Source organism: Bradyrhizobium sp. SZCCHNR3119 (genome assembly GCF_032487775.1).
GTDB lineage: Bacteria > Pseudomonadota > Alphaproteobacteria > Rhizobiales > Xanthobacteraceae > Bradyrhizobium.
Genome location: NZ_JAUEUV010000001.1, coordinates 3631211 through 3688881 on the forward strand (window position 1 = coordinate 3631211; position 57671 = coordinate 3688881).

A 57671-nucleotide genomic window follows, 5' to 3' on the forward strand; every position below is an offset into this window, starting at 1 on the left:
GGAGCCATTCTCCACTGCGGACTGCCTCCTTGCTTTGTCCAACGCGGGTCATAGGCCGGTCCGGCGCCGGTGTACCTCGATGTCCAAATCGCATTTGCTTTTGCAAGCCCATCCCCCACGCTGCCCATCACTGGGTTCCACCAAGCCGTTGGGTTTGTATAAATAACTACCGAGCGACCGGTTGCCGCCGACACCAGGCTAATCCATTCCTTGGCGAGTTGAACGATCTCGCCAGGTGACTTTGTGTACCACATGTCGCAGTAATAGTTTCCGCGGTCGTTGCGCGTCCGGCGGTTTGCGGGACAATTCTCGTAAGCTGGCGTACCAGGAGAGATTCTCTTGTTTGACCATTCGATGTCCAGAGCCGGAGGCAATTGGTCCGGCCGCTGACCGTTCGTCGCTCCGATAGCTGTCAAGAAGGCCTTTGCTTGGGTCTTGGCGTCGATGCTTGGACGAAGAAAGTGATAGGCGCCTCGAAACATGCTCTTTGCGGCGTGTCTCGGAGCCATTTCGGACCAAAATCGTGGAAAGGAGAGGTCGGTATCGTCTCCATCGCTCGCCTTGCTGTAAACGTAAACGATGCCGTTACTGGCGAGTTTGTCCCAATTTGCGCGACAAGAACATTCCGGATCCAAATATCCGGAGGGCGTGCCACAGCTGTCGGACGTCGAAATGTCGAAACTGTAATGGGACAAGTCCACCCCGAACACGCCTGCATATTTATCTCGCTCCTTCTGAGTGAGCGTATAAGGAGCTACTAGGAGGGCCTTCGTGTTGGTCAGCGTGCTAATCCAAAATCTGCGCAACTCACGGGGGTCCACCTCATCCTGCGAGACTTCTTGCGCTGAGGCGGATAAACAGGAAAGAATGAGGAGCATGAGGACGTGTAATCGAGTGGCCGGCATATAGGTCGCTCTTGCTGAAATTGATTTCTACCTTATTGGAACGATCGTCACGCCTACCGAGGGTTGGGCGGGTACAACCGTTCTGCTAATGGTCCTGGTCATCGCTCTGTTAGCCGAATCTCTTGCTGTCGTAACAGTCTGCTGCACAGTCGTCGAGGTCGATGGTCCTGACGGGATGCTCATTTGCTGGGTTTCAACATCCTTCAATGCGGCGAGGGTGCATTTCAATGCGAGCTCCTGCACCAAACTGTAGGCTCGACAAGCATTTGAGGGCGGATTGCTTCTATATGTCTGAGTGAAATAATCCATATCGGCGGTTACGAGTTGACGGATCTTTTGCAGGTGTGTGCCGAAAGAATAGATGGTTGTCATCTGATTTACGACGGCCTTGCCGAGGGTCACGCCGGCTGTTGTTATTGCCAGAATCTTGACCGCCGACGCAGCTGATGCTGTCACAGGTACAACCGATGTCGCTGCCGCTAAGAGAAGATCGGTGGTGTTATTAGTCATGAGGGCGTTCTGCTGAAACCGTGTTGCGTCGACGAAAAAGGCCTCGCACGCCGCGCGCACTTTAGCGAAGCCGACCTCCATAACGTCGGCCGCGGGCTGCGGATTCGCCGAGCATTCCGCGACGACGGGAACGATCACCTCCGTGTAATTGATGTCAGCAGATTCACCCAATAGGCTGGCGCAACCGCCCAATAGAGTTGCGCCGCAAACAACCAAAAAAATGCGCATTTCCCCGCGAGCCCCCCACTTGCGAATTCTCCTGTTTTGCGCAATCGTAGGTCGTATAAAGATCCTTTGTCAATAAGATGAGCTCCGCGAAGCCTCCCCGCCAGCGGTAGGCAATTGAGCAGCCACTTCTTTTAGACGCTAATAAAGTAATTTGGGAGATTTCAGTGATTACTCGTCGAGCAGCTCTGGCCGCACTTGGTGCTTCCCTTCTTCCGACGAGCGCAGCCTTCCCTGACGATAGGCTCGAGTACAGGGACTACAGCTTTAGTGACTATTATGCCGTAAAGGGCGCGTTTCCAAGCCTGCAGAAGGACATCGATGCAGCTGACCAGATTGTCCGTAGACTGCCTACGGACAATTACTTCTCAATAATGCAATCTCTCTCGGAAATTACCGAGGTCGGCTCCACAGGTGAGCTGTTCAATATGCGTTGGAAACAGGTTGCGAACCCACTGATCGTTCGTTTTTTCCACGATATCGGATACGCCAAAACGCCGTATCCAGGAGATTGTACGTCGTGGTGCGCGGCCACGCTCTCTTGGTGCTTGAAGCATGCTGGCCTAAAGATACCGAAAGACCCGGCGTCATCGCAAAGCTATCTCTCATATGGGAGGCGCATCACTGATCCGGCTCCAGGTGACATTTGCGTTTTCACAGACGTGGGCGATAAAGCGCACGGGCACGTAGGGCTGCTGGTTTCACGCTCGGGCGCTGTACTCAGAATATTGGGAGGCAATCAGACCGGAGATTCTGCGACTAACTGCGGGCCGGGATATCTGAAAAGCAAGATCGACGTGACCGAAATACCCATTAATCCGCAGAAAAAGCGCTCGGTAGGTATTCACTATCTCTCGGCTTATGTTCGTCCCGCCTGATCCTGCCAGCGTGAGTCTGCCCTAAGTCTCTGTCTATAACCATCTGAAAGAACTAGTATGCTGCCCCTCCAAGCATTGCTGTCCTCAGCGCCGGTGCGTTGCATTGCGACCGTGGCGGTGCTGATCGCCGTTGCTCTTTGGCCGTGTTCTTCTCCAGCCCAATCGGCGGATTGGACAGTAATGGTCTACATGAATGCAAAGAACAACCTGGAGGTCGATGCACTCGATAACTTTTACAGCATGGCTCAAGTTGGCGGGAATGATCGCGTTAATCTTGTCGTACAAATGGGGCGCCCGGCAAAGCACTATACTGATTCCGACGACGCATGGTCGGGAGTCATGCGGTTCCTTGTGAAACGCGATACTAAACCTCGACCGGGCGACGCCGTCGAGGATCTCCGCCAGGGCGGTGAGGTAGACATGGGGGCGCCAGATACGCTTGCAAAGTTTGTAGATTGGTCCATGGAGAAGTATCCCGCCACCCGCTATATGCTGATCATCTGGAACCACGGCCAGGGCTGGAGATTTCAACTCGCTCGAGAATTCAATGTGAGGGCAATGGCATCATCGCGGAGCCTGACGGCGAATGCCTCGTCGCAGCTGAAGTCTAGCCTCAGCTCCGTGCCACCGCTCAACGGCTACCGTTCAGTTTCACTGGATGAAGATACCGGAAATATCCTGTTCAACAGGGACATCCAGGGGGTGCTCGATAAGAGGTTTACCAACAAGAAGCTCGACGTGCTTGGATTTGACGCGTGCCTCATGTCCATGGTGGAGACGGCCTACGCATTTCGAAACTCGGTGGGTACCATGGTTGGAAGCGAAGAGCTTGAACCAGGAGAAGGATGGCAATACGCAGCCTGGTTGTTGCCGCTGCTGAAAAACCCAAGGTTGGATGGTGCCGGATTGGCGAAAGCAGTCGTTGCGAGCTACCAGAAGAGATATGGGGACGTCAATCTAACGACCCTAAGCGCGCTGGATCTCTCCAGGGCCGAGGAAGTCGCGGGCGCGACCTCGGCGCTGGGAGGCGAACTGCAGCGGCGCCTCTCGTCAGAGCGAGGCGCCATCGATAAAGCGCGGTCGGGCATTACACCATATGGTCAAGCGGCCCGACTCGCTACGTCAGTGGATCTCGACTTCTTCTTGGAACGCTACGGAGCACGAACGAGCAATGGTACGATAAAATCTCTCGTCGACAAGCTTCGCGCTAGCTTGAAGAAAATGACGATCGTAAACTATGCCTCCAAGCGCGACTTGCCGATGTATGGTTCTCGCGGCCTCGCCATCTATTTCCCGGCGACGCAGGCCGACTACGATCAGGATCCAGATCACAGCGGCTATCGAAAGAGCAATACCGACCATCCCGTCGAGTTTGTTCAAAAGCAACAATGGGCTGATTTTCTGTCCGCCTATCTGCAGTAAGCTTATGACAAATTGCCATTCTAACCGACGGACTGGCGATTGGCGACTATGGCCGGCCTGATTGACGAACGTCGAGTGTGAAGACGTGAGTAAAGCTTGCATCTCGTTCGGTGGCCGGCGGCGGTACGGCAGCTCGCGTGTTCGCATCTGCTACCGAAATGGCCTCGAGTAATCTGCGTAGACTTGTTTGTGAACCGCGGCCTGCCGCCTGCCCAACCTTTGTGCGAGCGGCCGTGAGTGTCGGCTGCGTTAGTGCTGCGTAGCACATAGGTACAGTGCCCGTCGGGCGCTCGATAGCCACGACGACGATATGCTCGATCCCGACCGTGACGGGGTGTCCACCGTTCCAGACCACGATTCGGGTGGCGGCGACCGTCGGATCGGACGACCCGGGCGGCAGCGCGATGCCACAGTCAGAAGCGTCGCCAGTTGGATTTATCATAAGGATTCCGCCGCGCGCATCGACATAGAGGACCGCAGCGTCGACGAACTTGGCGCTCGTTGAGCGCAGTTTGATGGCGACTAAGTCACAGTGGCTGACTGAGACGACCTCATCCCCAACGGGCTTTAAGCGACCAGCCGGTTTATCTAACAGGCTCTGATAGAAGGCGGTGTCAGGGCAATCCTGACCGTTCGCCGGACCTTGTTCGGCCATCCTGAAGCGCTCCAGCGATGCAACGACGAGTCCGCTATTGGTTGTCGTGTTCCGTGCGACACGAACGAGATCCTGCGCTCGGGCGAGCTGCCAGATCTGCCCGAGCAGTTGTTTCGCGGCGTCCTTCGTATCAAAAAGTGCGATGCTTGGGGAGGCGTTTGGTTGCGAATTATCGGTATGGAGCTCGCCGGTTGTTCCGGTGATCCACATGCGCTGCTCGGTAACCCATAGCCTGAAGTCGGCTTCCGATGCTCCCGCCGGTAGCCATTCGATCGCAATTCGCTGGTCTTCCAAACGCTGTTGCTTGAGTGCTTGGACGGCGGCCATTGCGGTATCCCCGCCAGGCTTGCGAACGTCGTCGGCCGGCGGCTCCGAGATGCGGTAACTCAGTGACACCGCACGTTCCACGAGCCGGGCCCAAAAAGCCGGTCCATCCGGAGGTTTTTGGCCCGACCGAAGAGAAGCCCTGCTTTCAGCCGCATTGGCAGCAATGATTGTTGCTTCCGCGACGACAGATTCGTCGTCTCTTGAGTTTTTCACTAGCGCGACCGTGCTTCCCTCGACAAGACCATGCAGCCGACCTGCACTAACCCAAATAGAATTGCCGTCGTATCGGGCAGGCCATCCCTCCCTTGCGGCCGCGTTGCCTCCAGCGAACAGGACGTCATCGATATTGCCCTCGAATACGGGAAGCGGCAATCCATGTCCTGCAACGCCTGAATCAAGCTCCCGGATGATGTCATTTGCCAAATCGCGATATGTGTAGCCGTGGAACTGGCTGAGTGCGCGATGCAGTAGGAAAGTGAAAACTCCGAGGGTTTGCTCCGGGCCCACAAGTGGGGGTGCATAGCCAAGAAAGCTCTTCTCATACGACAATTGCGTGGAGTTGACTGCAAAGAAGGCAGTCAGACTGCCGCCGTTCATCGCGTGTAAGATGTCCGATCGAGCTTGATTCAATCGAGCCGGCCCATCGCGAGGCCCGGCAGGAAACCGAATACCGAGATCCGCGGGGGCAACATACCGTGCAACGAGGTTACCACGTGCGGCTGTGCCGGCATGGCACATGTCTATGGCAACAAAGACATTTGCCCCCTTGGCTCGCAGCATATCAAGCAATCGACCGAGATCTTCGTCAAGCAAGCCGTTCGAGATTGTCATGGCGTCCGTCGTGCTAGGACGTACGTCAAACGGTAACATGACCTGATTGCGATCGAACGGCTGTGGGGTGGGATCATTCGCACTCTTCGGCTGTTCGCTACCATGTGACGAGATATGAACATATACGAAGTCCTTTGCCCGGACGCGTTTGGTCAGGTCTGTTACGGCGTCCACGATTGCCGCACGCGTAGGACGCGCTGTCACTTCGGGAAATGCGTCTGAATGCGGAAGCCCATCAGCCAGGACGACAATGTCGTTCGGCTGAAAGCCTTTGGTCTTAAGCAATCGCCACATGATCGTGACATCGTTGCGTGGACCCTGAAGCTGCGAAATATAGGGGTATCCAGAGACGCCGATCAGCAGGGCCCAATTGCGAGCTGAACTTTCGGTGGTAAGCAGCAAAAGAAGACCAAATGCGATTGAGAAGAAGCGCATGCGATTTTCCAAGCAGAACGAGCTCAACAAAATCGTTACGGTAATCGATAGCCAACCTATCATAAACCAGCTTGACGGGCTACTAGCTGAATTTTAGGATATGATCTTGGTGCAGCCAGGGGAAAACTGATGCTGCCTCCATTTTTAGAACCATACATTTCGGCCGACCGTTATAGACGTTATCGGAACACATCAAATATCGCGCGAATTATTCTAGCGATCTCTTGTCTGTGGTTTGCTCAGGCTGCGCGTGCCGCCGGCGCGGAGCGGGATTGGCGAGCGGCGGTCCAGAAATCTCGCTGCCTGTCAGCGCCGCTCGACCGCGAGGGTCTGCTGCTTGTCGCGTCCGGCTGGCAAGGTCGAGGACTCGCGGACCTGTTTGAAGCGGTCGGCGTGGATCGGAGAGAGGCCAATAATCCCGGTGGCTGGTTCTTCGAGAGGTTGGATCCGGGCGACCAGGCTCGAATTGCAAGTAAGATATTTGCGTTGACGCAACCGGCGCTGAGGCAATTCCTACAGGACGTTGCGAGAGACCGTAGAAGTACGTGCGCAGTAGTCGTCTCTCAGGTCAGGGATGATACCGGACAGGCGTTGAACGTCGACACAGTGCTTGGGAAGGCAAAGGTCGGACCGCGCTACCAGCCGTATTTGGAGCTAGCGCAGTATATCCTCAAAGTTCAAGGCTGCTATTCGGGGGAAGCTGACGGACTTTTCGGCTCCAAATTCGCCGAAGCTTGGACCAAGGCGGCGGCAGTTTTGCAGTACCGTACTGTGGCAACGGAAGCTCCCAGCGCTTCCGACATCGTCAAGTTGATCTCACAGCCTTATCGCGCCAAGCTCTGTTCGACGGGAAGCATTGAGGCAAAGTCGTCATTAGGTGTGCTGAACAGTTTCGGGCGCCTATTCCGCGTCGATCATGAGAAGGTGTGCGAAGCCGAATCGTTTGCCAACGATCAGGCCGCGATATACGGCGAGCTGATCTCGAACCCTCGTCTGGGACGGATGCTTGATGAACTTCAATGCGAAGTTTCACAGCCCATCCTCTATCGCGTCTATGTCGATGGCTCGTCCGGCAAGATCGATACTGGCGTGGCCGCGCGCATACTTTGGATAAGCCTCGGATTTGCAGATCCGACCTCTAATGAAACCATCGCGACCAGTCCTGAATGGATTGCGAACAGCCTCGTGCGGACCCACTATGTGGTCGGAGCGCCGCAAATAGTTGACCTTGCGCGGCTGGCGGATCTGACCATCTCCTCCGACGCCGCGTTCGAAGCGGCCAGGACGGAAGTCAATCGAGACGGAAAGTCCGCTCTAGGTGTAGCCTTGATCGAAGGGCTTGGTGAGGCCGGCCCGGCTATTGACAAAGGTGTGAAGCTCCTGAGCGACGCCGCCGACGCGGGAGACGAATTCGCAGTTCTTCGCATGGCGCAACTCCATGAGAGCGGTCTCGGCGTGCCGCGGGACCGCGACAAGGCGAGGGCCTATTACGCTGAGCTCGCCAAGCGTGGAGCGCCCGCGGGTCTTACAGCAATGGCCCGACTAAATGAAGACTCAGAACGGCGCGACTTATCGAGCGCGGCTCAGTTCTATTCGTCTCTGCTCACAAATTTACCACGGGAGCGAAATCAGCCCGGCGCCACAGACGCGCCTTCGTCCAGTTCCAATGGGGCCGCCGAGAGTTTCATTGCGGGGATTTCAACGTTCATTCAAAGCCGTATCATGGGGGGATCTCCGTTTCTCGCAACGGATGATGGCCAGATTCTGCTTGTTAATGCCGCGAAGGCACACCCTGACCTGGCCTGGGCGGTTGGCCAGGCCTTCGCGTGCATAGACTGCGGCAGCGCGATTGATTTAAATGGCGCCGTTCGATGGTATCGGATGGCGGCCAATGTGCTCGATCAAGGGGATGTCGGGAAAGATGACATTTCGAACAGTGCACTTGAAGCGAGCTATCAGCTGGCGCGTATTCTCATGCAGCAGCCGCGGCTTGCGCAAGACGGCGATGAGGCTCGAAAGCTCATGGAGCGGGTTGCGACTCTGAGTACCGATTCGACAGTCCCAACCTGGACCGCCGCGAGTTATTTGGTTCTGCTCAATGCATCGGCTCGCTCGCGTGACGCGAGCGACGTTGCTGCCGACTTAAGGAAACGACTTGACAAATCGCTTTGCGCGCAAGATGCCGGCGCGGACAATAACCAAGCCTACAGGCTGGATTGTGTCAGTTTTGCTCACCTCCTGGCTGTAGGTGCACTCGATACGCGCTTCGTCGCCGTTGGTTACGACTACCTCAAATCTGCAGTAGACGGTGCATTTGCATCAGGAAAAATTCGCGACGAAGGCGGCAGTATTCTTCCTGCGATTCTCGCCTATGTCGATGTGCTTGCATTCTACGGCGACTTCGAGACGGCGCGAGCGCTGATTAGGCGTTCGGGGCGTAACGGCTGGTTCGAGCCGGATACATTCAGATCCTACGAAGCCGTTGTCCGCCGCCTGATATCGGTTGGCGGCGACCGCAATACCTCTCGCATGATTAGCCTTTTGGGGCTGTTGGAGGAGCTGGCGCTGCGGGGCAGTGCGTCTGCCGGTCAATTCAAAGCTTTGCTGACGGCCGCGCCACAGCAGCCGCTGCCGCAAGCTGCCCCCGATACATACCCGCGGGACCGAGCGATTTACGAGCTGCAACTTGCGCGCGGTGGTCCAAGCAAGGGCCTCGCCACCTCGGCGCATCGGTTAGCCGACGCCGAACGACTTCGCGGCCATAGAAATGCCGCGCTCGGCATGGAACGGCAAGCCCTCTATTGGGAGACGGAGATCGACAAAGTATCCGCGATCTTCGAAGGCCTGCTGCCAGCAGCACTGGCGAGGACGTGTCATCTTTCCAGATCAAGCCGACGGATTTTTGATCTCGGCTTCGATGATGTTGCGCTTTACCTGGCGAAGGCTGCCGTAAACGAACTGCAAGTGGTCCGGCGGCAGGTACGGGCGCTTCCCGAACGATTGCAGCTATGCTTCAGCGATATCGTTTCGGATCAATATCGCTGGCTTATTGATCTGCTCATTCGACAGAATAGTCCCGCAGAAGCGGAATACGTGATCGGGATGCTTAAGGATTTCGAGAAGTTCGAGTTCTTAGGACGTGAGGCCACGTTCGAAAAACGATCGTTCGATGGCTTTTCCATATCAGAGCCCCTGCAGGAGACGCAGCGTCAGTTCGGCGAGGCAACCGGCTCGCTCACGTCATTGGCGCGCCGCCAGCGCGAACTTCAGATTGCACAGAACAGCCGGTCTCTGACGGAGCAGGAGACGACACAATTTAATCAAATCAGAGTCCAGTTGGCGCGATATGAGGAGCAGTCCGGCAAACTGATTTCCGATTTGATCCAGAGGGCGAGTGCCCTGCGCAACGAAGATGCGCAGAAACGGCTTCAAATACTCGGTTCCATCCAGGGACGACTCCGCAACGAATTAAATGGTTCGGCCGCGGCGATCCACTACGTGGTCTTGCCGGACCGGATGGACGCCATATTGACGCTGCCGTACGGTCCCCAACTCACTCATGTTTGGGACAAGCTTGACGGGAAGAAGTTTTCCGAGGCAGAGCTTGATAAGAAGGTCGAACAATTCCGTACGCTCTTGCAAAATCCGACCAGCGATCCAAGACCAATTGCGCAGCAGTTTTTCGAATTATTGTTTGCGCCATTCGCGAAAGAAGTTGCCGAAAGTGGCGTAAAGACGCTCCTCGTCTCACTGGATCGCAAACTGCGCTACATCCCGTTTGCGGCCTTGTTTGACAGTAAGTCATATCTGGCCGAGCGCCTTGAGATCGTCTCAATGACCGTCGGACAGGCTCCAGCCGGACGCGCGATTTCCTCCGCATCGCTGGATATGTCGGCATTCGGCATGACGTCTGCGTCTCACGGGTTGCCTGCCCTTCAGGCAGTCGAATTCGAATTGGATGGCTTGACCAAAAACGCGGCGGGCAAAGGACTTTTCACCGGACATACCTGGGTGGACAGGAGCTTCACGCGGAAATCGCTCAGCAACGGCCTTGTATTCGGATTGCCTGGTAAGCCAGGCACCGGGATTGTTCATGTGGCATCGCACTTCAATTTTGGGCCGACGGAGAACGAGTCGTTTCTCCTACTGGGTAGCGGCGATCGCCTGAGTATTCGAGACATCAAAGACCACATCGGTCCCAATCGAGAGTTCGATTTCGGGGATATCGAACTCTTGACGCTCTCCGCATGCAATACAGCCTACGGTGATGTTGCGGAAGACGGACGGCAGCTTGAAAGCTTCGCGGCGCTCGCGGAAGACAACGGTGTCCGCTCGGCTCTGGGAACACTTTGGCCGGTGAACGACCGAGGCTCGGCGGCGTTCATCCATGACTTCTATAAGAATGTCATCAACACGTCGTATTCCCGCGAGACGGCCCTCAATGCTACACAGGTTGCGTTCATCCAAAACAAGGTAGCTGCTCCTGATGCCGGCCAGCGAGGAGCTGCGCCGTTGGTTGAGACCAAGGGACGTGAGAGCGCAGCGCCGCTTTTGCCGGGGTACAGTCATCCCTACTATTGGGCCCCGTTTGTGCTCCTGGAAGGCGTGAGAGGGCGCTGAGATGCAGCTTGGAATTCGGCTGGCGATTGCGATGGCGATAGTGTCAGGAGTGACGGGCGTAGCTGCAGCCGAGAATGACGCGCAAAAGGACGCGACGGCAGTTGACGAGGCTTGCTTCGCTGCCAGCTATGAGAAGAGCCATGGGCCAGTGAAGAAGATCTTTCTCAGGGGGCGCGATCGTGCGCTTGCGATAGAGCTATGGGGCGTCCCTCACATGTGGCTCTTCACAGCCCCGATGCTTCCTTGTGGAAAAGCCGGCGCCAACCTGGATTGCACGATCGAGTGTGATGGTGGTCATTTCTTTATAGCGTTCGACAAGGCCGGCCATGCACGCGTGAGCACCAAACGATTATCCATGATTCCGTTTCTTGACACCGCTGTTCCCGGTTCGGTAGACGCTGATGAGATCAGGAACACTGGCGTGTATGACCTGGCGACTGCTCCCCCGGAAATCTGCACGACTGCATTCGATATCGCCGGCCGGGCCGGGGCAGTTCTTCGTGCGGGAGACTTTACGCCACGTGTTCTGAGCCTGGAACGCATGTTGTCCGAATTGGGGTACTTTGCTGAGGTTCCTGACTGGTATTTCACGGCGAAAACGGAGGCTTCATTGCGGCTATTTCAAAAGGCTATGGGGCTGAACGAAACGGGCGTGGCGGACGATTCGACGATGCGGCTACTTCGCTCGGAAGCGAAGCGAGGCGAAGGTTGTTGAGCGCGTCGCAACTGACACTCACGACAAAATCCACCACTATATGCGAATGTCGTGAGTAGAACGTCTTTTGGGAAACATTGGGACGGACATAAACGCTCCACGTCGAGCGGAATCAGCGCTTGAGAGCGCAATGATATAGTTAGCAAAGAAGGTCGGTGCGCTGACAAGGTGGAGGCCGGTCCACAGCTCACAGAAAGGGAGCGAGATATCGAAGGGATCATCGAGCTCTGATGCGGCTAGTCACAGGGAAGGCCGCCGCATCGAGAAGTCAGCGGGTTGTCGGTAGAGCGTTGCGAGGTGCGATATCTAGTCCTCGACAAGGCGGGCGTTCCCAGACATGTCGGCATTACTTCGCGGATACATCGCGGGAGATCTGCTCGACTAAGGAAAAGTCCTCGCCCTCCGACCCGAGGCGAGCCGATTGGCGGTAGCCAGAGCGAAGCTCGATGCGCGTCTGCATCATCGCCAGGGCGCCGCGAGCCTCTTCCAGGGATGGGAGCTGCTGCCTGTCTACAGTTTCGCTCAAGTCAGGCGTCAACGACTGGACATAAGCTGCCAGTTCGCTAACCTCGATCAGGCCATTGCCGTTGCGATCACCGTGCTTAAGCGCGTCAAGTATGGCCCAGGTGAACAATCCATGCTTCTGGTAGCCTTCTAGCGCCGCCTGCCCTGACGCCGCCGCGGTCAGGACCGGGCGTCCAATGGCCTCGTGAAGACGTCCGACGGCCGCTTCGGAGGCCGGGGCTCGCGTACGCGATAATGCATAACTGCTCACGAGCGCTCCCGATGCGCAGGTGTCAAGCAGGAGCAGTGCTCTCCGCGCTTTGATGCGGTTGCCGATCCAGTCTTGTAACCTGTCCTGCCCGATCGCCTTCTCGCTCAACGGAGTGGCGTCAGTCCTGAACCCGTAGGGTATCAGGTAGAAGCGTCCATTCTCAGATGTGCCGTGAGCGGCTGCGAAGAACACGAACGTATCTCTTGGACCAATGCGCGCGGCCATGCGATCGATCAGCTTGTCGAGCTTAGTAGGAGTCGCCTCTTCATCTAGCGCGTATTCGACGTCGACCGCATCGTACATGCCGCCGGCGGCGGCCTCGAAAGCCTTTCCGAGCGCCTGGGCATCGTTCACGGCATTGTTTAGCCTTTTAAATAGGGTGTCATCGTAGGCGTTGACACCAATAGCCAGGACATGCAGGCGGCCTTTGGTGGACGCGCCGCCTTGCCAGTTTAGGGTGGTGCGTGCAGGGAGTGAGGCGAGGACGTTGGAACCATTGTATGCGACGAGTTCGACGACGTTGTCGCCGGGATCCAGCGCTAGCAGTTGCTTGATCCTGTATCGCGGACCATTTCCCTCTGGCCCAGCGCGCACCGCGGTCGTAATGCCGTTGACTCGCCACTCGATCCTTCCGACGCCTCTTCCCCGATCAATGATCGTCGCTTCAGCGGTGATCACGCCCGGGGCGCTGTTGTCGTCCGACTCCGGGACTTGGATCGAGACCTCCGGCGCCGGTCCGCTGGCGAGCACATCGTCGATATTGGCCGAAGTCGCGGCTCGCGTGATCTCGCCGTCCGGATCCCCGTCGAGGGCCTCGCGAACAAGGTCAGGGTTGAAGAGAGATTGCCGGACCTGCTCGATAGTGGTTACATCGAAGCCGTGCACAATGTGGATAGGTGCTACACTCCGCCGGTTGGGCTCGCGGAAGAATCCCGCAGGTGTAATTGCGATCCAGTCCTCCGCCGAGCCAGACACGAATGCCGCGATCTCCTTGCCGGTACGGGGATCCCAAATCCGGATCGCTCCGTCCAGTCCAGCCGAGGCTGCAAAATGTTCGTCCGCGACGAAGGCGACCGACAGGACGTTGCTCGTGTGACCCGTAAATTCCGACAGACGTTGTCCGTGGAGTACATCCCATGTCTTTACAGTCCCGTCTCGGCTAGCTGAGAGCGCGAGCTTGCCATCTTTCGAGGCAGCAACGGCGGTCACAGGCTGCGCGTGCTCCGTAACCATTCCGAGTGGTTGCAAGGGATCAAGCGTCCAGAACTCGACTCGGTTATCGTAGCCCCCGACAATGAGAGTTCGCCCATCGCCTGAGACAGCGAGCGCCGCGACTGCGTTCGTTCTAGCGCGGAGCTCGCGCTGGACCGCTCCTGTCGCTGCGCTGATAAATTTGATACGGTTGTCAGTGCCTGCAGTCGCAATTGAAGCCCCATCGGGTAAAAAGGTGGCGACATGGACTTCACCGATGCCGGGCGCTTCTCGCAGGCGCTTGTGCGTGTCGACATCCCAGAAGATGATCATTTTGCCAAAGGTCGCCAGCACTGAACCAGCCGGGTTCATGGCACCGATGCTTGTCCATTCTCTCGCGCCGGCTGCTGTGGCGTCTCCCCGTAGGGACCACACTGAAGTGGTCACGTCATCCCCTGTTCCTCGCGCGGATGTCGATGCGAGCGCACCGTCCTGCGAGATGCCGACGGTAAGTTCCGTGACCGAGTTCTGGGCAATGCGAAGCGACCTGAGTTTCTCACCTCCTCGTAAGTCCCAGACCGCAAGCATGCCCTGAAAGTCACCCGAAACGAGGAGGTGATTTCTCTGGTTCGTGGCTAAGGCTTCTACGGGCTGCGGCCTAACAGACGCCTCGGCCAATTTCTTTAGGGCATCGGTGCTCCATATTCGCATGGCGTCGTCGTTTCCGGTTGTAACAATCCGCGATCCACCAGCATCGAATGCAAGAGCGCTGACGAAGTCCAAATGTGCATGCTGTTCAGTTCTCGTCAGATCGGTCAGATTCACGATGATGAGTTTACCGTCATTGTCGCCCACGATCGCGTAGTGCCCGTCGGAGGAAAAGAGAGGAGCAGCGCCAATGCCGACCGGCAAGGCTGATGTGCGCCAGGACAACCGACGACCTGTGAGTGCATTCCACCCAAGGAGCTCGCCTGTCCACGTTGCCACTAGTAAGGTCCCCTGCTGGGACCAGCCGATCGAGCGAACGCCGGTCAGAGCTCTCACGATGCGGGCGTTGCCTCGTCCGAGATGCCCGATCGCGACCGTGCCATTATCCGCTACGACGGCATAGGATCGGCGGTCGGGTGCGACCGCCAGCTGAGAGTAGTGGACGTTCGCACGGTGATTGACCGTCGCGATGGCACCGTCGGACAAATCCCAGATGTTCACAGATCCGTCTTGGGTTGCCGATAGCACGCGGTCTTTCGAAAGGACCGCAAGTGCCTTCACCGATCCGGAATGCTTAAGTTCGCGGAGCTTACGCCCGGTGGCTGTGTCCCATGCGATGAGTTTACCATTTCGGTAACCAGCGACGACCCGGTCGTCCCCAGTGAACGCGATGGCTCCGACAGCGCCCGATCCGTCGCGCAGCGTCCGCAACAAGAATAGCCGCTCGGCGGTCCATAGCTTGACCGTGCCGTCGCTGCTTCCCGAAGCAATGATCGTTCCATTAGGGGAGAACGACAGCACATCCGTTCCTTCAGAGTGCCCGCTTTGGACAACGATCTCCGTCGGCACGGTTGCATCAAACCCCATTGCCGCGCCGCACAGATTGACGAGCAGTACGATGACGCTCGCAACGCAAAAAGAGCCGGCACCTGGCCGTAACGAAACGCCCAAACAAAGCCGGGCTAGCCGCGTGGCACTCAAAATAATCTCCCTGCCGGTTCGTGGAAAATGATTCTCGGGCCTCGATTTCCGACGATGATGAGCCGCCATTCCTTATTGAATCGCATGACGCCGTATCGCAGCATTGTCCTCTGGCAGAGTGACCCTCTTCAGCCCAGAGATGACCCGAAAAGGGGGCGATCTGAGGCCATGCGCTGGTTCGGACAAATCGGAAAAGCTATCATGGTCCAATGGCGCCTTAAGCGGCCTCTTGTCCGAACGCCCCTTGAATGTATTTAGCTGCCGACACCCTTCCAAGCTCAAGTAAGCCTCGGAAGAATACACCGCACGTTAGTCCTCTGCGATGACGAGAGCAAACCTTTACCGCCGTTTTTCGAACGCTCCGCGTCAGGTCGCCCCAGTCGGATAGGCACGTCTATCCACCCGATCGCAAATCCCGCTCACGATTGCTCCGGCGGCGTTTCCGAGAAGCTCAAGCTGATCAGATCACCACCCCCACGACGAGTCTTGATGAAGGTTGCCTTGATGAACTTCGATCGCCCGCTCTTCAAGTCGACCTGCAACGCCCAGTACGCGGCCTCGCGCAAGTAAGCGGAGAACAATCCGCCTTCCTTGCTAAGTCGCATGTCGAGCAAGAAAGGCATTTCGGAAACGGTCTGACCCTTGCCAATTCGCGGCCAAGGCACTTCGTCTGGATCATCAACAAGGTCGTATTTCCGCGAACACATGAGCGAACAGGTCACTTCTTTGCCTAGGTGCTTGGGGATCTCAGGATGCATTGCGACGATGTCGCAGCGCACCTCGGTTATGGCTTCGTCCGAGACGCCGTCGCCGTTTTTTTGTACATAGTAACTCGCCGTGACGGATTTAACGGACGCAAGAAGCGCCTGTTTGTACGTCGGCGTCTGCTTGCGCTTGCGTCTTTGTTCCTTCTGCATTAGTCCCGCGCTCTCCCAACTCGTCGATGTTGCGGACTGTGAATACCGTATAGAAGCGGATGAGTCGCACAGGCGATAGAAGGACGAATCGAACGCGACCATGCGGTCCGAAAATGTTGGCTCAGGCTTTATAGGCTGATCCCTCCGCAGTCTTCTGATGTACGCCAGGACACTCTGCTCTTTCGGTCCTGTTGACGTCGGGTGCAGGCGGCCTCGCGGTGCATTCCTTCGGCCACGGAGGAAGTACATCCTTGACGCGGCGTGGCCGAGACATCGAATGCACTACCCAAACCGCGCCTATTGTGACTCCAGAGGAGTCGAAGCGTCACCCGCCGGATTGCATCCCGTTTGCGCAGCGGCTGACCTGTACCGTGGTGGAAGCGTGTGAAGCGACCGGTCTTGGGCGAACAAAAATCTATGAGCTCATCGGAAACGGCCGAGTTACGGCTACGACGATCGTCGTCGCAGGCTCGTCGTTGTGCAATCTCTGCTGTCTCTGGTTGGCATCATGCGGTACACGCGAACAGCAGAGAGATTTTTCCTCAAAAGTAGACAATAAAGTAAATAACTGACCGCCTGCAGCGTTACGACGCAGGCCCAGCAGGGCCGTTCCATCCAAGGCATCATGGATCGGCAACAAGAGCCTCTGGTTGGACCCCGCCATCGGCGAAATGCTTGCCGGGCCTCTCCGGGAGAATAAGCGGTATGACAGCCGCTCTGGCAAGATCTTCGAGGGCAGTTGCGATGTATTTCGCATAATGGCGTTCAATCATCTGCACCGATGTGTTGTGCAGTTTAGCAACGTGCTGGATAGGCAGTAAATTGCGTAGGCCGCGTACGATGCTGGAATGCCGGAATGCATAAGGGATGACCTTCGGGAGCCCGGCGCGCTTGCGGATGTCTTGCCACGGGCGAGTGAGTTCGGCTGTCCTCCACGGACCGCGCTCTGACTTTTTCCACCCGAAGCTACCAGCCTGCTCGTACCTCCAGCGCTCGAACAATGGCGCTTCTTTCGGGCGGCCTAAAATCGCCGGCAACAGAACGTCAATGACATCTTCGCCCACGGGTACCGGCACATAGCCGCCGTTGCCGCCGCGCCCCTTGTAGGACCCTGGCACCATCAGGCGTCGCTCTATCTGCTGCGCATCACTCACGCGCATACGCCTTAGTTGCGCAAATCGCGCACCCGTTGCCGCAAGGCACACGACAATGCGATACAGGTCGCCTTCAAACCCTTGCTCCTCGTCGATCTTGCGCGCGGCTCGGAGGAGGGTGCTGACCTGTGCATCCGTGAGAATTTGGTTGTCTCGAGCTACAGATGTCTCGTCGTCATCGTCGATTCGCTCAGCCTTGAGCCCGTCTTTCACGATCGAAGGGAATGTCGGGTTCAACTTCTTTTGTTCCGAGGGCAGGCGGAGCCATGCTGCATTTAGGGCAGCTTTCAGGTCAGCTGCGAGCCGGCGCCGGGTTGTGGCCTTCAATTGTGCCGGCAGGCTCTCGCGCCAAGTCAAGAGGTGGTTTTCTGTCAACTCGTACAGGCGGACAGCGACAAGCGGGGCAGCCTTAATGGCTTCCTGGCGGCCACGCCGCTCTTGGCCAAGAAGGTAGCGCCGCAGTCGGTGGCCAGCATCGGATCGAATGTCGCGACCGGCCCTACGGCTGTCACGGGCATTGCGCTCTCGAACGTATATCTCAATTGCCGATTGCACTGTGGGCGGAGGTCCGGCAGCTAGCGCTGTCGCTTCTGCCCTTGACCTGGTGACGTGTTCTCGCGCTTGTGTCACGGCTTGTTCAAAGGTCAGCGTGCCTTCGGCTGGTTTGTCGTTGACGTCGTTGGCAACGCCGATCGGCGCCTGCTTGTAATTGGCCCCATCATGGTGATTGCGCCAGCGTGCCAGCCATTTCCCACTTCGCTTGCCCTTGCGGTAGCCAAGATGTGCCTCGGCATCGAGGCGTCGCCAATGAACGCCTAGATCCAATTTGGAGCGCGCCCTGGCCGTCGTGATCTGTTCCTCGACGAGTGTTTTCGCCATGACAACCTTCTCGAAACCGTCGAATATTCGTCGAATAAGCGAGGGCGTATGGAGGCGGTCAACCGCGAACCTCCATCATCTAAGTATATGATAATATTGGATTGTGGCGAATGGATGCGAACTGGCCAAGCAGAAAAAACTCCAACTCTCAAGGCTGAAACAGGCGTTCGATTCCCCTAGGGAGCGCCAGTTCTGCTTTACCCCCGCTGATTTTCTTGGGCTTTTGGTCGGTTTTCCCAAACCAGCAGATTGCGTTTGGGGAAAGTCGTTCGCCTTGTGTCCCTCCAGGCGTGCCAGAGCATCGACCGCAAGGCTCGCCTGATCAGCCTCCTCAGTGTATCGCTCAGCCTCTGCAAGAGTGGTGTGGCCAAGGACGGACATGATCATCTTCGCCGTTGCGCCAGCCTCAGCCAGGCGGCGGCCGGTCGCCTTCCGCAAACCGTGCGGCTGACAACCGAGCGGCAGGCCCGCGTCAGTAATGGCATCGCGCATCCATTGGCTGAATCCGTCAACGCTGAAGGACTGGCCGTAGGCGGTCGTGATGATGGACACGTGGTCACGCTTGGCGACGGCCAAGGCTGAAAGCAGGTCACGGTGGAGCGGAATTAATAGCCGTCGTCCTGTCTTCTGCTGCGCGACGGCGATTCTGTTTTCGGGCGCGATGTGGGACCATGCCATGCGGACCACGTCCGAACGTCGTTGGCCCGTGTTCAAGAACAGTTCGAAGGCCAGCCGTTGTGTGGTTTCCAGCGGCCACTTCTTGCGGAAAAGCTCGATCTCATCCTCGGTCCAAGATCTGATGCGCTGAAGCTTGGGTCGTTTTATTCCAAGCGACGGATCGTGCTTGATCCATCCGATGTTGATGGCGTGACGGATCAGAATGCGAAGTTTCTTGAGTGTATCGAGAGCTGCACCGGGCCGATCGGCGAAGGGCTGAAGAATGCCCGTGATGATGCGCTCACGAGAAAGTCCAGCGACGCTCCGATGACCATGCTCAATTCTGAGTGCTTCGAGGCGTCTGCCGTAACCCTCCTTGCTCGTCTTACGGAGGCCGATGTATTCGGAGCTTCGCATGTAAGAGGCGATCAGCGCGGAAATTGTGCCTGGAGCTGGAGATCGGAGTTCGGGCCTCGATGATGTCGCTTGACCGAGGAGGGCGTCTCGGTAGGCCGACATGAACTCAGGACTGGTCGGGTCATCTGGTAGGCGAATGCGCCCACCTTTGCCGCGCCGAAATGACAGATACGTATGCCCCTTGACGTGATTGCGCTCAACGTATGGCGGCAACCTTCGAGGCATCGACATCACTCCACGTCTCGTCAAGGCCAAGATCATTGCCATCCGAAGGCAGCAGATCAATGGCGGTATCCAGTTCTCGGACGTCCCATGCTTTCCGGCGCCCGCCGAGAAGTTTGGGCCTCGGCATAGTACCTGTTCGCACCATCTGATCAAAGACGTTGGCGGAAACGCAGATGTAGGCGGCTGCCGCCTCGCGAGTAATGAGGCGCGGCTTCAGTGATGAAGGGAGAGCCGTCTGCCTTGGCATCGATCGGATACCCTTTCCGAAGCCCTGTGCACCTGCCAGAAAAAACGCCGGCGGATGTGTCTAGGCTCCGGATCAGGTAAGAGTGAAGGCCTTTGCGTCTTTCGGAAGTGTCGTCGCGCTATCGGAAGCAAAAGGGTGGGGTTCAAGGGCTCTATCGCGGGTGCTCATCGTCTGCCTGCGAGGCGTTATCGTGCTCAGCCACGAGGAGCTCGGAGACGCGAGATACAGCGTCTGAGTGACTTCGAATCATGTTGCTCCACGTTCTGCTCTGCCACGTCTCGCCGCGAAGCGGACCACCCATAATCGTGGTTATGAAGCTGCAGACGGGGGCGGCGGACACGACGCGCTCGCAGGCTAGGCTCGCAACTGTAATGACCACGTTGCCATGTTCAATCGCGCTCACTGCTACGGCACGACCTTGCGGATTCGGTTCGCCGAAACGACTTCGCGACACGGAACGTCCTCATAATCCGATCAAGCGCTACACACTTTAGTGGATACATACTATAGTTGATAAAAAGCGCGCGCGCAATGGGCTGACTTCAGCTCATGGACATGCGTCGGTTGGTTGGCCGCAACGTTCTGCGGATCCGAAAAAGCAAAGATATGACTCAGGAGAGGCTGGCGGAGATTTCTGGCTTCAGCCAGCAGTACATTAGCGGCCTGGAAAAGGGGCAGCGCAACCCGACGGTCGTGACGATTTACGAGCTATCGGTCGCACTCGATGTGGACTATCTCGACCTACTAAAGCCCGACGCTCAGTCGAAGAGAGAAAAGGAGTAGCGTCCTCTGCAACAGCTCGGGGACACCGATACTGCGAAAGCCCATGCAGTGAGACCGAACTTTAGACCACCCAGAACTAGAGTTTTGCGCCTCTTATCACGGTGGCGGGCTGGTTGCGCCAGCGTGGTTTTGCAGCAAAATCGGCGGTCTGTTGCCGATCGCGCCATGGGGACGTTCTTCGTTATAGTACCTACGCCAAGTCTCTACCTTTTCCTGGGCGTCGGCAAGGCTCAGGAACCAGTGGGCGTTGAGGCATTCCTCCCGGAAGCGTCCGGTCGTCGAGAAGGGCGAATATCCCCGAGCCGCCCTGATCTTCCGCCAGGCGTTGATCACGAAAGCAAACCGACGACGAGCCGGTCGAGTGCCTCGCCGCGACTGCCAGCACGCTCTCCGAGGGGGCTAACGGAGAAGGAACAGGCAGCCGTGCGTGACGACGAGAACGTTTGGGGCTCCACGCCTTCACGCCGGGAGCGTCGCGCGGCGCCGGCTCATTATGATGGCCAAACGCAAGCGACGACCTTCCCGCCGGAACCAGTTCTCAAGATACTCATTCCATCAGAGCGTAGACCTCGATTTCAACGAGCTGCCACGAACGCAGCATCGAGGTGACCTGCACCAGGGTCGATGCGGGGCGAATGGAGGCGAATATCTCCAGGTGCGCCTGCGCGACTTGGTCGGCATCGGCAATGTTCCGAACGTACACGACGGTCCGGACAACGTCGCCGAGGGCGGCGCCCGCGGCCGCCAGGGCCGACGCAATCGTCTCCAGGGCGGCCTTCGCCTGCTCGTAGGCGTTGCGTCCTTCGAAGCTGGCGGGCGCACATGTGCCGGATACGTGAACCTGGCCGTTTTTTGCGACGGCGCGGGAATAGCCAAAGACGTTCTCGTATGCTCCGCCCGATGAGATGTTCTGGCGCTTCGCTTTGCTTTCGGGAATAGTGATCATTTTGACTCCTTTATAGTCCTGTTGCATCGCGCAGACGATACCAGCCTTCGACGAAGGGAACGGCAGGCTTGGCGAATGCGTGGAAGGTGTGGCTCGGAAACGAGAGCTCGTCGAAGGCGGACCGGCCCTCCGGCTTTCCGAGCATCTGCAAGGCGATCTTCCGGCCAAAATGCGTCGAGCGCGACACGCCCGTCCCGCAGTAGCCCATTGCGTAATAGAGTCCGTCTGGAGAACGGCCGAGGTGGGGAAATTCATCATACGTGTAGCCGATGAGGCCGCTCCACGCGTATGACACCTTCACTTCTCCCAGTATGGGGAAGGTGCGCAGCAAGTCGTGGGCGAGATGCGTATAGGCGGCCAGCACCGAGTCTCTTGCGAAATGATTTGATCGGCCGCCCCAGATCAGCCGGTTCTCGTCGGGGGCGGGGCGAAAATAGAAAAACACGCGGTTCGTATTTCCATAGGCGCGCCTTGTCGGCATCAGCCGCGTGAAGATATCGGGTGCGATTTCCTCGGTCGTGATTTGCGCGGAGCGGATCGGGACGATTCGCTTCCGGAAAAAGGCGCCGACATTCTTCGTGTATCCGTTGGTAGCCACGAGAACGTCGCGCGCCTGGATGCTGAACCGCTCGAAGTGGATCGTGTGCCCGTTCCTCTCTGATGAGATTGCTCGGACCGGCAGATGGCCATGCACCGTGCCGCCGGCATCAATAACGCGAGCGAGGAGGCCGCTGTGGTACTTGCCGGGATGCAGGCTCGCGTCCATTGGCAACACGGATCCGCCGTGAAACAGCTCCGTGCCGATCTCCTTGTGCTGCTCGGCTCGATTGACCATATAGGAATCGACGTTGGCGTAGCGTTTCAGATCCTGCATGTCGCGCGCCATGGTGTCGTAGTGTTCTACGCGCATAGCGCCGCGAAAGCGCCCGCATCGGACGAAAGAGCAGTCGATCTTCTCTTCCTTGATCAGAGCTTCGATGCCGTCGAGCATCTCGACGCCTTCGTGCAGCAGTTCAACTGCTTTCCGCTCGCCCTTCATTTCGACGAGGGTTTTTACCCGAAATTTCTGATTTCCGCTGCCGATCTGACCGCCGTTGCGTGTACTTGCGCCATAACCGGGAACGAAGGCGTCGACGACGACCACTTGTCTTCCGGCACGAGCAAGTACGAGGGCAGCGGAAAGGCCTGAGAAGCCTGCCCCGATAACGACGACGTCAGCCTTCTTTGGTGGGGCGGGCCAAGGGCCGGTGCGCGGCACAGCGGCGCGCCACCAATATGGAATTGCCTGCGTCGTCCAATATTTGGTGCGACCTTCGGAGAGATCCGAGAGCCGAATTCCTATCGGCTCGTGCCGCGAATTCGGATCGACGAAATGCGTCATCGCAGTTGTTTCCAGGTTTCCCATCATCATCGCTTGCAGATAATAAAAATTACTTGCATTATATGCAAGTCGCATTTATAGGGAAGTTGCCGGTGCAAAAAATCTTGCCGAGATCGCAACGTGGGATCGGTGAGGAAGCGTCTTCCAAGGAGAGTTCAGATGCACATTCCCAATGCGTGGTCCGGCACGCTGGCTCCAGGCAGTCTCGCGACTCCCGCCGGGCTGGATCTTACCGGCGCTCAAGCCTTCCTCAAGCAGACGGGCGTCCGCTACGTTCTCGCCCAATTCGTCGACCTGCACGGCGTGGCCAAGAGCAAGTCCGTCCCCGTGCAACACCTCGAAGATATTTTGACCGACGGCGCCGGCTTTGCCGGTGGCGGCGCATGGGGGCTCGGGTTGTTGCCCCACGAACCCGAATACATGGTCGTCTGTGAGCTCGATACGCTGACCGTGACGCCGTGGGCGCCGGGTTACGCGCGAATGATGGGCGTGGGAACGGTAAAGGGCGTTCCCCATCCCGTCGACACGCGTAACGTTCTGAAGAAGCAGGTCGCGCGTCTTGCCGAGCGCGGCTGGACTCTGAACACGGGGTTGGAGCCTGAGTTCATCCTATTGCGTCGGGATGGCGATGGAAAATTGCAGCCCTTCGACGGGACCGACACACTCGCCAAGCCAGCCTACGACTATCGAGGTCTGATGCGCGGGCGAAGCTTCCTGGAGCGGGTCACGGAATCGCTGCAGGCCATAGGGATCGACGTCTATCAGATCGATCATGAGGATGCGAACGGGCAATACGAGATCAACTTCAAATATGCCGATGCACTGAAGACGGCCGATCAGATTACGCTGTTCAAGATGGCGGCCTCGGAAATCGCCAACGATCTCGGCGGGATCTGTTCGTTCATGCCCAAGCCCCGGAGCAATTCGACGGGCAGCGGCATGCATATCCACTGCTCGATCGCCGACGGCAATGGCCGTAATCTCTTCCACGACGATGCAGATCCAAACGGCCTTGGGCTGACCAAGCTCGCCTATCATTTCCTCGGTGGCGTTATGGCGCATGCCAAGGGGCTGACCGCGCTCCTGGCGCCCACGGTCAACTCCTACAAGCGCCTTGTGGTCGGGCGCACGGTCTCCGGCACAACTTGGGCGCCTGCGTTCATCGCGTATGGCGACAATAACCGCACGGCCATGGCGCGCATACCCTACGGGCGGATCGAAATCCGCACCGGCGACAGCAGCATGAATCCATATCTCGCGACAGCAGCGCTGATTGCCGCCGGCCTGGACGGCATCGACCGCGAGCTTCATCCGGGTGAGCCGAAGAATGTGAATTTCTACGGCCTTTCGCTCGACGCCATTCGTGGCATGGGCGTGGAGCTGTTGCCGCAAACCCTTTCCGAGGCTTTGAGGGAGCTCGAGGCGGATCCGTTGTTCGCAGCCGCGCTCGGGTCTCCGGTCGTTGATGAGTTCGTGTCGCTGAAGAGCTCCGAATGGCTAGAATATCATCGGCACGTGTCAGACTGGGAAGTCGAGCGATATCTCAGCTTTTTCTAGCCTTCGCTTGCACTGGAGATCGCGATGTGTGGAATTGCAGGACTGTTCATCAAGGCCCCTCGGCTGCAACCCGTGCTTGGGGCTTTGCTCGCCGAGATGACTTCGACCCTGTGTAGCCGGGGTCCGGACTCCGCCGGCTTCGCTTTATACACGGCGGAAAGTCCCGGCAGGACGAAGCTCACGTTGACGTCCGTCGCCGAACGGTCCGATTTTGGGGCGCTTGGCGCGCTTCTCGCCCATTCTCTGGGGGTCGCTATCCTTGTGACCAATCGCTACACGCATGGCGTGCTCAGCGTGCCGGTGGATTCGGCGGATCAGTGTCGCGCCTGGCTCGCCGAAAACGCGCAGGACGTTCGCGTCTTGAGCGAAGGGGTCAACCTCGAAATCTACAAGGAGGTTGGTTATCCAGATGACGTTGCCCGGCGGTTCGATATTCAATCCTTTGCGGGAACGCACGGCATAGCCCATACGCGGATGGCAACCGAGTCGGCGGTGACCACCACCGGCGCTCATCCGTTTTCGACCGGACCTGACCAGTGTCTGGTTCACAATGGTTCGCTTTCGAACCACGCTTCGCTTCGTCGCGAGCTTCGGCAGAACGGCATCGTTCCGGAAACGGAGAACGATACCGAGGTCGCCGCAGGCTATATCACGCGAGAGCTGCGACGCGGACGTACGCTGGGAGATGCGCTGAAGTCGAGCGTCGATGATCTCGATGGCTTCTTCACCTTCGTGGTCGGAACAAAGAATGGTTTCGGGGTGCTGCGTGATCCGATCGCATGCAAACCGGCCGTCATGGCGGAGACGGACGATTACGTGGCGTTCGCCTCCGAGTATCGCAGCCTCGCTGGGCTCCCGGGCATTGCGAATGCGCGGGTCTTCGAGCCGAAACCGGCAACGCCTTACTTCTGGGAACACTGAGATGAATCGAATTGAAGCTGGCTCGTGGTCGGGCCACGACATCAAGGCAGGGCGGGGGCCGTCAGACCCGGCCACGGAGCTGGACCTTTCCGCTCTGTCACTGCGTGAGCTCAACGCTCGGCTTCAGGCGCTGAAGCTCCCGACCAATGAGACGTTTTGGCGTGTACTCAATCCCAACGGCGCTCACGCGATCGCGGTCGGCGTGGATGCGCCCATTGATGTCGAAGTGGCAGGGCACGTCGGCTATTTCTGCGGCGGTATGAACAAGAGTGCTCGCATCGTGATCGATGGAAACGCCGGCCAGGGCGTTGGCGAGAACATGATGTCCGGGCTTATTCACGTCAAGGGCGACGCGAGCCAATCCGCCGGGGCCACCGGACATGGTGGCCTGTTGTTGATCGATGGCAATGCGGGAGCTCGGTGCGGCATTTCGATGAAGGGGATCGACATTGTCGTCAAGGGCGACATCGGGCATCTCTCCGGTTTCATGGGCCAAACCGGGCGCCTGGTCGCCTTCGGTGATGCGGGCGATGCTCTGGGGGATTCGATTTACGAAGCGCACATCTACGTCCGCGGCAAGGTCGAAGGCGTCGGCGCCGACTGCATCGAAAAGGAATTGCGGGATACGCATCGGGCGGAGCTGTTTGCGCTGCTCGAGCGCGCCGGCGAGGCGCACAAGGTCGATGTATCGGAATTCCGCCGATATGGATCGGCGCGCAAGCTTTACAACTTTAATATCGACCATGCCGGGGCCTATTGATGACTACTCATGAGAAGACGTGGGGGTATATCCCGCCGCGCCAGTCCGCCACGTTTGATGCACACTCCATTGCGGAGATAAGGCGGGCCGCTGCGACCGGCATTTACGATATCCGCGGCGGTGGCACCAAGCGGAAGGTGCCGCACTTCGACGACCTCTTGTTTCTCGGCGCGTCGATGTCGCGTTATCCCCTGGAAGGATATCGCGAGCGTTGCGACACCAGCGTCGTTCTCGGAACGCGTTACGCGAAGAAGCCGCTTCATTTGGATATTCCTGTCACCATCGCAGGCATGAGCTTCGGGGCTCTCTCGGCTCAGGCGAAGGAGGCCCTTGGTCGCGGCGCAAGTCTGGCCGGCACCTCGACCACCACTGGTGACGGTGGCATGACTCCGGAGGAGCGCGGGCAGTCCAAGACGCTCGTCTATCAATATCTGCCATCCCGATACGGCATGAACCCGGACGACCTGCGCAAGGCCGACGCGATTGAGATCGTGGTGGGCCAAGGCGCCAAGCCCGGTGGCGGAGGAATGCTGCTGGGCCAGAAGATATCGGATCGGGTCGCAAAGATGCGCTCGCTTCCGATGGGAATAGACCAGCGTTCAGCCTGCCGTCACCCGGACTGGACGGGGGCGGACGATCTGGAGATCAAGATCCTGGAGCTGCGCGAGCTCACCGGCTGGGAGAAGCCGATCTATCTGAAGATCGGTGCAAGCCGTCCCTACTATGATGTTGCGCTCGCCGTAAAGGCGGGGGCTGACGTGGTGGTGCTGGACGGCATGCAAGGCGGCACCGCAGCCACCCAGGACGTCTTCATCGAGCACGTCGGAATTCCAATTCTTTCGGCGATCCGCGCCGCCGTTCAGTCGTTGCAGGATCTCGGGATGCACCGCAAGGTACAGCTCGTCGTTTCCGGCGGCATTCGCAGCGGCGCCGATGTGGCCAAGGCGCTTGCGCTCGGCGCGGATGCTGTCGGCATCGGGACCGCGGCGCTGATCGCGCTGGGCGACAACGATCCTCGGTATGAAGACGAATATCGTGCTTTGGGGACGACTGCCGGTTGCTATGACGACTGGCACGAGGGCAAGGATCCGGCGGGCATCACCACTCAGGATCCCGCGCTGTCGAGCCGGCTCGACCCGATCCTGGCCGGCCGACGGCTCGCAAATTACCTCAAGGTGATCACGTTGGAGGCGCAGACCATCGCGCGCGCATGCGGCAAGAGCCGCCTGCACAATCTGGAGCCGGAAGATCTCGTTGCGCTTACCATCGAGGCAGCTGCGATGACGCGTCTTCCTCTGGCGGGAACGAGCTGGATTCCTGGTCAATAGTTGCTGGGCTGGTGCGGCGGTGGTCGCCGCGCAACGCTTCGTTGAGGAGGGGGAGTAATGACCAAATTGGAGTTGACGAGACGCAGTGTCGTTACGGGCATCGGTGCCGCCGTCGCGATGCCCTGGATATCCAGGGCGGGTGCAGCGCCAAAAGGAGAGCCCATTCTGCTGGGTGTACCAACGTCGCAGACGGCGGCGGCCGGCGTTGCCGACGATCTTGATCACCTCAACGGCACGACGCTAGCGATGGAGGAGATCAACGCCGCCGGCGGCATTTTGGGACGTCCTCTGAAGCTGTTTGTCACTGACGTCGATAAGCTGTCGCCCGAGAGCTGCCAGCAGGCGATCGCAGCATGTGCTGATGCGAAAGTCCATGCGATCTCGAACGCGTTCGTGTTTGCTCCGATCCCGGCAATGGATGAGTCCGCCAAGTATGGATGCCCGTATCTGCAAGGCAATACGCAGCGAGCGGCAACCGAAGCGTTCAAGTCCAACTCGAAGAAATACAGCCACGTTTTCCAAACCGACCCGTCCGAGGTCCACTACGGCCACACCTATCCTCTTTGGCTCGAGCACGAGGAAAAACGTGGCGTCTGGAAGCCGAAGAATCGCAAGGTTCACATCGTCCAGGAGCAGGTAGCGTATTGCCAGACCATCTCCAAGGCGGCGCAAGAGGCGATCAAGAAGCGCGGCAAATTCGAAGTGGCGGCCGTGACCGACATCCAGTTTCCCGTGCAGGACTGGTCGCCGGTCATTCAGAAGCTGAAGGAGGTCGACGCCGGGGCCATCATGATCGACCATTGGGTGGCTGCGGAGTATGCAGCTTTCTGTAAGCAGTTCGCGGCAGATCCGGTGAAAAACTCACTCGTCTATCTCCAGTATGGACCGTCTCAGCCGGAATTTCTCGAACTCGCCGGGGCCTCGGCAAACGGATTCTGCTGGTCGACCGTGTTGGGCGTGTACGCAGACGAACGAGGAAAGGGATTCCGCAAGAAGTACCAAGCGAGATTTCCGGGAACGATGGGGCTCGTCTACACCGGTAACGGCTATGATATCGCGCATTGGCTGAAGCTAGCCTGGGAAGCCGTCGGCAAACCCGAGGATTTCAAGGCGGTCTGCGACTGGATCCGGCAGCATCCGTATCGCGGCGTTTGCGGCTATATGAATCTGAACAACGACTATCAGGAAGCCGCCCATTTCCCAGACGACGGCAATCCGATCTCGGCGCTGGAGCTGGAGAAAGGCATGAGCCAGCTGTACGTCCAGGTCCAGAGTGGGCAGCACAAAATCGTGTTTCCGAACGAGATCTCGGAATCTCAACTGCAGCCCGCGCCATGGTGGACGTAGTGAACATACCAAAGCTCGACGTCGAGATGCGTCGAGCGCCCGCCCTTTTTGCGGGAGAGAACATCTCTCTCGATCTGGGCGGACGGGAGATCCTCAAGAGGATCAGCCTGAGCGTCCGTCCTGGTGAAGTGCTGGGAATCATCGGGCCCAATGGCGCCGGCAAGACAAGCCTGTTCGAGGTTCTGTCTGGCCGATTGAAGCCGAAGTCCGGATCGGTACGCTTCCGCGGTTCGGATGTGACTGCCCTGCCGCTTCATGCAAGGGCCCGCCTTGGGATTGGGCGGACTTACCAGACGCCGGTGGTTCCGGACGAATTGACGGTCGGACAGACATTCAAGGCCGCGCGACAGGCCTACAAGCCCTATCTGACCCGTTTCGACGCCGAATACGGCGCCGAGCTGGTTGGCCTCGACGTCGATGCGGAAGAGCCGACGAGTTCGCTGGAAACGCTCAACAGACGCAAGCTTCTGCTTGCGTGCCTCTTGATGCGTCGTCCTGCCTTGCTGCTCATGGACGAGCCTGCCGCAGGTCTGATCAATTCGGAGGTCGACGAGATCGATCATCTGATCAGGATGCTGTCGAAGGAGATGAATGTCGCGATCATCATCGTCGAGCACCGCATCGAATTGCTCGAGACGATCGCCGACCGGGTCATGGTGATGGACGCGGGTGAGGTCATCTCTGAGGGATCGCTTGCCGATATTCTGGCCGATCCGAGAGTACACGCGGCATATTTCGAGAAGGTCGAAGAAGGGGCGCTCGATGGCTGAAGCGCGCGAAATTCTCTCCGTACAGGGGCTGTCAGCGGGGTGGGGGCCGCTGCGGGTGATCCATGACCTGGATTTCATCGTAAGGGCCGGCGAGCGGATCGGACTGGTTGGGCTGAACGGCCATGGCAAGACCACGCTGTTCTATGCGATCGCAGGTTTGACAGGCTGGCAGCGTGGTTCGATCTTCCTGAACGGAAAGCAGATCGGGCGCACCCGCAGCCAAGGGCCGGGCCGTTATACGCACCAGATCGTGAGGCAAGGGTTGGCCCTGATTCCTCAGGGCGATGAAATCTTCCATGGCCTTACGGTCGAGGAGCACCTCGATTCGGGGGCATTCACGCCACGCTCCTGGAAGGAGCGGGCCACGCGCAAGCAGCGAATCTACGATGTCTTTCCGCCACTGCGGAAATTGAGTCATGTGCCGGTCGGCCGTCTTTCAGGCGGTGAGCGGCGGATGGTCTCGATCGGTCGGGGCTTGATGGCCGAAGCGTCGCTGTTCCTGGTCGACGAGCCCTCCCTTGGACTTGCCCCGAAGATCGGCAAGGGCGTTCTCGATGCATTGATGAGCATTGAGCTCCGCGATTCAGCGATGGTCATCGCGGAGCAGAACATAGCCTTGTTGGAAGGACGCGTGGATCGCGTGATCGGAATGCACGTCGGCAAGCTCAAGGGTGGCGCCTCAGCCGCGCTGACCCTGAACAGCAATCGGGATCTCTAGGATGAACTGGCCGTATGTCATATCTAATGCGATTGTGCTGGCCTGCATCTACGGCACTCTCGCCATCGGGCTGTCGATCACTTGGTCGAGCCTGGGCCTGTTGAATCTCGCCTACGGGTTCATCTTTGCCTTGTCCGGCTATGGCGCCTGGCTGACCCATCAATATGTGGCGGCCCTGATGCCGGACGCGCTGCATGGCCTAATCATCATGCTTGCCGGAATTGCGACGGGCGCGCTGGGCGGAGTTCTGGTGTGTGCCCTGGCGTTTATTCCAGTTCACGACAAGCCGAACTTCACGATTCGCGGCATGATCGCGACCTTGGCGATCAGCTTGATGGGAACTCAGCTGCTGCTCTGGTGGTTCGGCCCGCGGTCGAAGAGTCTTCCGGAGATTTTCGGCACGAGCAAGCTGTCTCTGTTCGGGCTGGTTCTGACGGCCGACAAGATCGGTAACGTCGTCGTCTCGATCGCGATGTTGCTGATCGTCCTGACATGGATGCGTTCGAGTAGGCGAGGTCTTGAAATCCGTGCAATGATGATGAATCCCCACGCCGCGGCGATCGTCGGCATCGGCGTGCGGCGCACCAGCTTCTACGTGATGGCGATCACCGGCGGTTTGGCGGGCCTCTCGGCAGTTCTTCTGTCTCAGACCTATTACATTCAGCCGTTCAATGGCCTCACCCCGATGGTCAAGGGCGTCAGTATCGCCCTGTGCGGTGGGCTCGGAAGCGTGCCGGGCGCGGTGATCGCTGCCCTACTCCTGGGGCTCAACGAGGCCATGACGTCCGTGGCGCTCGGTGGCCAATACGTGCTGATGACCCAATTCCTTCTCATCATCCTGATCATTCTGGTTCGTCCACGCGGAATCGCTGGGCTCCTCGATAAGGCGCGGGAGGCCTAACGATGCTCAATCCCGTTCCGAACACGGCGACCATGACTGAAGCATCCGAAGACGGCGCGCGAGTCTGGCGCAATCCTTTGACGGCTTGGGGTGGCGCGGGTGCCGAGCCCGAGGTGCCGACGATCCCTTACAAGGATCCGACGGAGATTTGGACGCAGACCCGCGAATCGGGTGTGCGGTTGCTGCCGGTCGGCCGACTTCGGTACTATTACAAATGGCCCGGTCACGGCGAAAAACTTTGGACCAAGCTCCGCTACTGGCCCACGCGCCGCCGCGTTCTTCACGTGCGTGGAGAATATAACCCGAAGACGCTCCGCCGCGAAAAGACGATCGTCGACAAGCGTCCAATCTGGTGGGTTCTTGGCCTGCTGGCGCTAGCGCTCGCCCCGTTTGTGTTTCCGGCGTCCCAGCTCAATACGCTTCTTGCGGCCGGCGCGTTCTTCGGAATTTATGCGGCAATCAACCTGTGCTGGATGCTCGTGCTCGGCACGGCCAGCATCTTTTCGCTTGCGACTTATGCGGTTGTAGGGGTCGCGGCATTCATCACGACGTGGCTGTCGATCTCCATCGGGCTCCCCTGGTGGGTTCTGCCGATAATCGGCAGCGTAATCGGACTCGCGTTTGGAATCGTGATTGCCATACCAGCCACCCGCCTGGACGGCTTCTACTACGCACTCTTGACCCTCGGACTGAATGAGTTGTGCCGAGTGTATTTCGTGCAGTCGAAGATATTCGGCTCGGCGACAGGTGGCCTCTATGGCGCGGACGCCTACGCTCCGAAATCTTGGTCTCCGCTCGACCAATCGATGCTGGGGTACTACGCGGCGCTGGCGCTGATGTGCGGCGCGTTGCTGCTCTATCGCATGGTCGACGGGCGGCGGCTGGGCCGAATTCTGCGCATGGCTCCTGAAAAGCGGGAAGCTTTTGCGGAGGCCACCGGAGTTGATTTTCGTCGCGCCCGCATTCAGGTGTTCGTTATCTCCTCGATTGCCCTCGGGTTCATCGGCGGATTCTATGCCGCCCACTATCGAGGCGTGGGATTCTCGATCTTCAGCTTCGACACGGTTTTGTTGGGCTTGGCGATGCTGGTCATTGGCGGCATCGGAAGAGCTGAGGGCGCGGTTGTCGGCACCGCGATCGTGGTCTTTCTCGACAAGGTGTTGATCAGCTGGGGACCTCTCAGGCTTTTCGCCATCGGCATCATCATGTTGCTCGTCGTCTTGTACCTCCGGAACGGGTTGTTCGGCATCAAGCAGCAGTTCCGGGCCTGGAGAGACAAGAAGAAGAGCGAGCGTCGCTCTGCGCGAGCAGAGAAAGGAGGAGAAATGTTACCGGAAGAAGCGACCGAAACGAGCAACAAGGACCTGGTCTATTGGCGCCGCTACGACAAGATGCAGCGAGACTATCTGAAGTCCCTGGTTTCTCCCGAGCTGATCGAGGAGCACAAGCGCAATCCTCTCGGGCAGCACAGCGAAGCGCTCGAGCGTCTCCTGCTTTACTTCCGACGCCAGCCGCTTCCGGACAAGTACGCCATTCAGGTCGTGCAGCCGTTCAAAGCCTACCGGATCGTCGCGCTTTCAGGTCATCGGGGCGTTCCACCCCGGGTGGTCGAGGACAAGCTCTATCCCTCGCAAGACGACGCTTATCACGGCGTATTCATGCGACGCGTCCAGGATCTCTTGGAATCCTGATCAATCAACTCGCAAGGCGGCAGACAGGCGCATGGCTCAGATCAAGCTGTTTGGTTACACGGACCGGATTTCAGTCAAACCGGGAGAAGCTATTACATTCCATGTGAGTGCGGATGGTGCTGCCGCCGCCGACGCTCAGCTTGTCAGGCTCGTGCACGGCGATGAAAACCCCTTGGGGCCCGGCTTCATTGAGCAGGAAGTGGCTTGCGAGGGAAATGGCCGCTGGCGCGTCGAGAAGCAGTTTACCCAGCTCGGCTCCTTCCTTGCGGTCGAGGATCCCCAGCGGAAGCTCGTGCTTGAAGGAAGCATGACCCTTTTCGGCTTCATCTTCCCGGGGCTTCCTGGAGACGGACGCCGCCAGTGCCTCATCGGCCGATGGAGCAACGACAAAAGCGCCGGATTTTGTCTCGGCATCAATCACGAGGGCCATCTTGAATTTTGGGTCGGGCGCGGCGACGAGGTTGACTACGTCAAGACAGAAATCCCCTTGATGAAGAAGACTTGGTACTTTGTTGCGGCCACCTTCGATGCAAAGACGGGCAAGGCTACCATTCACCAGGAGTCCGTGACCAACCGGTACAACGGCCTGCTCGGGGGCGTGGTGCCGATCGATTATCGTTCGCACGTGACCGAGACGTTTCGATTCAAGCAGAAGAATCTCGAGGAAACCCCTTTCTTGATAGGCGGATCTCGTGACTTCCATGAGTTGCGCGGACCATTCGTATCTCAGAATTTTTCCGGCAAGATCGACAGGCCCGGCATTTATGATCGCGCTCTCGGTCGCGCCGAGCTCGAGCGGCTTTCGAAAGGAGAACTCCCGACGAGCGATGGACTGGTCGCTTATTGGGATACGACGGAAGGATACACGGACGCCGGCATCGGCGATGCGGTAATCGACATCGGGCCCAACAAGCTGCACGCCGAGGGCTACAATCGCCCCGTGCGTGCTCAGACAGGCTGGAACTGGAAGGGCCGAAACGACTGCTTCCGATTGGCTCCCCGTGAATATGGCGGCATCGAGCTTCATCACGATGCGATGATTGACTGCAAATGGAAGCCGACCAGGACGGTCAGGCTGCCAGAAAGCTTGCGCTCGGGCATCTATGCGATGCGCCTGCGTGCAGGGGATGGCGCGGGATTAGGTGAGGAATATATTGTCTTCTACGTTCGGCCGAAGCAGCCTAAGGCGAAGATTGCATTTCTGGTGCCGACCGCGACCTATCTCGCCTATGCGAACGAGCACCTCAGCTTTGATGCCGAAATCATTCAACCGATGACGGGGCAGCCGCCCATCATTTCGGAAGTCGATGTCGAGATGTACAAGAATCCTGATTTCGGTCTCTCGACTTACGACTGTTGGGCCGACGGCAGCGGTGTTTGCTACAGTTCCTATCGCCGGCCGATCGTCAATATGCGGCCGAAACATCGGATGTCGAGTATGGGCGTGCCGTGGGCGTTCCCGGCGGACTTGTCCATCGTGGGTTGGCTTGAGCAAAAGGGGTACGATTACGAGGTCCTGACGGACGAGGATCTTCACGTCGAAGGTGTAGACGCACTCAAGCCGTACAGTTGTGTGCTGACGGGGACGCATCCGGAATACTATTCGGAGAGGATGCTGGACGGCACCGAGGACTACATCGCCGGCGGTGGCCGATACATCTACATGGGAGGTAATGGCTACTATTGGAACGTTGCCTTTCGTGAGGACGAACCCTGGACCATGGAGGTGCGCAAGCTCGATGCGGGCATGAGAGCGTGGAATGCCCGACCTGGTGAGCACTATCTGGCGACAACTGGCCAGAAGAGCGGACTGTGGAAGAATTTGGGGCGGCCCCCGCAAAAGCTGGTGGGTATCGGCTTTATCGCCGAAGGTTTCGAAACCAGCCGTCCGTATCGACGGATGCCGGACAGCTACCATCGCCAGGTTTCCTGGATTATGGAAGGAATCGAGGGTGAGCTGATCGGGGAGGAAGGGCTTGCCTACGGCGGCGCTGCCGGCCTTGAGCTCGATCGCTACGATTTGACGCTGGGAACGCCGCCTCACACCAAGATCTTGGCTTCTTCGGGCGGTCACAGCGACAACTACATGCTGTCTATCGAGGAAATTCTATATCCGTATCCTGGCCTTGCTGGTAGCCAGGATTACAGGATCCGCGGCGACATAACGTTCTTCAACGCCCCAAATGACGGGGCAGTGTTCTGCGGAGGCTCGATTGCATTCGGTCAGGCGTTGCCGGCGCGAAACTTCGACAACAATGTGTCTCGACTTCTCGGCAATGTCGTCGATGCATTTCTCAAGCCTGGCCCCTTGCCGGGTTCTCGCTGGATCAGCGAGGAGAAGCAGTGGAGATAAAGCGAAGGGGACCGTTTTCTTATCTCGTGCCCCTCGGCTGGCCGAGGGCTACCGAGATCCGCAACCGTTAAGGACAAAGAAATTGAAAAAAGCAAGCCGAGCGGCCCACAGGCGTCAGAACGAAAAGAAGACCTCGGTCAAATCGGCTAAAGTAGCCATGCCTCCCGCGGAGGAGACGATCGCCAAAGCGCCGATTGATGAACGCATGGGGGCAGCCATCCGACGTGGCCGGCTTGAGCGGGGACTAAAGCTGACTGAGCTTGCATCTGCGGCAAACATCTCCGTTCCGATGATCAGCCGTTTTGAAAATGGACAATCCTCGGTCAGTCTCCCTTTGTTGGAACGAATCTGCACCGCGCTCGGGACGGATCTATCAACGCTTTTCCGCGAAGTCGAACAGAGCAGCGGAAGTGCGCAGCTGATAAAGGCCGGTGATCAGATGGAGGTGGTTCGCTCGGGAACGAAGCATGGTCATACGTACAAGTTACTGTCGTACAACAGGGGTCCGCGCAAGATCTTTGAGCCGTTCCTGATCGATATGGATAAGGAAAGCGAGAGCTACCCGCGCTTTCAGCATGCAGGAACGGAGTTCATCTACATGCTGAGTGGGCGCATGGAATACCGCTTTGGCGATAAGACCTTTCTCATAGGGCCCGGTGATGCATTCACCTTCTCCGGCAATGTTCTACACGGGCCGGAGAAGCTACTCGACGACCGGATTCAGTTCATCACGATCATCGTCTATGCGGAATAGCGGGCAGCCTAGCAGGAGATGCACGTTTATCGCTCTCCTGGGGCTCTAGCAGTCTGCTGAAGAAGCGGCCGAACCCCGACGGATTTTCGGTGATGTGAGGTTCTGTACGAGATTTCGCCGTTGGAGCGATGATCTCCGCTCCGAGAGGCGGCCTTATGCGGCAATCAGCTTGGGTATTCGGACGAGGTTGTAGTCGATCAGGTTGAGGAGGAAGTCGCCAAGCACGCGGTCGCGGCCTCGGTGCTTGGTCTTGCGAATGGTTCCGTGCTGCTTGCCCCAGCCGAAGATGCATTCGACCATGGCTCGGCATGTTTGAGACATGCCGTAGCCGGCGTGCCGGGTCATTCGCCCATCGATGGCGCTCTGGCGTCCTTTGGGATTGCCGTTGTTGTACTGGCGACGTGCGACGTGATGTTCATCTCCCGCAGCTTGGCGACGTGCTCGGCTCTGTCATAGGCCTTGTCCTCGCCCACGGTCATGCGGCCTCCAGACGTCTTGGCTTTCGCCTTGAGCATGACTTCGGGCGCGTTTCTTTCGGCCGTTACCGTCGCATGGGTCACCCGCCCGTCGATCGCCAAGCCGTTCCTGTTTTCCATGATGAATTGGCACATGTAGCAGAGCCTGGCTTCCTTGCCTCGGGACTTCCGATACAGCCGGCTGTCAGGATCGGTCACGCTGGCATGGGTATCGTTCTTGCGCTTCTCAGGTCCTCAAGACGAGTGCAAGCTGGTCGGGATCGATGCGCTCGGAACTACGGCCGAACTGCATTCGCTGCAGCTGTTTGATGATGGACTTGAGACGCTCGATCTCGGTGTCGCGATGGCCGATCGCAGCGGCAGTGTCGCGCACCAGGCGCTGCAGAAGCTCAGGATCGGAGGGGAGATTAGTGAGATCGTGCTGCATGTCCGATGGTACTCGAACACGCTGATTCGTAGAAGAATCGCAACTCAGTTCAGCACTGGTTTTTGCAGATGATCCTGCAATCGCGGGCTTCCAGATACGCTCTGGCGCGCGCCAGTCGATGCCTTCGATCAGCATCGCGAGCTGCGCCGGCGTGAGCGTGATCGAGCCATCATAGCCCGCCATCACCGGCCACACGAAGCCGCCCTGATCGATACGTTTAGTGAACAGACAAAGCCCGTTCCCGTCCCAGAACAGGACCTTCAGGATCGATGCCTTCTTGCCGCGGAAGGCAAACAGATGACCGGAGAACGGATCCTTCTTCAGCGCGTCCTGCACCAGCATTGCGAGCCCATCCATGCCTTTGCGCATGTCGGTGTAGCCGAGCGCCAGGTGCACCTTCACGCCCGCTGGAACGAACATCATGATGCTGTCTCTCCGCTTTCGATCTGCGCCCGCACCGCATCCGGATCGCTGCCGGCGGGAGCGAAGACACGCTGTCTGTCAGGAAGGTCGACGGCCATCATGCCCTCCGGTGGACGCACGAGATTGCGCAGAACGCGCGCTGCGGGCATGTCGTCCGGCAGCACAACACGGGCGAGCTTGGATCGCTTCTTTTACGCGATGCCGAACTGCGCGCGCTAGCGGAACAGCAGCCCGGTGACGATCCCATGCTTGCGGGCGACGGCAGAGACTTTGGCGCCCGGCATCTCAGTCTCCCTGGCGATCGCGAGCTTCTCCTCGTCGCTGAAGAAGCGTCGGGCCGGCGTTTTGGGCGCGGCTGGATCGCCGATTTCGGCGGCTGTCAAGCGGCGTTCGGGCTGTGAGTTCCTAGCACTAGTGCTAACGGCCGGACGGGCGGAGGGATGAAGATGGGCGCGCCAGTCGATCGTGACCTCGCCGGCCGCCAATCGGTCGCGCCATTTGCGCAGCGAATGCGGCGACAGCTGCATGGCCGCGGCATAGGCGCGGAGCTCCATCCCGCTCCAGTTCAGCGCCTCGACATGCATCGCCCAGAACGCTTGAGACGCCCGATTGCGCACATCCGAGGTGACCATGAACCTGCGCTGCTTCTGCTTTCGGAGCGCCTTTTCTCGCTCGTCCCCGGGCGCGCTCGCGGCGCAATTCCGTCTGATATTTCTCGAGCTTAAGCGCAGTCTCGTTGCCGGCCAGCCGCTTCAGCCAACGCCGCAACGTGTTCTCGGTGAGACGTTGTTGCTGGCAGTATTTGCGGATCCCGAGACCGCTGCGACGCCACGCTTCGATGTGCAGCGACCACCATTCGCGGCGCGCTCTGTTCTCGAAATGTTTGGATCCCACCGGAGATTCTCCACAGCAGCAGAGAACCCGAAATGGAACGACAACACACGAGGGGGAAGGTGTGCAGAGACCGGACGGTTACAAGGCGGCGTTTCCGAGCAAGATAAAAGTGGCTCGCCGGTTGAATGCCAAGCCATTGACATGGCTTGGGTTCAACCGTGCCGTTCGGTCGAGGTGAGTGCCGCTACCGAGTTTTTTGTCAGCAAAGTCAAAGGCGACTTCGGCACTGATCGTAGTGTAGCGAACTCTGGCGAAGAACTCGGTTGAGCCACGCGACGAGTGCAGGATCTGCGACTCGGCGTGCGAGTTGACCGATCAATCGTGTCGCGCCGTCGTATCTCTGAGCCTGGGCCGATGCGTTCCGCCGACGCGGCCAGAACGAAATCGCGGGGTCGAAAGGGACCTGCGGCTCCGCGGGTCCAAAAGGGATCTGCGTATAAAGACTCACGGCGGGGCCCTAAGGGATCCGCTTTCCCTGCGACCAACGATCTCCCACCTGTCATTTTCCTCATCTTGGCATGTCGGCTCGGCGGTCGACCAGGACCGTATCCAGGATTCGCATGGACGCGAGCGGGCTCTGATCCAGGACGCAGGGGCTAGCCGAAGGCCTGACTGACGACGCCGTAGCTCGTCGGCCGGTCGTGGCCACGCGGGTGTGCACCCTTCACGTCGTTGCGCAGCGACATGGTTGTGACGGCATCAAACAGATCAAGCCCCGCTCGGGCTAGAAAGTCGCGAAACTCTCCGGTCTGATGGGTATCGAGCCTGAGGAATTGGCCGGCATGAGCCGCGACGTGCGGCGCGACCACCGCGATGGCGTCGCTGTCGCAGGACGCGACCACCGGCCCGACGACATGCCCGCGTCCAAACCGCCGGCACAGCGCGAACGCCGCGAGTTGTCCCGCTCGAAACAGGCCGAAGCTGCGCGACTGGGCCAACAGCGCCGTCATGAGCTCGCTTCGCTGGACGCCATAGGCGGACGCGTCGAGCTCGATCAGGGCCGGCAGCTCCGACCCGGTCAGCTCGTGGATGTCGCCCGTTCCGGCGACCGCTGTGCCGGGGTCGATCGCCTCGCCCTGACACTGAAACAGCGTCTGTTCGCGTTTGAAATCGAGCGATCGGTAGAGGCGATAGGCCGCACGCGTCGCGTTGAGCCGTAGCACGCGATCGCCGCACTCGGCCATCACGCGCTTCATCAGCCATTGCCCGGTGCCGAGGGCCTGAAGCCGCGGCGAGGTGATGACCATCCCGACCGCAGCAAAGCCATCGCTGTAGGGAAACCACATCGCAGCCCCCAAGACGCGACCGATCTCATCGAGCGCCACGACTCCGCGTCCGATGCCGCGCATGAATTCCCAATCCTCCGCCCGATGCGGCCACTGGACGGCGATCGACAAGGCGAGCAACTGCCCAAGGTCGACGCTGCCGATATCGGCGAGTTGCATCTCGAACACGTCGACGATGCGCGACTCGACGCCCGGGTCTTCCATGTCTGCTTTCCCTGTCCTCGTCCCGCCGGCCACGCGTCACCCTGCCTCGATGAGGTGGACAGCGACCATGCTGCCGTCACGCCGGCATATTGACGCGTCTGCGATCGAACTTCGCAACATTCTTCTCAATCCTGCCCTGTCTTCAGCAGGGAATACAGACCACGTCGTCTATGATCGATGCAGGCCGGAAATGGGGGCGGTGAGCCCGGTCGGCCGCTGGGATGATCGTATGACGTTCCTGTTCAAATCCGATGCCAAGCGTGGCGCCATCTTTCGCGAGGTGCTTGCGCGCGAACTCCCTGACCTGCCGTTCGCGATCGATCCGGCCAAGATCGATGCCGCGGCCGTCCGCTACATGATCGCTTGGCTGGTGCCGCCGGATCTTGCCGTCTATCGCAATCTCGAGATCCTGTTCTCGATCGGCGCCGGCATCGACCAGTTCAACGCCGCCTCGGTCCCTGCAGGGGTCAAGATCGTCCGCATGGTGGAGGACGGCATCGTCCGGATGATGCAGGAATACGTCACGCTGGCCGTGTTGACGCTGCATCGGAACTGGCCGGCCTATGTCGATCAGCAGCGACAGCAGCTGTGGCGCGCCGTACCGCAGCCTCAGGCGCGAGAGCGGCGCATCGGCGTGCTGGGCTTGGGCATGCTCGGGCAGGCGGTGTTGGAGCGGCTGGAACCGTTCGGCTTTCCTTTGTCCGGCTGGAGCCGCAGTCCGCGCACGATCGACGGTGTGACCACGCACCATGGCGCCGACGGTCTCGACCGGCTGCTGGAGACGACGGATATCCTGATCTGCCTGCTGCCTCTGACGGACGAGACACGCGGCCTGCTGAACGCTGAGCTGTTCGCCAAGCTGCCGCGAGGGGCCGCCCTCGTGCAGACCGGCCGTGGCCCGCAGCTCGACCAGGCGGCGCTGCTCGCCACGCTCGACAGCGGGCACCTCGCGGGGGCGGTGCTGGACGTGACCGATCCCGAGCCGCTGCCGGCCGAGCATCCGCTGTGGCGGCATCCGCGCGTGCTGATCACGCCGCATGTGGCCAGCGTCACGCAGCCTGAGTCGGCCGCGCTTGCTGTGGCCGAGAACATCAAGCGGCATCGCGCCGGGCTCGATCCGGTCGGTCTCGTCGACCGCAGCCGCGGCTACTGAGGGCCGGCGCGCCGCCACGGCTCAGCGGATCCAATCCATGGTCTTGTAGTACGCGCCGACGAACGGCAGGAACCAGGGCTTGCCGAAATGACCTGGCACGACCGGCCAGTCGGCCTCCTTCATCGGGTTGCGGTCGGGCCGGCCGAGCATCGCATCGGCCACGATCATGCCGAGATGAGTCGAGAGCTGTGCGCCATGGCCCGAATAGCCCATCGCGTACCACAGCCCGCCCTCGCGGCCGGCGCGCGGATAGCGGTCGGCGGTCATGTCGACGAGGCCGCCCCAGCAATAGTCGATGTCGATGCCGGCAAGCTGCGGGAACATCCGCTCCATCGCCGCGCGCAGGATCGCGCCGCTCTTGGCGTCCGATTGCTGATCGGATGTCGCCGAGAAGCGCGCGCGGCCGCCGAAGATCAGGCGGTTATCCGGCGACAGTCGGAAGTAGTTGCCGATGTTCATCGAGTTGACATAGGTGCGGTTGCCCGGAAGCACGGATGCCGCTTCTGCCTCCGTCAACGGCCGCGTCGCGATGATGAAGCTGCCGACGGCGATTATGCGGCGGCGGAAATAGCTGAATGTCGATGGCGTGTAGGCGCCGGTGGCGAGCAGCACCTGCTCGGCGCGCACCGTTCCCTTGGCCGTGGTCAGGCGGAAGCTCTTGGCCTGCTGCATCTGCTCGGTCACGGCCGCCTGCTCGACGATGACAGCGCCGCGGCGGCTTGCGGCCGTGGCGAGGCCCGCTACAAAGCGGCCCATATGCATCATGCCGCTCTTCTTGAACAGCATGCCGCCATGAAAGGGCGAGCCGATCTCGGACGTCAGGTCAGCCGGCGAGAGCAGCGCGGTGTCCGGGTCGACCTCGCGATGGATCGCTTCGAAGTTGCTCGCGATCGCATCGAAATGAGCGGGCTTGGAGGCCAGCTTGAGCTTGCCGGAGCGGCGGAAATCGCAGGCAATGTTCTCTTCCGCGATCAGGCGCTCCAGCGTGTCGATCGAATCGTCGAACGCCTTGTAGAGGGCGATGGCGCGCTCGGCGCCGAGCTCGGCCTTCGCCGCCGGATAACTATGCGCCAGGCCGTTGTTGAGATGGCCGCCATTGCGTCCCGACGCGCCCGAGCCGACCTGATCTGCCTCGAGCACTATGACCTTGGCGCCGGCCTTGGCGAGCTGCAGCGCCGCGCCAAGTCCGGTGAAGCCGCCGCCGATCACCGCGACGTCGTAGTGCCCCTCCACGGGCCCGGTGTGGCCGCCGGCAAAACCGGTCGCAGTGTCGCGCCAGTAGGAGACATATTTCATCGCGGGCACTCTGCTTAGAGACCTAACACGCCGGGCAGCTCGGAGACGCCCTTGATCTCGGTGTAGCCGTAATACGGATTGGCCGGCTCGTGACCGCGGTTGACCCACACCTTGCTCTTGATGCCGAGATCATGCGCCGTCATCAAATCGTAGCGGAACGATGACGAGCAGTGCGTGATATCCTCCGGGCCGCAGCCAAGCATGTCGAACATGTATTCGAAGGCGCGCATCCGCGGCTTGTAGGCCTGCGCCTCTTCGGCCGTGAATACGGCATGGAACGGCGCGCCGAGCTTGGCGACATTCGAGGGGATCTGCGCATTCATGGCGTTGGAGAGAATGACTAGCGGGATTTCCTTGGCCACCTTGGCAAGGCCCGACGGCACGTCGGGATGCGGACCCCAGGTCGGCACGCGCTGATACACCATCTCGCCGTCCTCGGGCTTGAAGGGGATGCCGATCTTGCGGCAGCTGCGCGCCAGCGCGTTGCTGACCACCTCGGCATAGGGCTTCCACGCGCCGAGGATTTCGTCGAGGCGGTAGGCCGAGAAGACCTTCACGAACTCGTTCATCGCCGGCTCGGAGAGCGTTGCGCTGTAGAGATCGCGCGCGGCTTCGGCCATCTCGAAATTGATCAGCGTGCCGTAGCAGTCGAAGGTCACATATTTCGGGCGAAAGCGGCTCATGGATCCTCATGCCGGTCATGGTCTCGGCCGCCGATGATAGGCCGACGCGCCAGCATAAGATGCGGCTTTGCCCCGGTTCTGCGGCGGAAGATGTTGTGGGCGTCACCGCCTTCAGCCGATCTGCTGGGTCCCGCTCGCCCAGACTCCCACGGAAATGGGAGTGCATGACATGACGTCCGACGCCGCGAGCTTTGTCGCTTTCAGCGGGGATCACCTGGATGCCGCGACGCGGCTGTCGCAGCAGGCGCGCTGGCCGCATCGTCGCGAGGACTGGCAGATGGCGCTTGCGCTCAGCAAAGGCTGCGTCGCCATCGCCGCGGATGGTCGCGTGATCGGCACTGTGCTGATGACCCCCTACGGCACCGACGCAGGCACCATCAACATGGTCATCGTCGATGAGGCGGAGCGGGGGAAGGGGCTCGGACGGCGCCTGATGCAGCAGGCGATGACGCTCGCGGGCGATCGCCGGCTGCAGCTCGTCGCGACCGAGGACGGCCTGCCTCTCTATGAGAAGCTCGGCTTCCACCGGACGGGTGAGATCGTGCAGCATCAGGGGCACCTTGCGCAGGCGGTGGCGCGGACCGACGCCGTGCGCGCAGCCCCGCCGGAGGACGTCTCCGCCATGACCGCCCTCGACGCTACGGCGTTCGGCGCGGACCGCAGCGATCTGATCGCCCATATTGCGTCGGTCGGCGAGTTCGCGGTGCTTGAGCGACAGGGCCAATTGACCGGCTTCGCGGTGCTGCGCCGCTTCGGCCGAGGGCTCGTGATCGGCCCTGTGGTCGCGTCCGATCTCGACGACGCGAAGGCGCTGGTCGCGCATTTTCTCGCTGGTCGCGAGGGCGAATTCATCCGTGTCGACACCGGCATCGAGAGCGGCCTCACGCCGTGGCTGAGCAGCCTCGGCCTCGGCCATGTCGGCGGCGGCATCGTCATGCACCGACCCGCCGCACAGGACAGGGCTCAGCCATCCCCGACATCATTTGCCTTGGCCAGCCAGGCGTTCGGCTGAACCGGAGATCATCATGCTCAGCAACTCGCTCATCGAACTCGACCGCGCGCATCTAGTGCATCCGGTCACGTCGTATCGCGGACACGAGGCGTCGGGCGCGCGCGTCCTGGCCTCGGCCAAGGGCGCGATCGTCACGGACGCCTCCGGGCATCAGCTGGTCGACGGCTTCGCCGGGCTGTGGTGCGTCAATGCCGGCTATGGTCATGAGAGCATCGTCGAGGCGGCTGCTCGGCAGATGCGCGAATTGCCTTACGCCACCGGCTATTTCAGCCTTGCCTCGGAGCCCGCCATCCGGCTCGCGGCGGCGCTCGCCGAGCGCGCGCCCGGCGACCTCAACCACGTCTACTTCACGCTCGGCGGCTCGGACGCCGTCGACAGCACGGTGCGCTTCATCCATTACTATTGGCACGTGAAGGGTCAGCCGCAGCGCGACCAGTTCATCACCCTGCAGCAGGGCTACCACGGTTCCTCGACGGTCGGTGCTGGACTGACGGCGCTGCCGGCCTTCCACGCCAATTTCGGCGTGCCGCTCAACTGGCAGCACAAGATCCCCTCGCATTATGCGTACCGCAATCCGGTCGGCAGCGATGCCGATGCGATCATCGCGGCATCGCTTGCCGCGCTCGAAACCAAGATCGCCGAGGTCGGCGGCGAGGAGCGGGTGGCGGCGTTCTACGCTGAGCCGATCCAGGGCTCCGGCGGCGTGCTGGTGCCGCCCGACGGCTGGATGAAGGCGATGCGCGAGCGCTGCCGGCAGCACGGCATCCTGTTCGTCGCCGACGAGGTGATCACCGGCTTTGGCCGCACCGGACCGCTGTTCGCCTGCACCGACGACAAGATCGTCCCGGACTTCATGACCGTGGCCAAGGGCCTCACCTCGGGCTACGTCCCGATGGGGGCGGTGCTGATGTCCGATCACGTCTATGACGTGATCGCCGACGGGGCAGGGGCCTCGGCTGTGGGGCACGGCTATACCTATTCGGCGCATCCGGTGAGCGCAGCCGTCGGCCTTGCCGTGCTCGATCTCTACGAGAACGGTCTGCTGGAGAACGGAAGGCGCGCCGGCGCACGGCTGATGGCAGGCCTGCGCGCGCTGCAGGATCATCCGCTGGTCGGCGAGGTCCGCGGCCGCGGCCTCCTGGCCGCCATCGAACTCGTGGTCGACAAGGAGAAGAAGACGCCGCTGCCGGCCGGCGTCGAGCCGTCGCGCCGCATCTTCGATCGCGCCTGGGCCAATGGGCTCGTCATTCGTGCGTTCCCCACCGGGGTGCTCGGCTACGCGCCGCCGCTGTGCTGCAGCGATTCCGATATCGATGCCATCATCGAGCGGACTGCCCGAACGCTCGACCAGACCCTGGCCGACCCGGACGTCCGCCAGGCGATGGCGTGAAAGCGGGCACGGGCAGATCGTCGCGTGTGCAGCAACGCCGATATGTCGGCGCCTGCTCCTATTCGCAATTTTGTGCCGTCGGGTCCCCACAATTCGGAAGTTTTCGCCGGAACCCGGCTCCACACTAGGACCGTCATCTAAGAGACACCTTACGCCAGGATGAACACGATGGATCTCGCCCAATTCAGGTATCTGACCTTCGACGTGGTCGGCACGCTGATCGACTTCGAAGGCGGGATCGTCACCAGCCTCGCCGAGATCGCCGCGGAATCGAACAAGGTCATCGATGGAGAGCAAGCGCTCAGCCTGTACCGCGCTGCACGCTACGCCGCCGATGCCGATCGTTTCCCGGATGACCTCGTGCGGGTCTATGACGTCATTGCGCCGCAACTCGGCCTGCCCAGGCAGACCGCGTTCGGCGAGCGCTTCCGGGATTCCGCCGCGCGCTGGAAGGCGTTTCCCGATAGCGCCGCGGCCATGGCCCGACTCGCCAAGCGCTACAGACTGATCGCGATGACCAATGCGCGGCGCTGGGCGCTGGATCATTTCGAGCGCGAGCTGGGCTCCCCGTTCTACGCGGCCTTCACGGTCGACGACACCGGAACGGAGAAGCCGGATCCCGCCTTCTTCACCCATGTGTTCGATTTCGTCGCACGCGACGGTGGCAACACGTCGCAGATCCTGCATGTCGCGCAGAGCCAGTATCATGACATTGGCATCTCCCGACAACTCGGCATCACCAATTGCTGGATCGAGCGGCGCCACGACAAGCAGGGCTACGGCGGCACCATCGAGCCCGCGTCTTTCACGAAGCCTGATTTCCATTTCCACTCCATGGCCGAGCTGGCCGACGCGGTGGACCACGTGCCAGCGACATGATGAGCTGCTGACAACTTCATTCTGCCGGATCGCAAACAGGGGAAGGTTGACATGAGCGACACGATCACCAACTGGGCTCCGAGCGACGATGGGCTGATCGAAGCGGCGATCCGGCGTGGTGCATCGCGTCGGGATCTTTTGAAGATGATGTTTGCCAACGGCGTCGCGCTCGCCGCCGGCAGCACCATCCTAGGCCGCGCCGAGCGCGCGTACGCGGCAGCGCCGAAGAAGGGTGGCTCGATCAAGGCGGCGGGATGGTCGACCTCGACCGCCGACACGCTCGATCCGGCCAAGGCGTCGTTCTCGACCGACTATGTCCGCTGTTGCTCGTTCTACAATCGGCTGACCACGCTCGACCAGAACGGCGCGGCGCAGATGGAGCTTGCGGATTCTGTGGAGTCGACGGATGCGCAAACCTGGACCATCAAGCTCAAGAAGGGCGTCACCTTCCACGACGGCAAGCCGCTGACGGCTGACGACGTCGTGTTCTCGCTGAAGCGGCACCTCGACAAGGCGACCGGCTCCAAGGTGGCCAAGATCGCGGCGCAGATGACCGGGTTCAAGGCTGTCGACAAGTCCACCGTCGAGATCACCCTGGCGAGCCCGAACGCCGACCTGCCGATGATCCTGGCGCTGCATCACTTCATGATCGTGGCTGACGGCACCACCGACTTCTCCAAGGGCAACGGCACCGGCGCCTTCGTCCCCGAGGCGTTCGAGCCCGGCGTGCGCTCCATCGGCGTGCGCAACAAAAACTATTTCAAGGACGGGCCTTACCTAGACCAGATCGAGTTCATTGCGATCACCGAAGAGAACGCGCGCGTGAACGCGCTGCTCTCCGGCGACATTCAGCTCGCGGCCAGCATCAACCCGCGCTCGCTCCGGCTCATCGAGGGCAAGGAGGGGATTGCTCTGTCGAAATCGACGACGGGCAACTACACCGACCTCAACATGCGGCTCGACATGGCGCCGGGCAACAAGAAGGACTTCATCGATGGCATGAAGCACCTCGTCAACCGCGAGCAGATCGTCAAATCGGTGCTGCGCGGCTTCGGCGTCGTCGGCAACGACCAGCCGGTCTCCCCGGCGAACTTCTTCCACAATCCCGACCTGAAGCCGAAGCCGTTCGATCCCGAGAAGGCAAAGTCTCTGTTCCAGAAGGCCGGCGTGCTCGGCTCGTCGATCCCGGTCGTGGCATCGGAAGCCGCGAACTCCGCGATCGAGATGGCGATGGTGATCCAGGCCTCGGCCGCGGCGATCGGCCTGACGCTCGACGTGCAGCGCGTCCCGTCCGACGGCTATTGGGACAATTACTGGCTGAAGGCGCCGGTCCATTTCGGCAACATCAATCCGCGCCCGACCCCGGACATCCTGTTCTCGCTGCTCTATGCCTCGGAAGCGCCCTGGAACGAGAGCCGCTACAAGTCGGAGAAGTTCGACAAGATGATGCTCGAGGCGCGCGGCCTGCTCGACCAGGCCAAGCGCAAGCAGATGTATGCCGAGATGCAGGTGATGATCGCGGAGGAGGCGGGCACCATCGTTCCGGCCTATATCTCCAACATCGATGCCACCTCGTCCAGGCTGAAGGGCTTGGAGCCGAGCCCGCTCGGCGGCATGATGGGATATGCCTTCGCCGAATATGTCTGGCTCGATTCGTGAATGTGGTCTGAGATGCGGGGCGCCGGTCGTTGAGGCCGGCGCCCTTGCGACGAACTCTCTCTCTGATCAGGCTCGCGGACGCCCAGTGTGAAACATCGGATCGCCTCACTCGTCCTTGCCCGGTTGGCCATCGCGCTGGTCACAGCGATCATTGTTTCGTTCGCCGTGTTCTTCGCCACCGCCATGCTGCCGGGCGACACCGCGACCATCCTGCTCGGCCAGGCCGCGACTCCGGAAGCGGTCGAAGGCCTGCGCAAGGCGATGCATCTCGACGATCCCGCGATCTTCCGCTTCCTGCGCTGGCTCGCCGGCGTGGTGCGAGGCGATCTCGGTATCTCCTATGCCAACAACATGCCGGTCGCGAAGCTGATATCAGGACGGCTCGTCAATACCCTCAAGCTTGCCGGCCTCACCGCTGTGATCTCGGTGCCGCTCGCACTGACGCTCGGCATCACCGCGGCGATGCTGCGCGACACGTTATATGATCGCTGCCTCACCATCGCGATCATCGGCGTCGTCTCGGTTCCGGAGTTCATGATCGCGACCCTCGCCGTGCTGCTGTTTGCGGTTTATCTCAACTGGCTGCCGGCGGTGTCCTTCACCAGCGAGATCCGTACCGCCTATGATTTCGCGCGCGCCTATGCGATGCCCGTCGTCACGCTCACCATCGTGATCTCGGCGCAGATGATCCGGATGAGCCGGGCGGCTGTCATCGAGACTCTGAACACGCCCTATGTCGAGATGGCGCTGCTGAAGGGCGCCTCGCGCGGCAGGCTCGTGCTGCGCCACGCGCTGCCGAATGCGCTCGGCCCGATCGTGAATGCGGTGGCGCTGTCATTGTCCTATCTCCTGGGCGGGGTCATCATCGTCGAGACCGTCTTCAACTATCCCGGCATTGCCAAGTTGATGGTCGATGCGGTGTCCACCCGAGATCTGCCGCTGATCCAGAGCTGCGCCATCATCTTCTGCTTCGGCTACCTCCTCTTGACCACGACGGCCGACATCATAGCCATCCTGTCCAATCCGAGGCTGCGATGACGAGTGCCGCGAGATCCACCCCGCGAAACCCGCGATTTGGCTACCGCATCAATGCGGTCGGCGTGGCTGGGGCGCTGATAGTGCTGTTCTGGATCGTGGTGGCGCTCGCTGCGCCAACGATCATTCCGCATCCGATCGGCGACATCGTCGATACCGACTATTTTGGTCCCATGAGCCGCGAGCTGTGGCTGGGCTCCGACTATCTCGGCCGCGACATGGCCTCGCGCATCCTGATGGGTGCGCGCTATACGCTCGGCATTTCCGTGGCGTCGGTCATCATCGCCGGCGTGTCGGGCGTAACGCTCGGCATGATCGCAGCGATTACCGGCGGTGCCGTCGACATGGTGCTGAGCCGCTTTCTCGACGCGCTCAACTCGATCCCGAACAAGCTGTTGAGCCTTGTCGTCGTCGCCGCCGTGGGCTCGTCGATTCCGGTTCTCATCGTCACCATGGCGGTGATCTACATTCCCGGCGCCTTCCGCTTCGCCCGCGCGCTGGCCGTCAACATCAACACAATGGACTTCGTCGTGGTGGCCCGCATCCGCGGCGAGAGCCTGTTGTATCTGATCCGTGCGGAGATCCTGCCCAACATCATCGGTCCCGTGCTGGTCGATCTCGGCTTGCGCTTCGTCTTCATCGTGCTGCTGCTGTCGGGGCTGTCTTTCCTCGGCCTCGGCGTCAAGCCGCCCTATGCGGATTGGGGCGCGCTGGTGCGCGAGAACATCGGCGGGCTGCCCTATGCCGCGCCGGCGGTGATCTTTCCATCGCTGGCAATCGCGAGCTTGACCATCGCCGTCAATCTCCTGGTCGACAATCTGCCGACCAAGATCCGCGACCGGGAGCCATCCTAGATGACGAGCCTCGTGCAGATCCGCGGTCTTCGGGTCGAGGCGACCACCGATTCCGGCCGCATGATCGAGATCATCAAGGGCGTCGATCTCGAAATCGCCGAAGGCGAGATCGTCGCGCTGATCGGCGAGAGCGGCTCCGGCAAGACTACGATCGCCATGACCTTGATGGGCTATGCGCGCGCCGGCTGCAAGATCGTTGGCGGCACGGTCGTGGTCGATGGCGTCGACATGGTGGCGCTGCCCGAGAAGGACAGGGCGGCCGTGCGCGGCGCCAAGATCGCCTATGTGCCGCAGAGCGCCGCCGCGGCGTTCAATCCGGCGATCCGCATCATGGACCAGGTGATCGAGGTCGTGCGTATCCATGGCGTGATGCCGCTGGACGAGGCCCGCACCAAGGCGGTGGCGCTGTTCCGCGCGCTGTCGCTGCCCAACCCCGACACGATCGGCGATCGCTATCCGCATCAGGTGTCCGGCGGCCAGCTGCAGCGGCTCGCCGCGGCGACGGCGCTGATCGCGAATCCCAAGCTGTTGATCTTCGACGAGCCGACCACGGCGCTCGACGTCACCACCCAGGTCGAGGTGCTGCGCGCCTTCAAGTCGGTGATCTCCGCGCATCGGATCGCCGGCATCTACGTGTCGCACGATCTCGCGGTGGTGGCCCAGATCGCCGACCGGATCGTGGTGTTGAGGAACGGCGAGGTGCAGGAATCCGGCACGACCGCCGATATTCTCGAGCATGCGCAGCATCCCTATACGCAGCAGTTGCTCGCAGCTGTGACGCCGCGTCATGCGCCGCGGGCTGAGGTGTCCGAGCCCACCGCGGTCGAGGCGCTGCTCGACGTCCATGAGGTGTCGGTCGGCTATGGCCCGCCGCGCTCGGACGGCAGGCCGGCGATCGTGGCGGTCGACAACGTCAGCCTGCGCGTGGCGCGCGGGCGCAATCTCGGCATCATCGGCGAATCCGGCTGCGGCAAGTCGACACTCGCCCGCGCCATCGCCGGCATCCTGCCGCCATTCGCGGGCGGCGTCGTGTTCGATGGGCGCGAACTGGGGCGGAGCGCGCGCAACCGCAGTGTGGACCAGCTGCGCGAGCTGCAGATCGTGTTCCAGCATGCCGATACGGCGCTCAATCCGGCGCAGACCGTCGAGGACATTCTCGGCCGCCCGCTGACCTTCTACCACGGCTTGGCGCGCAAACAGCGCAACGCCCGGATCGACCAGCTGCTCGACATGGTGAAGCTGCCGCGGAGCTTGCGGCTGCGCCGTCCGGCCGAGCTCTCGGGCGGACAGAAGCAGCGCGTCAACTTGGCCCGCGCGCTGGCGGCGGACCCGAAGCTGATCGTCTGCGACGAGATCACCTCGGCGCTCGATACCGTTGTCGCCGCCGCGATCATCGATCTCCTGAAAGAGCTGCAGCGCGAGCTCGATCTTGCTTACGTCTTCATCAGTCACGATCTGTCGGTGGTGGAAGCGATCTGCGACGACATCGTCGTCATGTATCGCGGCCGCAAGATCGAGCAGATCACGCCCGAGGCGATGGCAAGGCCCGAGCATCCCTACACGCAGCTGCTGCTGTCCTCGGTGCCGAAGCTCGATCCCGCCTGGCTCGACAATCTGCGCCAGGATCCCGAGCAGGTCCGCGCCTACTGCCAGCGCTGACGCGCAGCGCGCACCTAAATCTGGAACAGGCTGGTCAGCGGCAGATAGGGTTTCACGATCGGCGACTTCAGCACGACGAAGCTGAAATACTTTTCGATGCCGATGTCCATGTCGGTCAGCCGCTCCATGATAGTCTGATACTCGCCGATTCCCGCGGTGACGAACTTCATCATGTAATCGTAGCCGCCCGAGACAAGGTGACACTCGATCACCTGGTCGATCTTATCAACCGCCGCGAGAAAGCGGGCGAAGTCGATCTGGCGGTGGTTCTTCAAGGTGACCTCGGTGAAGACGGTCAGCGTCTGGCCGAGCTTGGAGACACAGATCTGCGCCGAATAGCCCTCGATGTAACCCTCCGCCTGCAGCTTCTTCACTCGCATCAGGCAGGGGCTCGGCGACAGGTTGACCAGCTCGGCCAGCTCGACATTGGTGACGCGGCCGTTCTTCTGCAGTTCGTGCAGGATCTTGATGTCGATGCGGTCGAGCTTCATGCAGCCGGGGTCCCGTGTGACGACGCGTCCTTTTCCCACTACAGCAGAAAATTCTGCAATTGGGTCAATGAACTTCCGTAAAGCAAGAATGGGGCCGCAATCGTCCGAATTATGCGATGCAAAACAATACACTGAGGGTGTGATGCCCCGCAGAATGATATGCCGTTCGGTTGCCAAATCCAGCCCCCGCGGTGCCGGATGCCGTTCTAACCTGACGCCGCAGAAAGCCGGAGAGACCGCATGCCCGCACCGCTGGTGCACGTCGAAACATCGCCCACGCTGCCGGAGCATGCAGATGCCGTCGTCATCGGCGGCGGTATCGTCGGCGTCTTCACGGCCTACAACTTGGCGCGGCGCGGGCTTGCGGTCGCCCTGATCGAGAAGGGCCGGATCGGCGCCGAACAGTCCAGCCGCAACTGGGGCTGGTGCCGGCAGCAGAACCGTGATGCACGTGAGCTGCCGATGGCGACCTTGAGCCTCGATCTGTGGGAGCGCTTCGCCGCCGACAGCGGCGAGGCCACCGGCTTCTCGCGCTGCGGCCTGTTCTATCTCAGCAATGATGAGGCGGAGCTGGCCGGCTGGGCGCGCTGGGGCGAGTTCGCCAAGACCGCGGGCGTCACCACGCACATGCTCGACAGCCGGCAGGCGACCGAGCGTGGCGCGGCCACCGGGCGCAGCTGGAAGGGCGGCGTGTTCTCGTCGACCGACGGCACCGCCAGCCCCGCGGATGCAGCGCCCGCGGTGGCGCGCGCCATCCTGAAGCAGGGCGGCACCGTGCATCAGATGTGCGCTGTGCGCGGCGTCGAGACCAGCGGTGGCCGGCTGTCGGCCGTCGTGACCGAGCGCGGCAGCATCCGCACAAAGATCGCCGTGCTCTCGGCCGGCGCCTGGGCCGCGTCGTTCTGCCATCAGCTCGGCGTCGCGCTGCCCATCGCCTCGATCCGTTCCTCGGCGCTGGCGCTGTCGCCCTCCGCGGAGCCGCTGCCGCCCGCGCTGCACACCGCCGCAGTCTCGATCACGCGGCGCGGCGATGGCGGCCATACGCTTGCCATCAGCGGCCGCGGCCGCGTCGACCCGACCTTGCAGCAGCTGCGCTTCGCGCCGCAGTTCCTGCCGATGTTCGTCAAGCGCTGGCGCAGCCTGCTGCCCGGCGGCCTCGAAGGCCTGCGCTCCGGCCACGAGACGCTCGGCCGCTGGCGGCTCGATGAGCCCTCGCCCATGGAATACACCCGGATACTCGATCCGAAGCCGGACCAGGCGACCATCCGCCTCACCCATGGGCGCGCGGTGGAGCTGCTCCCGGCGTTGAAGCAGAGCCGGATCACGGCGACCTGGGCGAGCTATATCGATTCGACGCCGGATGGAGTGCCTGCCATCGGCGAGCTCGCCGCGCTGCCCGGCCTGATCGTCGCGGCCGGCTTCAGCGGCCACGGCTTCGGCATCGGCCCCGGCGCCGGCCATCTCATCGCCGATCTCGTCACCGGCGCAACGCCGATCGTCGATCCCAAGCCCTATGAGCCCGCGCGTTTCGCGCGGCATGAGTCCAAGAAGGTCGCAGACTTCTGACGGTCGCCTTACAGGGACTTGAGCCCCCGACGAAGTGACGGCCGCACGGTTCGCCAATTTCCCCTTTGCACTTCCACGGCCTTTCGGCTGCGGCCGAGTTCGTTCGGTCGTTTGGGTCATGCTCCTAAAGAGCTTTGCAGAACAATGATGCCGTTTCTCCCCAAACGGATTGCTAATCCGCTGATCTTGTTGGCTTTCCCCGCTTCCCTAGGGAGCGCCATTTCCGGAAGATGCCTTTGCCGCCGGAGGCCGCCGTTTTTCCGCCTTGGCATCCGGGTGCCGCCACGGGCCGCCCTCACGCTTCCAGCGAGTTTGGATCGCCAGAAGGCATCCTGGCCGTTGTTCGGTTATCACCATTCCCACCTCTTGGCCGCCGCTCATGCGCCGACACGCGCGGCCAGCCGCGTGAAGTCTCCGCGCGCCCCACACAAACGTGACAAACCGGCGAAGGTCGCGGTCACAACGTGACACTGTGTCACCATTCGCAGCCGGCCATCGTTCCATTCGGAGCAGCCTGTCCCTACAAGCGGTCGTCGATTTGACGTCGCGCCATTGCGCAGGATCTGAGCCAGCTGGGCCGCGACAGGATGAATGGAGTACGAGGCCGTGACGGAGCGGGTGTTTGCGAGAGATGGCCGGGCGCTGGACGGAATTCGTGCGCTCGCCTTCGATGTTCAGGGCACATGCGTGGATTTCTATCAGCCCATCCTTCGCTTGGGTCATGCCGCCAACCGGGCCAAGGGCCTCGACATCGATTGGGCTGCGCTGTCCTCCGAATGGCGCGATCTCTACCGCCAGGCGCTCGACCATGTCATCGCGGGTCGCCGGCCATGGCTGCGCGTGGACCGCATCTATCGCGAAGCTCTGGATACGCTGCTGGAGCGGCAGGGACTGTCGGCAGCGTTCACGACGGTCGAGCGAGATGAGCTCAACCAGATCTGGACTCGACTTGATGCCTGGCCGGACAGCGTCGAAGGGCTGACGCGATTGCGGCGGCGCTTCGTCACGGCCACCCTTTCCAATGCCGGCATGGCGGCGGTGGTCGCGGTGGTCAAGCATGCCGGCCTGACGTTCGATGCTGTGCTGACCGCTGAGCTCGCACACAGTTACAAGCCGGCGCCCGCGGTTTACCAGCTCGCAGTCGATTACCTCGGTTACCAGCCGGGTGAGATCTTGATGGTCGCCTGCCACAAATACGATCTGAAAGCTGCGCGCGCGTTCGGAATGCGCACCGCATTCGTGGCGCGTGAATTGGAGTTCGGTCCAGGCGCGAAGGTCGATACCGCATCGGAGGCCTGGTTCGACATCTACACGGACAGCTTCGTCGCCCTCGCCAGCGCATTGGGAGTCTAGGAAGCCGAGGCTTGGTTCTCTGCGTCCCAACCGAAACACCGTAATCTCAAATTCCGTAAGAGTTCTGTTCCGAATGGCGCACCATGTCCGGCGCCAATCTCTGATCTGACGCCGCGGCTTCGCAGCCTCGCGGCGCGTTTTCGCGTCCGAGCTTTGCTCTCTGGACGCCCTCTTCAATGAGGAGGGCGCAGGGAAGGCCGGGTGCAGGCCGCACCCATGGCCCGCCTGCAACAAGAAAAGCAGGCGGCAGTCACCACAGGATTGGCCGATACAACCGGCCTTCCCTGCGCGATGGTCTTCACGGCTGCTCCGTGCTCTCCCAGGGGACCGGGCTTGTTTGCCCCCGTCGTCGGCATCGTCGCCGACCAGACACCAGCGTCGGGGTGTCGGGACCACACGGCTTGACCGTCCGCACCGGCTCGTTCGTCCGCGCGCATCTTGAGCATGGTCTTGGCCGGAAAACCGCTGACGCACTTTTCCGGACCATGCTCGCGCGCTGCGACCCGATGCGGCCACCGCATCCCACGCTCCACGGTCCGTGACGATCGCGAAACGCCCCTCCAGTGAGCGCGAGACGGCGAGGATGATCGTTCTGATTTGCCCGACGACACAAGCCGCGCAGGATGCGACAGAGTGGCACGACGGGCAATTTGCGCAGGGCTGGGATGCAGGGTGGCGATGGTCAAGCTGAGTTCGAGAAAGGGATAAGTGCTCTTCGAGTCTTTTCTCTACATAGGATTAAGTTGAGTGCACTGTCACCGTAATCATACCTGCCAGATTTCAACAGAACTGATTTGGAAATTCTCAGCGATTTTGAAACGTTTCAAATTCGCGCGCCGACTACGCAAGTCGCTGATGATCGAGACCTTCTAAATTCGTGGCGCCATCTTTGCGTTGCGGTCACCATGGCGGCTCTCTAAGAGTTTTTGCAGACAGAGACGGTGATCGGATTTTCCCGTAACGCACAAACTAATAAGCCGGGATGGGAGATCCGCGAGATCTAATTAAGTGGGCCATGGGGAGACAGCCGAGCTCGGATGCCGAGGGCGGATCGTCGCTTCATTGTCGGCGCGGGGGCGAGCGTAGACCATTTTACGTGGGTGACGCGCTATTGACGGGGTGCTTTCCAGAAATGCAGCTTGATATTGATAACTGGACGCTGACGCGCTTTGGACGCGCGTTTCTGAGTGGAGTCGCGTTGCTGGCGTGGTTCGGATCGCCCGCCCGATCCCAAACACCGCAAGACGCCAGATCCCTTCCGCCTGTTACAGTGGAAGCGCCGAAGCATCACTCTGCCGGCCGCGGACCGACCAAACGAAATGCTGATCGCATTCGATCAACTTCCCGGCGTAGCCCGGCGCCCGGCGCCGCGCAAACCGGAGGCGTCGTGGCACAATCGCGGCCGTCGCGATCAGGCGTCGTGCCCGCCTTTGCAGGCGATCAGGTCGCGCGAGGGGCGCGGCTAGGGCTGCTCGGAAACATCGACGCGATGAAATCGCCGTTCAACGCAGCGAGCTACACGGACAAGTTCATTCGAGACCAGCAGGCCGCAACAGGCGCGGACTCACTGATCCTCGATCCCTCGGTGCGCAGCTCCCACCCGACGGGCGGCGTGCTCGACTCCTTCAACATTCGTGGCTTCCCGATCAACGAAGGCAACAATGGCGAGTTCGGTTTCGAGGGCCTTTACGGAATTGCGCCGACCTATCGCATCTTCACGGATTACGTCGAGCGCATCGAGGTCCTCAAGGGGCCTTCGGCCGCGCTCTCGGGCGTTGCCCCCAATGGCGGCGTTGGCGGTGTTATCAACGTCGTGCCGAAGCGCGCAGGGGAGGACTTGACCCGCTTCACCGCGGATTACGGCTCGGCTGCACGGTTCGGCGGTCACTGGGATGTCGCGAGACGTTACGGCGAGGGCAGGGAGTGGGGCGTGCGGACCAGCGGCAGCCTGCGTGGCGGCGATACGTCCATTGACCACCAGTCCGAAACGACGGGTGTCGGGTCGTTGGCCCTGGACTATCAGGGCGAGCGGTTCAGGTCCTGGCTCTACCTCATCGCCCAGACCGATCGGTTCGACGCTCCGTCTCGTCCGTTTCTCGTTGCTTCGGGTCTGCAAGTGCCAAAGGCACCGGACGCGCGGCTGAACGTGACCCAGCCCTGGGAATGGTCGCATATCAATGATCAATCCGCCTTGCTGCGTACCGAATACGATCTGAACGATCAGCTCACGCTGTTCGCCGACGTCGGTGGATCACGGACCAATGTCGAGCGCTTCTTCGGTCTTCCGACCATCGTCAATACGAGCGGCGACACGACATCGACGCCCCAGTTCTTCGGGCTCAGCATCGAACGAACCACGTATGATGGCGGTGTCCGGGCCCGGTTCGATACCGGCTTTATCCATCATGCAGTCGCCATCCAGGCCTCGATTTATCATGATGCGCTGTATCGGCGGCTCACCAACGGAAGTCTAGTCACTTCGAACATCTATAATCCGACCGTGGCGCCGACCCAGTTTGCGAACGAGATCAGCGGGCGGCCTCGGCTCTCCGATAGCGAGCTTACGGGACTCTCGATCGCCGACACTTTATCGGTGCTGGATGAGCGCATCCTGCTGACATTGGGGGGCCGGCGCCAGGGCATCGAGGCGAACAACTATCTGTCCAATGTCGGAACGCTGACGTCTTCCTACGATAAGAGCGCGACCACTCCGGTCGTCGGTCTCGTCATCCGCCCCCGGGACAATGTTTCTCTGTACGCGAACTACATCGAAGGCCTCAGCCGGGGTGATGTCGCGCCTCAGACTGCGTCCAACTTCGGTGAGGTGCTTCCTCCTTATATCGCCAGGCAATACGAGGCTGGCATCAAGGTCGACTTCGGCCGGGTCGCTACCACCTTCAGCGCCTTCGAGATCTCGAAGGCGAGCGGCGAGCTGGCGGCCGGGCGGTTCGCGGCGACGGCAGAGCAGCGGGTTCGTGGCCTTGAGTTCAACGTGTACGGCGAACTCAGGCCCGATGTCCGTGTTCTCGGAGGCTTCTCGCTGCTGG

Annotated in this window: 45 protein-coding genes and 2 pseudogenes (2 of these 47 running past the window's edge); 27 read left to right on the forward strand and 20 right to left on the reverse strand. The window is 60.5% G+C overall.

The window, feature by feature from the left end:
• Both QX034_RS16895 and QX034_RS16900 read right to left on the reverse strand, forming a co-directional pair.
• Positions 1-878, reverse strand: partial view of a glycoside hydrolase family 25 protein gene (locus QX034_RS16895; protein WP_316195614.1) — the 5' portion only. Its footprint begins 187 nt before the window's first position; 878 of the gene's 1065 nt are visible here — the first part of the coding sequence; its start codon is at positions 876-878; its stop codon lies off the left edge, out of view.
• 54 nt (positions 879-932) lie between these two features.
• Positions 933-1643: a hypothetical protein gene (locus QX034_RS16900; RefSeq protein WP_316195616.1), complete on the reverse strand. Its 711-nt coding sequence runs from the start codon at positions 1641-1643 to the stop codon at positions 933-935.
• Between the two features lie 164 nt (positions 1644-1807).
• Between QX034_RS16900 and QX034_RS16905 the strand changes: the two genes are divergently transcribed.
• Together QX034_RS16905 and QX034_RS16910 are read left to right on the forward strand one after the other, a co-directional pair.
• Positions 1808-2518 carry a CHAP domain-containing protein gene (locus tag QX034_RS16905; RefSeq protein WP_316195618.1) on the forward strand — a complete coding sequence of 237 codons (711 nt, stop codon included), beginning with the start codon at positions 1808-1810 and terminating at the stop codon, positions 2516-2518.
• Between the two features lie 111 nt (positions 2519-2629).
• A complete protein-coding gene (locus QX034_RS16910) occupies positions 2630-3940 on the forward strand; it encodes a clostripain-related cysteine peptidase (protein WP_316195619.1) in 1311 nt (436 codons plus the stop codon).
• A gap of 46 nt (positions 3941-3986) precedes the next feature.
• Here QX034_RS16910 and QX034_RS16915 read toward each other — a convergent pair whose 3' ends face one another.
• On the reverse strand, positions 3987-6188 hold the full coding sequence (locus QX034_RS16915; protein ID WP_316195621.1) for a caspase family protein: 2202 nt from the start codon (positions 6186-6188) through the stop codon (positions 3987-3989).
• Positions 6189-6317: 129 nt separating this feature from the next.
• Here QX034_RS16915 and QX034_RS16920 point away from each other — a divergent pair, with 129 nt between their 5' ends.
• The gene (locus QX034_RS16920; protein ID WP_316195623.1) at positions 6318-10808 is read left to right on the forward strand and encodes a CHAT domain-containing protein; all 4491 of its coding nucleotides are present in this window, start codon (positions 6318-6320) and stop codon (positions 10806-10808) included.
• A gap of 1 nt (position 10809) precedes the next feature.
• Positions 10810-11523 carry a peptidoglycan-binding domain-containing protein gene (locus QX034_RS16925; RefSeq protein WP_316195624.1) on the forward strand — a complete coding sequence of 238 codons (714 nt, stop codon included), beginning with the start codon at positions 10810-10812 and terminating at the stop codon, positions 11521-11523.
• 346 nt (positions 11524-11869) lie between these two features.
• Here the strand turns inward: QX034_RS16925 and QX034_RS16930 are convergent, their stop codons facing one another.
• The 5 genes from QX034_RS16930 to QX034_RS16950 form a co-directional block, all read right to left on the reverse strand.
• Entirely contained in the window at positions 11870-15178 is a 3309-nt protein-coding gene (locus QX034_RS16930) for a caspase family protein (RefSeq protein ID WP_316195626.1), read from the reverse strand.
• Between the two features lie 419 nt (positions 15179-15597).
• Complete coding sequence (locus QX034_RS16935; protein ID WP_316195628.1) at positions 15598-16095, reverse strand: hypothetical protein; 498 nt, start codon at positions 16093-16095, stop codon at positions 15598-15600.
• A 623-nt stretch (positions 16096-16718) separates the two neighbouring features.
• The gene (locus QX034_RS16940) at positions 16719-18128 is read right to left on the reverse strand and encodes an integrase (protein ID WP_316195629.1); all 1410 of its coding nucleotides are present in this window, start codon (positions 18126-18128) and stop codon (positions 16719-16721) included.
• Positions 18129-18203: 75 nt separating this feature from the next.
• On the reverse strand, positions 18204-19202 hold the full coding sequence (locus tag QX034_RS16945) for a tyrosine-type recombinase/integrase (protein ID WP_316195630.1): 999 nt from the start codon (positions 19200-19202) through the stop codon (positions 18204-18206).
• Between the two features lie 196 nt (positions 19203-19398).
• Entirely contained in the window at positions 19399-19674 is a 276-nt protein-coding gene (locus QX034_RS16950; RefSeq protein WP_315701434.1) for a hypothetical protein, read from the reverse strand.
• 549 nt (positions 19675-20223) lie between these two features.
• Here QX034_RS16950 and QX034_RS16955 point away from each other — a divergent pair.
• Positions 20224-20457, forward strand: coding sequence for a helix-turn-helix transcriptional regulator (locus QX034_RS16955; protein WP_315701433.1), 234 nt, complete (start codon positions 20224-20226; stop codon positions 20455-20457).
• A gap of 96 nt (positions 20458-20553) precedes the next feature.
• Here the strand turns inward: QX034_RS16955 and QX034_RS16960 are convergent.
• The 3 genes and pseudogenes from QX034_RS16960 to QX034_RS16970 all read right to left on the reverse strand — a co-directional run.
• A pseudogene (locus tag QX034_RS16960) lies at positions 20554-20730 on the reverse strand (integrase core domain-containing protein); the annotation flags it as partial.
• Positions 20731-21004: 274 nt separating this feature from the next.
• A complete protein-coding gene (locus tag QX034_RS16965) occupies positions 21005-21403 on the reverse strand; it encodes a Rid family hydrolase (protein ID WP_315701432.1) in 399 nt (132 codons plus the stop codon).
• Positions 21404-21413: 10 nt separating this feature from the next.
• On the reverse strand, positions 21414-22784 hold the full coding sequence (locus QX034_RS16970) for an FAD-binding oxidoreductase (RefSeq protein WP_315701431.1): 1371 nt from the start codon (positions 22782-22784) through the stop codon (positions 21414-21416).
• A gap of 159 nt (positions 22785-22943) precedes the next feature.
• Between QX034_RS16970 and glnT the strand changes: the two genes are divergently transcribed.
• From glnT to QX034_RS17025, 11 genes are all read left to right on the forward strand, one after another.
• Positions 22944-24341: a type III glutamate--ammonia ligase gene (gene glnT / locus QX034_RS16975; RefSeq protein ID WP_315728861.1), complete on the forward strand. Its 1398-nt coding sequence runs from the start codon at positions 22944-22946 to the stop codon at positions 24339-24341.
• 24 nt (positions 24342-24365) lie between these two features.
• The gene (locus tag QX034_RS16980; RefSeq protein ID WP_315701429.1) at positions 24366-25262 is read left to right on the forward strand and encodes a glutamine amidotransferase family protein; all 897 of its coding nucleotides are present in this window, start codon (positions 24366-24368) and stop codon (positions 25260-25262) included.
• A 1-nt stretch (position 25263) separates the two neighbouring features.
• Positions 25264-26022 (forward strand): protein glxC, encoded by a 759-nt coding sequence (locus QX034_RS16985; protein WP_315701428.1) that lies wholly within the window; start codon positions 25264-25266, stop codon positions 26020-26022.
• A complete protein-coding gene (locus tag QX034_RS16990) occupies positions 26022-27350 on the forward strand; it encodes an FMN-binding glutamate synthase family protein (RefSeq protein ID WP_315701427.1) in 1329 nt (442 codons plus the stop codon). The genes QX034_RS16985 and QX034_RS16990 overlap by 1 nt, the downstream gene beginning before the upstream one ends.
• 57 nt (positions 27351-27407) lie before the next feature.
• Positions 27408-28697 (forward strand): ABC transporter substrate-binding protein, encoded by a 1290-nt coding sequence (locus QX034_RS16995; protein WP_315701426.1) that lies wholly within the window; start codon positions 27408-27410, stop codon positions 28695-28697.
• Positions 28685-29467, forward strand: coding sequence for an ABC transporter ATP-binding protein (locus QX034_RS17000; protein ID WP_315759780.1), 783 nt, complete (start codon positions 28685-28687; stop codon positions 29465-29467). Before QX034_RS16995 ends, QX034_RS17000 begins: the two co-directional genes overlap by 13 nt.
• Positions 29460-30185 carry an ABC transporter ATP-binding protein gene (locus QX034_RS17005; RefSeq protein ID WP_315701424.1) on the forward strand — a complete coding sequence of 242 codons (726 nt, stop codon included), beginning with the start codon at positions 29460-29462 and terminating at the stop codon, positions 30183-30185. Before QX034_RS17000 ends, QX034_RS17005 begins: the two co-directional genes overlap by 8 nt.
• A 1-nt stretch (position 30186) precedes the next feature.
• Positions 30187-31086, forward strand: a complete 900-nt coding sequence (locus QX034_RS17010) for a branched-chain amino acid ABC transporter permease (RefSeq protein WP_315701423.1) — start codon at positions 30187-30189, stop codon at positions 31084-31086.
• Between the two features lie 2 nt (positions 31087-31088).
• Positions 31089-32777, forward strand: a complete 1689-nt coding sequence (locus tag QX034_RS17015; RefSeq protein ID WP_315701422.1) for a branched-chain amino acid ABC transporter permease — start codon at positions 31089-31091, stop codon at positions 32775-32777.
• A 31-nt stretch (positions 32778-32808) separates the two neighbouring features.
• Positions 32809-35130 carry a N,N-dimethylformamidase beta subunit family domain-containing protein gene (locus QX034_RS17020; protein ID WP_315701421.1) on the forward strand — a complete coding sequence of 774 codons (2322 nt, stop codon included), beginning with the start codon at positions 32809-32811 and terminating at the stop codon, positions 35128-35130.
• Between the two features lie 82 nt (positions 35131-35212).
• Complete coding sequence (locus tag QX034_RS17025; RefSeq protein ID WP_315701420.1) at positions 35213-35884, forward strand: XRE family transcriptional regulator; 672 nt, start codon at positions 35213-35215, stop codon at positions 35882-35884.
• A gap of 153 nt (positions 35885-36037) precedes the next feature.
• Here the strand turns inward: QX034_RS17025 and QX034_RS17030 are convergent, their stop codons facing one another.
• From QX034_RS17030 to QX034_RS17060, 6 genes and pseudogenes are all read right to left on the reverse strand, one after another.
• On the reverse strand, positions 36038-36229 hold the full coding sequence (locus QX034_RS17030; RefSeq protein WP_315701419.1) for a transposase: 192 nt from the start codon (positions 36227-36229) through the stop codon (positions 36038-36040).
• Positions 36226-36558 carry a hypothetical protein gene (locus QX034_RS17035; protein ID WP_315701418.1) on the reverse strand — a complete coding sequence of 111 codons (333 nt, stop codon included), beginning with the start codon at positions 36556-36558 and terminating at the stop codon, positions 36226-36228. The genes QX034_RS17030 and QX034_RS17035 overlap by 4 nt, the downstream gene beginning before the upstream one ends.
• A gap of 28 nt (positions 36559-36586) precedes the next feature.
• Complete coding sequence (tnpB, locus tag QX034_RS34050) at positions 36587-37183, reverse strand: IS66 family insertion sequence element accessory protein TnpB (RefSeq protein ID WP_409997796.1); 597 nt, start codon at positions 37181-37183, stop codon at positions 36587-36589.
• Positions 37184-37425: 242 nt separating this feature from the next.
• Positions 37426-37842 (reverse strand): IS66 family insertion sequence element accessory protein TnpA, encoded by a 417-nt coding sequence (tnpA, locus tag QX034_RS34055; RefSeq protein WP_409977528.1) that lies wholly within the window; start codon positions 37840-37842, stop codon positions 37426-37428.
• A 154-nt stretch (positions 37843-37996) separates the two neighbouring features.
• A pseudogene (gene tnpA, locus QX034_RS34060) lies at positions 37997-38104 on the reverse strand (IS66 family insertion sequence element accessory protein TnpA); the annotation flags it as partial.
• Positions 38105-38700: 596 nt separating this feature from the next.
• Complete coding sequence (locus tag QX034_RS17060; RefSeq protein ID WP_315701416.1) at positions 38701-39594, reverse strand: GNAT family N-acetyltransferase; 894 nt, start codon at positions 39592-39594, stop codon at positions 38701-38703.
• A gap of 229 nt (positions 39595-39823) precedes the next feature.
• Between QX034_RS17060 and QX034_RS17065 the strand changes: the two genes are divergently transcribed.
• The gene (locus QX034_RS17065; RefSeq protein WP_315701415.1) at positions 39824-40747 is read left to right on the forward strand and encodes a glyoxylate/hydroxypyruvate reductase A; all 924 of its coding nucleotides are present in this window, start codon (positions 39824-39826) and stop codon (positions 40745-40747) included.
• A gap of 21 nt (positions 40748-40768) precedes the next feature.
• Here QX034_RS17065 and QX034_RS17070 read toward each other — a convergent pair whose 3' ends face one another.
• Together QX034_RS17070 and QX034_RS17075 are read right to left on the reverse strand one after the other, a co-directional pair.
• The gene (locus tag QX034_RS17070; protein WP_315701414.1) at positions 40769-42043 is read right to left on the reverse strand and encodes an FAD-binding oxidoreductase; all 1275 of its coding nucleotides are present in this window, start codon (positions 42041-42043) and stop codon (positions 40769-40771) included.
• Between the two features lie 14 nt (positions 42044-42057).
• On the reverse strand, positions 42058-42726 hold the full coding sequence (locus QX034_RS17075) for a haloacid dehalogenase type II (protein WP_315701413.1): 669 nt from the start codon (positions 42724-42726) through the stop codon (positions 42058-42060).
• A 169-nt stretch (positions 42727-42895) separates the two neighbouring features.
• Here QX034_RS17075 and QX034_RS17080 point away from each other — a divergent pair, with 169 nt between their 5' ends.
• The 7 genes from QX034_RS17080 (at position 42896) to QX034_RS17110 (ending at position 51214) form a co-directional block, all read left to right on the forward strand.
• Positions 42896-43738, forward strand: a complete 843-nt coding sequence (locus QX034_RS17080) for a GNAT family N-acetyltransferase (protein WP_315745401.1) — start codon at positions 42896-42898, stop codon at positions 43736-43738.
• 13 nt (positions 43739-43751) lie between these two features.
• Positions 43752-45128: an aspartate aminotransferase family protein gene (locus QX034_RS17085; protein ID WP_315745400.1), complete on the forward strand. Its 1377-nt coding sequence runs from the start codon at positions 43752-43754 to the stop codon at positions 45126-45128.
• 159 nt (positions 45129-45287) lie between these two features.
• Positions 45288-46007 carry an HAD-IA family hydrolase gene (locus QX034_RS17090; RefSeq protein ID WP_315701410.1) on the forward strand — a complete coding sequence of 240 codons (720 nt, stop codon included), beginning with the start codon at positions 45288-45290 and terminating at the stop codon, positions 46005-46007.
• Positions 46008-46058: 51 nt separating this feature from the next.
• The gene (locus QX034_RS17095) at positions 46059-47666 is read left to right on the forward strand and encodes an ABC transporter substrate-binding protein (RefSeq protein WP_315701409.1); all 1608 of its coding nucleotides are present in this window, start codon (positions 46059-46061) and stop codon (positions 47664-47666) included.
• An 87-nt stretch (positions 47667-47753) separates the two neighbouring features.
• Positions 47754-48704 carry an ABC transporter permease gene (locus tag QX034_RS17100; protein WP_316195633.1) on the forward strand — a complete coding sequence of 317 codons (951 nt, stop codon included), beginning with the start codon at positions 47754-47756 and terminating at the stop codon, positions 48702-48704.
• The gene (locus tag QX034_RS17105; protein WP_315730305.1) at positions 48701-49555 is read left to right on the forward strand and encodes an ABC transporter permease; all 855 of its coding nucleotides are present in this window, start codon (positions 48701-48703) and stop codon (positions 49553-49555) included. Before QX034_RS17100 ends, QX034_RS17105 begins: the two co-directional genes overlap by 4 nt.
• Entirely contained in the window at positions 49556-51214 is a 1659-nt protein-coding gene (locus tag QX034_RS17110; RefSeq protein WP_315730303.1) for an ABC transporter ATP-binding protein, read from the forward strand.
• A 14-nt stretch (positions 51215-51228) separates the two neighbouring features.
• Here the strand turns inward: QX034_RS17110 and QX034_RS17115 are convergent, their stop codons facing one another.
• The gene (locus QX034_RS17115; protein ID WP_315701405.1) at positions 51229-51705 is read right to left on the reverse strand and encodes an Lrp/AsnC family transcriptional regulator; all 477 of its coding nucleotides are present in this window, start codon (positions 51703-51705) and stop codon (positions 51229-51231) included.
• A 240-nt stretch (positions 51706-51945) separates the two neighbouring features.
• Here QX034_RS17115 and QX034_RS17120 point away from each other — a divergent pair, with 240 nt between their 5' ends.
• The 3 genes from QX034_RS17120 to QX034_RS17130 form a co-directional block, all read left to right on the forward strand.
• Positions 51946-53271, forward strand: a complete 1326-nt coding sequence (locus tag QX034_RS17120) for an FAD-binding oxidoreductase (protein ID WP_315730301.1) — start codon at positions 51946-51948, stop codon at positions 53269-53271.
• 591 nt (positions 53272-53862) lie between these two features.
• A complete protein-coding gene (locus QX034_RS17125; protein WP_315701403.1) occupies positions 53863-54624 on the forward strand; it encodes a haloacid dehalogenase type II in 762 nt (253 codons plus the stop codon).
• Positions 54625-55756: 1132 nt separating this feature from the next.
• On the forward strand, positions 55757-57671 hold the 5' portion of the coding sequence (locus tag QX034_RS17130; RefSeq protein WP_316196085.1) for a TonB-dependent siderophore receptor. 368 nt of this gene lie beyond the right edge of the window; only the first 1915 of its 2283 coding nucleotides appear in the window; the start codon lies at positions 55757-55759; its stop codon lies off the right edge, out of view.

What these genes read in the sequence shown, in the direction of transcription:
- QX034_RS16900 (WP_316195616.1), bottom strand. Translation starts at nt 1,643, where the DNA reads ATGCGCATTTTTTTGGTTGTTTGCGGCGCAACTCTATTGGGCGGTTGC.
- QX034_RS16915 (WP_316195621.1), bottom strand. Translation starts at nt 6,188, where the DNA reads ATGCGCTTCTTCTCAATCGCATTTGGTCTTCTTTTGCTGCTTACCACC.
- QX034_RS16920 (WP_316195623.1), top strand. Translation starts at nt 6,318, where the DNA reads ATGCTGCCTCCATTTTTAGAACCATACATTTCGGCCGACCGTTATAGA.
- QX034_RS16925 (WP_316195624.1), top strand. Translation starts at nt 10,810, where the DNA reads ATGCAGCTTGGAATTCGGCTGGCGATTGCGATGGCGATAGTGTCAGGA.
- QX034_RS16935 (WP_316195628.1), bottom strand. Translation starts at nt 16,095, where the DNA reads ATGCAGAAGGAACAAAGACGCAAGCGCAAGCAGACGCCGACGTACAAA.
- QX034_RS16940 (WP_316195629.1), bottom strand. Translation starts at nt 18,128, where the DNA reads ATGGCGAAAACACTCGTCGAGGAACAGATCACGACGGCCAGGGCGCGC.
- QX034_RS16945 (WP_316195630.1), bottom strand. Translation starts at nt 19,202, where the DNA reads ATGCGAAGCTCCGAATACATCGGCCTCCGTAAGACGAGCAAGGAGGGT.
- QX034_RS16950 (WP_315701434.1), bottom strand. Translation starts at nt 19,674, where the DNA reads ATGCCAAGGCAGACGGCTCTCCCTTCATCACTGAAGCCGCGCCTCATT.
- QX034_RS16955 (WP_315701433.1), top strand. Translation starts at nt 20,224, where the DNA reads ATGGACATGCGTCGGTTGGTTGGCCGCAACGTTCTGCGGATCCGAAAA.
- QX034_RS16965 (WP_315701432.1), bottom strand. Translation starts at nt 21,403, where the DNA reads ATGATCACTATTCCCGAAAGCAAAGCGAAGCGCCAGAACATCTCATCG.
- QX034_RS16970 (WP_315701431.1), bottom strand. Translation starts at nt 22,784, where the DNA reads ATGACGCATTTCGTCGATCCGAATTCGCGGCACGAGCCGATAGGAATT.
- glnT (WP_315728861.1), top strand. Translation starts at nt 22,944, where the DNA reads ATGCACATTCCCAATGCGTGGTCCGGCACGCTGGCTCCAGGCAGTCTC.
- QX034_RS16980 (WP_315701429.1), top strand. Translation starts at nt 24,366, where the DNA reads ATGTGTGGAATTGCAGGACTGTTCATCAAGGCCCCTCGGCTGCAACCC.
- QX034_RS16985 (WP_315701428.1), top strand. Translation starts at nt 25,264, where the DNA reads ATGAATCGAATTGAAGCTGGCTCGTGGTCGGGCCACGACATCAAGGCA.
- QX034_RS16990 (WP_315701427.1), top strand. Translation starts at nt 26,022, where the DNA reads ATGACTACTCATGAGAAGACGTGGGGGTATATCCCGCCGCGCCAGTCC.
- QX034_RS16995 (WP_315701426.1), top strand. Translation starts at nt 27,408, where the DNA reads ATGACCAAATTGGAGTTGACGAGACGCAGTGTCGTTACGGGCATCGGT.
- QX034_RS17000 (WP_315759780.1), top strand. Translation starts at nt 28,685, where the DNA reads ATGGTGGACGTAGTGAACATACCAAAGCTCGACGTCGAGATGCGTCGA.
- QX034_RS17005 (WP_315701424.1), top strand. Translation starts at nt 29,460, where the DNA reads ATGGCTGAAGCGCGCGAAATTCTCTCCGTACAGGGGCTGTCAGCGGGG.
- QX034_RS17010 (WP_315701423.1), top strand. Translation starts at nt 30,187, where the DNA reads ATGAACTGGCCGTATGTCATATCTAATGCGATTGTGCTGGCCTGCATC.
- QX034_RS17015 (WP_315701422.1), top strand. Translation starts at nt 31,089, where the DNA reads ATGCTCAATCCCGTTCCGAACACGGCGACCATGACTGAAGCATCCGAA.
- QX034_RS17020 (WP_315701421.1), top strand. Translation starts at nt 32,809, where the DNA reads ATGGCTCAGATCAAGCTGTTTGGTTACACGGACCGGATTTCAGTCAAA.
- QX034_RS17030 (WP_315701419.1), bottom strand. Translation starts at nt 36,229, where the DNA reads ATGACCCGGCACGCCGGCTACGGCATGTCTCAAACATGCCGAGCCATG.
- tnpA (WP_409977528.1), bottom strand. Translation starts at nt 37,842, where the DNA reads ATGGTCACCTCGGATGTGCGCAATCGGGCGTCTCAAGCGTTCTGGGCG.
- QX034_RS17060 (WP_315701416.1), bottom strand. Translation starts at nt 39,594, where the DNA reads ATGGAAGACCCGGGCGTCGAGTCGCGCATCGTCGACGTGTTCGAGATG.
- QX034_RS17065 (WP_315701415.1), top strand. Translation starts at nt 39,824, where the DNA reads ATGACGTTCCTGTTCAAATCCGATGCCAAGCGTGGCGCCATCTTTCGC.
- QX034_RS17070 (WP_315701414.1), bottom strand. Translation starts at nt 42,043, where the DNA reads ATGAAATATGTCTCCTACTGGCGCGACACTGCGACCGGTTTTGCCGGC.
- QX034_RS17075 (WP_315701413.1), bottom strand. Translation starts at nt 42,726, where the DNA reads ATGAGCCGCTTTCGCCCGAAATATGTGACCTTCGACTGCTACGGCACG.
- QX034_RS17080 (WP_315745401.1), top strand. Translation starts at nt 42,896, where the DNA reads ATGACGTCCGACGCCGCGAGCTTTGTCGCTTTCAGCGGGGATCACCTG.
- QX034_RS17085 (WP_315745400.1), top strand. Translation starts at nt 43,752, where the DNA reads ATGCTCAGCAACTCGCTCATCGAACTCGACCGCGCGCATCTAGTGCAT.
- QX034_RS17090 (WP_315701410.1), top strand. Translation starts at nt 45,288, where the DNA reads ATGAACACGATGGATCTCGCCCAATTCAGGTATCTGACCTTCGACGTG.
- QX034_RS17095 (WP_315701409.1), top strand. Translation starts at nt 46,059, where the DNA reads ATGAGCGACACGATCACCAACTGGGCTCCGAGCGACGATGGGCTGATC.
- QX034_RS17105 (WP_315730305.1), top strand. Translation starts at nt 48,701, where the DNA reads ATGACGAGTGCCGCGAGATCCACCCCGCGAAACCCGCGATTTGGCTAC.
- QX034_RS17110 (WP_315730303.1), top strand. Translation starts at nt 49,556, where the DNA reads ATGACGAGCCTCGTGCAGATCCGCGGTCTTCGGGTCGAGGCGACCACC.
- QX034_RS17115 (WP_315701405.1), bottom strand. Translation starts at nt 51,705, where the DNA reads ATGAAGCTCGACCGCATCGACATCAAGATCCTGCACGAACTGCAGAAG.
- QX034_RS17120 (WP_315730301.1), top strand. Translation starts at nt 51,946, where the DNA reads ATGCCCGCACCGCTGGTGCACGTCGAAACATCGCCCACGCTGCCGGAG.
- QX034_RS17125 (WP_315701403.1), top strand. Translation starts at nt 53,863, where the DNA reads ATGGAGTACGAGGCCGTGACGGAGCGGGTGTTTGCGAGAGATGGCCGG.